Source organism: Agromyces bracchium (assembly GCF_009709675.1).
In the GTDB taxonomy this organism is placed as follows: Bacteria; Actinomycetota; Actinomycetes; order Actinomycetales; family Microbacteriaceae; genus Agromyces; species Agromyces bracchium.
Window position 1 is genome coordinate 110345 of sequence record NZ_WMLB01000017.1, and the last position, 57671, is coordinate 168015.

The following is a 57671-nucleotide window of genomic DNA, read 5'->3' on the forward strand; positions in this document are numbered from 1 at the left end:
CTCGCGCGAGAACACCGTCCCGGGCCGGCGCGCGAGGAAGGCGAGCAGCTCGAACTCGCGCTGCGTGAGCGCGAGCCGGCGTCCGTCGAGGTCGACCGTGTGAGCGGCCGTGTCGATGCGCAGCGGACCGCGCGAGATCACCGCGGCCTCCGATCCCGCGACCGCCGCGCCCGCGGCCTCGACGGCGAGCGCCCGCCGCAGCACCGACTGCACGCGCAGCGTCAGCTCGCGCGGCGAGAACGGCTTCGCGAGGTAGTCGTCGACTCCGGCCTCGAGGCCCGCGATGCGGTCGTCCTCGCCGCCGAGCGCCGTGAGCATGATGACCGGCACCTGCGAGTTCGCGCGGATGCGGCGGCACACCTCGATGCCGTCGACGCCGGGCAGCATCCGGTCGAGCACGACGAGGTCGGGACGCTCGGCGGCGATCCGGTCGAGCGCCACGAACGCGTCCGCGGCATCCTGCACCCGGAACCCGGCCGACTCGAGGTACGCGCGGCACACCTCGAGCACGGTGGGATCGTCGTCGACGAGCAGCACGAGGCGCCCGTCGAGCAGCAGGTCGACCTGGTCAGCCACCGATCACCTCCTCGAGGCGTGCGATCGGATCGTACAACCCGGCGTCGAGGATCCACGTCTGCAGCGTCTTGTCGAAGCCGGTCACGACCACGATGCCGACCACGATGAAGATCACGCCGATCGTGCGCCGGAACCATCCGTCGGGGTTCGCGAGCCACCCGAGCCGGCGCACGAGCGTCCGGCCGAGGAGCGCAATGAGCAGCAGCATCCCCGCGAGCCCCACCGCGTACGCGACGACGTACAGGACGCCCTCGCCGAACGACACCGGCAGGACGGCCGCGACGATGAGCGCGTAGGTCGGGCTGCAACTGGAGAACACCGGGCCGAGCGCGGCGCCCGTGAGGATGTCGCCGCCGACGCTCTGCCGGCGCACCGACCGGTCGAGCAGCTCGCCGCTCCGCGCGCCCCACCCGAGCGCGGTCGACACGCGCTCCCACAGCCGCGGGAACAGCAGCTCGACGCCGAGCAGGATCACGATGCCGCCCGCGATCACCTGCCACACCTGCGGCGGGATGCCGAGGAGCGCGGTGGTCGCCTTCAGCAGCAGCGTGAAGACGACGACGGATGCCGCGAGCGACGCCGCGATCACGTACGGGCGGTACTTCGCACGGCGTTCGTCCCCGTCGCGGACGATCGACCCGCCCACGATCACGGGCAGGAGCGGCAGCACGCACGGCGCCGCGACGGTCAGCACGCCGGCGGCGAGGGCGAGGGTGAGGGATGCGGTCACGGGGCGGTCCGCCGCCTCACGGCATCGCGGCGACGAGCGACTCGACCGAGGGGTCCTCGTAGAGCACGACGCTCGAGATCTTCTCGCCCGCGTCGTCGACGAACACGATCGTCGTCTGGATCGTCACGCCGTACTGCTGGCGCAGGTCGGTGCGCGAGTCGTAGTCGACCTTGAAGACGGTGAGCCCGTCGGGCGCGCCCTGCGCCTTCAGGTCCTCGTCGAGCGAACGGCACTTCGGGCACCAGCTCGCGTGGAAGAACAGCGCCTTCGGCCCGGCGGTCGCCTCGATCGCGCCGTCGGTGTAGTCGAGGTACGCGCCCTCGGCCGGTGCGGCGGCCGCCGCGTCGGCATCGGCGGATGCCTCGGCCGCGTCGGTCGCGTCGGGGGTCGCCTCGGGCGTCGACGGCTCGGTCGTGGTCGCGGGGTCGGCGCTCGCGCCGGAGGCATCCGTCGACTGCGCGGCGCAGCCGGTCAGCGCGAGCGCGGCGACGAGCAGCATCGCCGCGGCGATGGGGCGGGCGGGGCGTTCGGGCATGACGACTTCCTCGTTCCGCGGGCGACCTCCGCCCGCTCCCCCCACGCTACGTCGTCGGCCCAACGCCCGTCGCGCCGCGGGATTACGGAACCCTGACGGCCCGTCAGGCGCAGGTCAGGCGCCGACGAGGCGCGCGGCCAGGTACCCCTCGAGTTCGGCGAGCGGCACGCGCTCCTGGCCCATGGTGTCGCGGTTCCGCACGGTCACGGCGTCGTCGTCGAGCGAGTCGAAGTCGACCGTGATCGCGAACGGCGTGCCGATCTCGTCCTGGCGGCGGTAGCGGCGGCCGATCGCACCCGCGTCGTCGAAGTCGACGTTCCAGTGCTTCCGGAGGTTGGCGGCGACCTCGCGCGCGAGCGGCGAGAGCTTCTCGTTGCGCGAGAGCGGCAGCACCGCGGCCTTGACCGGCGCGAGGCGCGGGTCGAGCTTCAGCACCGTGCGGGTGTCGACGCCGCCCTTGGCGTTCGGCACCTCCTCGACGTGGTACGCGTCGACGAGGAACGCCATGAGCGAGCGGGTGAGGCCCGCCGCCGGCTCGATGACGTACGGCGTCCAGCGCTCGTTCTTCTGCTGGTCGAAGAACGACAGGTCTTTCCCCGAGTGCTTCGCGTGCGTCGACAGGTCGAAGTCGGTGCGGTTCGCGACGCCCTCGAGCTCGCCCCACTCGCCGCCCGTGAAGCCGAAGCGGTACTCGATGTCGACCGTGCGCTTGGAGTAGTGGCTGAGCTTGTCCTTCGGGTGCTCGAACAGGCGCAGGTTCTCGGGGTCGATGCCGAGATCGACGTACCACTGGAACCGGGTGTCGATCCAGTACTGGTGCCACTCCTCATCGCTGCCGGGCTCGACGAAGAACTCCATCTCCATCTGCTCGAACTCGCGCGTGCGGAAGATGAAGTTCCCGGGCGTGATCTCGTTGCGGAACGATTTGCCGATCTGGCCGATGCCGAACGGCGGCTTCATGCGCGCCGCCTGCAGCACGTTGGCGAAGTTCACGAAGATGCCCTGCGCGGTCTCGGGGCGCAGGTAGTGCAGGCCCGACTCGTCGTCGACGACGCCGAGGAAGGTCTTGAGCAGGCCCGAGAAGGCGCGCGGCTCGGTCCACTGGCCGCGTGTGCCGCAGTTCGGGCAGACGATGTCGAGGAGGCCGTTCTCGGGCTCGCGGCCCTTCTTCTCCTCGTACGCCTCGACCAGATGGTCTTCCCGGAAGCGCTTGTGGCAGTGCAGGCACTCGATGAGCGGGTCGCTGAAGACCTCGACGTGGCCGGAGGCCTCCCACACCTGCTTCGGCAGGATGACGCTCGAGTCGAGGCCGACGACGTCGTCGCGGCCCTGCACCATCGACCGCCACCACTGCCGCTTGATGTTCTCCTTCAGCTCGACGCCGAGGGGCCCGTAGTCCCACGCGGAGCGGGATCCGCCGTAGATCTCACCCGCCTGGAAGACGAAGCCCCGGTGCTGGGCGAGCGTGATGACGGAATCGAGACGGGTGGGTGCGGCCACGGTGGCTCCAATGGTCCAGGAAGGGAATCGGGCGAGTCGCCCGCGAAGTCGCTCTCCATCCTACGAAATGTGAAGGGCGCCGGATGCCGCGGCTTCGCGCCGCACGGGGCGTGCACCCGGCCGCGGGCCGCGGGCCGGTGTACAACGGCTCGTGAAGCGGCCGCCCCGGGCCGCGACGGCACCCGACGAGACGACGGACGCATCGGAGGAGGGAGCGACGCATGGGCCTCACCCGACGCGTGTTCCTGACCGGCGTCGCGGTCGTCGGCGTGCTCGCCGTCGGCCGCGTGATGGCCGAGCGCCAGGAGGCCGAGGAGGAGCAGGCCGCGGTCGAGGAGTTCCCGGCTCCCCAGCTCGCGCGGGTCTCGGTTCCCGCGGGTGCGCTCACCGCACTCCCGGCCGATGCCGGGCAGGTGATGGCCTGGACGGTCGACGACGGCACCGACTCGGCCGTGGTCGGCGCGTACACCGCGTTCGCGGCGGCGAACGGCATCCGCCTCACCTACTTCGTGAACGGCGTGTACGCGTCGTGGGACGACAACGCCGACGCGATCCGGCCGCTCGTCGAGCGCGGCCAGATCCAGCTGGCGAACCACACGTGGTCGCACCCCGACCTGACCACGCTCAGCGACGCCGAGATCCAGTGGCAGCTGCAGCACAACCACGACTACCTGCAGTCGGTGTACGGCATCGACGCGCGCCCGTACTTCCGGCCGCCGTACGGCGTGCACGACGCGCGGGTGGATGCCGCGGCCGCCGCGATCGGCTACACGGTTCCCACGCTCTGGTACGGCTCGCTCGGCGACTCGGGCGCGATCACCCAGCAGCAGATCGTCGACCTCGCCGCGGAGTGGTTCGGCTCCGGGCGCATCATCATCGGCCACCTCAACCAGGACCCGGTCGTCGGCGTCCTCCCCCGCCTCAAGGAGATCCTCGACGAGCGCGGGTTGCAGACGGTCACGCTGAACGACGTCTTCACGTCGGAACAGCACCCGTAGGTCCGTAGGCTGGGCGGATGCCGCTGCCCGACCTGCACGTCGCCGCCATCGCGCTCGTGCGCGATCGTCGCGTGCTCATGGTGACGGCGCGCGGCCGCGACGTGCACTACATGCCGGGCGGCAAGCTCGACGCGGGCGAGACGCCCGCCGAGGCGGCAGCGCGCGAGGCGCTGGAGGAGGTCGGGCTCGTGCTCGACCCGGCGCGCCTCGTCGAGGCGTTCACCGTGCGCGAGCTGGCGCACGGGCAGGGCGAGGGCCGTCACGTGCGCATGCACGTCTTCCTCGCCGAGACGGATGCCGCGCCCGTGCCCTCGGGCGAGGTCGGCGCGGTGCACTGGGTGGGCACCGCCGACGCCGACCGCTGTCCGCCGGCGGGCATCGAGGTGCTGCGGCGGCTCGCGGCATCCGGCCTCATCGACTGACGGCCCGCCGCGGGCGAGCCGGCGCGACGCCGCATCCGGCATGATCGAACCGGGGCCGGCGGGAGGGGGTGCGGATGTCGCGGACGCGCGAGTTCCGTCGCGGGGACGCGGTGACCGTCATCACCGAGTCGGGCGCCGGACGCCCGACGTACGTGCTCGTGCATGGCATCGGCATGGGCCACCGCTACTGGTCCGACCTCGCCGACGCGCTCGCGCTCGAGGGCCGGGTGCTCGCGCTCGACCTGCCCGGCTTCGGCGACGCCCCCGAACCCCGCGAGACGCAGACGATCTCCGAGACCGGCGCGTACCTGGCTGCGCTGCTCGAGGCCGAGTGCGGCGGCGAGCCGGCCGTGCTCGTCGGGCACTCGATGGGTACGCAGGTCGTGGCCGAGGCCGCCGCACAGCGGCCCGACCTCGTGGCATCCGTCGTGCTCATCGCGCCGACCGTGAACCCGCGCGAACGTTCGGCGTTCATGCAGGGGGTGCGCCTGCTCGAGGATCCGTCGCTCACCCGCCCGAAGGTCGTGGCGCTCGGCGTCCGCTCGTACCTGCAGGCCGGCCCGCGCTGGTACTTCCGGCAGCTCCGGCGCATGCTCGACCACCGCATCGAACTCGTGCTGCCGGATGTCGCGGCCCCGACGCTCGTGGTCCGCGGCGAGCACGACCGCCTCGCGCCGCGCGCGTGGGCCGAGCAGGTCGCGCGCATGGTGCCGCACGGGCGCTACGTCGAGGTCGCCGACCGCGGCCACGAGACCATGGTCACCGCGGGCGAGCGCGTCGCCGACCTCGTCGAGCGCCACGCGCGCGGCGAGCACGTCGGGCACGAGGTCGAGCGCGTCTCGGAGCCGCAGGAGCTCTCGGCGATCGCACGCGGCTGGTGGTGGGCGCGCGACTACGTGTACGCCGGCATCCGCCAGCTCGCCATCGTGGTTCAGGGCTGGAACCCGCCCGCGCGGTGGCGGCGGGGACGCGAGGACCTCCCCGAGGTGCTGCTCCTGCCCGGCATCTACGAGCACTGGTCGTTCCTCCGGCCGCTCGGCGACGCGCTGAACGGCGCCGGCTACCGCGTGCGCGTCGTGCACGGCATGGGCACCAACCGGCGCGGCATCGCCGAGACCGCGAAGCGGCTGGGCCGCGCGATCGAACGCCGCCCGGCGCCCGATTCCGGCCGCGTGATCGTCGCGCACAGCAAGGGCGGCCTGGTCGCCAAGCAGCTGCTGGTCTCCGAAGCGGATGCCTCGGCCGGCGAGCCGCACGGCGTCGTCGGCCTCGTCGCCGTCGCGACCCCGTTCGCGGGGTCGCGCATGGCGCGGCTCATCCTCGACCCGAGCGTGCGCGCGCTGCTCCCGAGCGACGAGACCATCGTGCTGCTCGGGCGCGCGGCATCCGTCAACGCCCGTATCGTCTCGGTCTTCGGGCGGTTCGACCCGCACATCCCCGACGGGAGCCTGCTCGAGGGCGCGACGAACATCCGCGTGCCGGTCAGCGGGCACTTCCGGATCCTCGGCGCCGTCGAGACGCACCGCGCGGTGCTCGAGGGCGTCGCGCGCCTCGACGGCCGGAGTCCGACCGATCAGGCGGGCGCGCCGGGCTGACCCGGTTGCACGGGTCCGACCCGGTACGGGCGCATCATCTCGTTGTCCTCGTGCTCGACGATGTGGCAGTGCCAGACGAACTGGCCGGGGTTCGCGAACGTGGCGCGCACGCGCGTGATCTCGCCGGGGTAGGCGATCACCGTGTCCTTGAACCCGGTCTCCCACGGCTCGGGCGACCGCGGATCGCCGATCGGCTGCACGGGCTGGGCGACCCCGCCGTCCACGTCGATCTGCAGGCTCTGCCGGTTCACCACCTCGAACACGACCTCGTGCACGTGCATCGGGTGCGCGTCGCCGGTCGTGTTGACGAACTCCCAGACCTCGGTCGCCCCGACCGCGGGGTTCTCGGTGACGTCCTCCTCCCACATGCGCTCGATCCAGACACCCGACTGGATGTCGCCGAGCAGGGCCTCGACGGGCCCCTCGTAGACGTCGCCCTCGTCGTTGAAGCCCTCCGCCATCTTCTCGATGAGCGCGAGCGGGCGCACGACTGACTCGGCCGGCAGCGGCGTGATCGGCGGAAGCACCAGGTACTGCGGCGGGGTTGTCGGGTCGGCTCCCACGGCCGGTCCGACGACGAACCGCATGACCTGACCGGTCGAGGCGGGATCGGCCGCGGGGAAGTCGACGTCCGGCACGCCGCCGCCGAACGGCTCGTCGGGGCCGACGTTGCCCAGCACGTACGCGCCGACGGGAACGTTCGTGAAGTCGACGATCACGTCCGCGCGCTCGGCGAGGCCCAGCAGCATCCGGTTGCCGTGGTCGGCCGTGATGTTCACGGGAGCGGCGAGGAAGCCGCCCTCGTTGCCGATCTGCCAGACCTCGACCCCGGGGATGTTCGAGTAGTCGAGGATCAGGAACCGGGACTGGCATCCGTTCAGGAGCCGGAGTCGGTACCGGCGCTGCTGCACGTCGAGGAACGGCCAGGTGTTGCCGTTCACCATGATCATGTTGCCGAAGAACTCGGGCTGCCAGATCGGCGAGAACTCGCCGTCGGGGATGTAGGGGCCGACGATGTCGTCGAAGAACTCGCGCGTGTCGGGGTAGAAGAGCGACCCGTCGACGTCGAACGAACGATCCTGCAGGGCGATCGGGATCTCGAAGTAGGTCTTGTTCGGCGGGAACTTGTCGCCCTCGTTCGGGGCGGGCGAGGGCAGGACTGCCGTGGCTCCGCTGCGCGAGTCGAGCACGGCCTTCTCGCCGTCGGGACCGCCGCGGACGATGAAGAACCCGGCCGGCCCCGCGTAGACGTTGAGGCGCGTCATCCCGAGCGTGTGGTCGTGGTACCAGAGCGTCGATTCGCGCTGGTCGTTCGGGTACTCGAAGACGGCGTTGCCAGGGCTCCAGCTCACGCCGAACGCGGCGGCGGCCTTGCCGGCGAAGAACTCGTACCAGGTGCCGTGCGTCGCGTACTCGCCGGGGATGTCGTTCGCGTCGGGCAGGAACCACGCCTCCGCGTAGCCGTCGCTCTCGTCGCCGACGCCGACCGCGCCGTGCAGGTGGGTGACAAGCGGGACGGGCCCGGTGTAGGCACCCGGCGTCTCGCCCGTGAACGTCGGCCGGGTGTCGCGACCGGCCTCCCCGCCCGGCGGATTCGCCCAGTGCAGCGTCGGGTCGACGGGCAGGAGGTGGGGCAGGGCGTCGCCTGCGCCGTCGACGAGGTCGTTGATCCACTTGACCCGGACCGGGCGGCCCCACTTCGACTCGATCGTGAGCGACGGGGCGTTGTGCAGGAGCAGGCCCTTCTTGCTCGCCGACGTGATCGCGCCGTACCCCCACACGGTCGTCATCGGCAGGCCCGCCGGCAGGATCTGCTGCGGGAACTGCCGCACCGAGATCTCGTAGTAGTCGGCGGGCTTGCCGCCCTTGCGGTTGATCGTGCCGGCCTTCGGCATCACGGGCGGCACGAGCAGCGGGGTGACGAACTTCGGTACGTCGCCTGGCGGCAGCGTGCCGCCCGGGATCTGCGCGAGCGCGACGCGTTCGCCGCCCGGCAGCATCAGGTAGAGCATGAATCCGGCGCCGGCCGCGCCCGCGGCGGCGATGAACGTGCGTCGGCTGATGGGTCGCCCGGCGGGCGTCGCCTCTGACATCCTGCATTCCCCTTGGTTTCGAGCCGGAGCGGGGGCGCAGGGCGGCGACGGCGTGTGGAGTCGAGTCGTCCTCAGTTCTATCGGTGCACGAGGCGCAGCGTCGGGACTCAGGTCCCGTCGGTGGAGAGACGGTCGATCGAAGGCCTGAGACGACCGCCCGTCTACGCGACCGCGCCACTCCGTTCCGCCGCGGCCGGGAACCGCCCCTCGATCCAGGCGAAGAGCTCCTCCTGCCGGCCGAGGTCGAAGGTCGGCTCGGCGGCGAGGGTGGCCCGCCCGATCTCGACGTAGCCGCCGTGCAGGCCCTCGTGCCGGTCGCCGAGGAGCAGCTCGATCGCGTGGCGCGCGGTCGTGCGCGGCGTGGTCGCCTTCGGCAGGATCGCCATGACCGGCATGACGTGCTCCCAGCCCCAGAACGCGAAGTCGGGCAGCGTCCGCGTCAGCCCGGTGCCGGGCACGAGACCGGGGTCGTAGGTGTTCAGGCGATGACCGGATGCCGCGGCGCGGCGCGCCCACGCGTGCGCGAGCGTGACGAGCGCGAGCTTGCTGTCGGAGTAGGCGCGTCCGCCGGCCTGCCGGGTCGCGCCCGCCTCGGTTCGATCGACCGCGGCGAGCTCTGCGGGCGGCGCATACCGCGGGGAGGGCAGCAACCCGAATGACTGCAGGCGACCGCGGTGGGTGCTGGACCCCATGAGCAGCAGGTGCGACGAGGGGGCGAGCAGCGGCAGCAGGCCGCGCACGAGCGCGTGCTGGGCGACGACGTTGACCGCGAAGGTCTGCTCGACGCCCTGCACGCTCGTGCCGCGGCGATCGCCGAACTGGGCGCCGGCGTTGAGCATGATGGCGCTCGGCGCGGCGAGCTCGCCGAGCTCGATCAGCTCGCGGAGCTCGTCGATCGCGGCATCCACGCTGCGCAGGTCGGCGAGGTCGAGCGGGATGCCCGTCGCGACGACGCCGGCGTCGTGGGCTCGGCGCACCGCGCGCTCGAGCGCGAACGGATCGCGGGCGAGCAGCACCAGGTTCGGTCGGGAGGGATGTTCGAGCAGTCGATCGAGCATCGACGCCCCGATGCCCCGCGTGGGGCCGGTCAGGACGACCGTCGGCGAGGTGATGTCATCATCTGTCATAGACTCATCATGACCGATGTCAGATCATGACACAAGGGTTGGCTACGATGTCCGCATGCCCCGCTGGCCCGCCGACTCGCGCGAACGTCTCGCGACCGCCGCCCTCGACCTGTTCTCCGAGCACGGGTACGGCGCCGTGACCATCGACCAGATCGCCGACCGCGCCGGAGTGACCGCACGCACGTTCTTCCGCCAATTCCAGGACAAGGAGGAGGTGCTCTTCGCCGACGACGACCTGCTCCTGCCGATCCTGCTCGAGACGATCGCCGAGCCGAGGGGCCCGATCGAGGCCGGCACGCTCATGGAGCAGGCGCTCGTCGCCCTCGCCGATCGGATGCAGCCGGCGCACGAGGCCCTGCGCCAGCGTCAGGCCGTCATCGACACCGACGTCGCGCTCTCGGGGCGCGAACTCGCCAAGCAGGCGCGATGGGAGGGCGCCATCGCGACGGCGCTGGCGGAGCGCGGGTTCCGGGCGGATGACGCGAGCCTCCTCGCAGCGATCGGATTCGCGCTGTTCCGGCGCGAGCTCCACGCCTGGCTCGCCGATGCCTCACCGGATGCCGCACCCCTCGCCGACCGCATCCGCGCGGCCCTGCCGTCACTGCGCACCATCCTCGACGCCACGACCGCGAGCTGACGCCGCGCCCGCTGGGCACGACAGGGCTCAGTGCACGTACTCGAGCAGGTCGGCCCCGACGCGCCGCATGCCGTCGAGCACCGCGAGGCGCGACGCGAGCTGCGTGTCGGCGAAGTACATCGAGACCGCGTAGGCGACGCCGGCGCGCGGGCCGCGCAGCACGCCGACCTCGCTGCGCACGCCGCCGTCGGTGCCGGTCTTGTTCATGAGGAGCAGACCGTGGTCGGGCGTGCGGTGGGCGAGCGGGTCGAGACCGAAGGCCGACGCGACCATCGAGAGGTCGGCGTTCAGCGAGAGCCAGCCGACGACGCGCTGCGAGACCTCGGGACTCACGATCTCGCCGCGAGCGAGCGAGGCGAAGAGCCAGGTGAGCTCCTTGGCCGAGCCGATCGACAGCTGCGGCGCGTCGTCGGGCCCGCGGTGGTCGCGCACGAGGTCGAGCAGCGCCGTGCGCGTGAGCCCCAGTGCCTCGGTGCGGGAGCGCACCGACTCGAGTCCGATGTGCCGGATGAGGACGTTCGTGGCGAGGTTGTCGCTCGTCGCGCCGACCATCGCCGCGAGGTCGGACATCGGCAGCGAGGGCGTCTGGAGGTGCTGCCAGATGCCCGAGTCGCCGACCGCGTCGCGGGGCGCCCGGTCGAGCACCGTGAACGCCTCGGGACTCGCGTGCCCGAGCCGCGAGGCGACCTCGACGAGCAGCAGCACCTTGCCGATCGAGGCCGTCGGCATCACCACGTGGTCGTCGACCGAGAACAGCACGCGACCCGTCGCCAGGTCGGTCGCACGCGCCGACACCTGGACGCCGCCGAGGGCCAGCTCGCCCAGGGAGTCGAAGCCACGCGAGAAATCCTCGACATGTTCGTCGGTGCGGTGGCGGCTTCGTCGGAAGGATGCGTGCCGAGCACGGCGCTCGGAACCCTGGGACGAGGTCACCACGACAGGAACAGCGGCTTTCGTTCGGGTCTCGCGCTCCCCCACCGCGGCATCGCGGTGCGCTCGACGGGATCGGACGGGGGTCTGGGGTGAGGTGCTACCAGATGCGGACGCGGTCGGCCGGGTCGAGCCAGAGCTCGTCATCGGGCGTGACCTCGAACCCAGTGTAGAACTCATCGATGTTCCGGACGATCTGGTTGCACCGGAACTCGTTCGGCGAGTGCGGGTCGATCGCCAGCAGCCGCTCGACCTCGGCGTCGCGGCCCTTCATCTGCCAGGCCTGCGCCCACGAGAGGAAGAACCGCTGCGCGCCGGTCAGGCCGTCGATCACCGGCGCCTTCTTCCCGCCGAGCGAGAGCAGGTACGCCTTCCACGCGATCGCGAGCCCGCCGAGGTCGCCGATGTTCTCGCCGATCGTCAGCGCGCCGTTGACGTGCGCGGGTGCGCCCGCGGCATCCGTCTCGCCCTCGGTCCCGGCGGCGTCGTCGTCAGCGGATGCCGCGGGCTCACCGGCCGCGTCGCCGTCGGCGAGCTGCGCCGGCACGAGCACGTCGTACTGCTCGATGAGCGTCTTCGTGCGCTCCTCGAACGCCGCGCGGTCGGCCTCGGTCCACCAGTCGATGAGCCGGCCGTCGCCGTCGAAGCGCGAGCCCTGGTCGTCGAAGCCGTGGCCGATCTCGTGCCCGATGACCGCGCCGATCGCGCCGTAGTTGGCGGCGGCATCGCGGGTCTCGTCGAAGAACGGGAACTGCAGGATGGCCGCCGGGAACACGATCTCGTTGAAGCCCGGGTTGTAGTAGGCGTTGATCGTCTGCGGCGTCATGAACCACTCGTCGCGGTCGAGGGGCTTGCCGATCTTGCCCAGCTGCCGCTGGAACTCGAACTCGGCGGCCGCGCGCACGTTGGCGACGAGGTCGGATGCGGAGACCTCGAGCGTCGAGTAGTCGCGCCACTTCACCGGGTACCCGATCTTCGGGGTGAACTTCTCGAGCTTCTCGAGCGCCTTCGCGCGCGTCTCCTCGCCCATCCAGTCGAGCCCGGCGATGGACTCGCGGTAGGCCTCGACGAGGTTCGCGACGAGCTCGTCCATCGCCTCCTTCGCCGCGGGCGGGAAGTGCCGCTCGACGTAGATGCGGCCGACCGCCTCGCCCATGGCGCCCTCCACGAACGACACGGCGCGCTTCCAGCGCTCGCGCAGCTGCGGGGTCCCGGTGAGGGTGCGGCCGTAGAAGTCGAAGTTCTCCTCGACGAAGGCGCTGCCGAGGTACGGCGCCGCGCCGTGCACGACCTGCCACGCGAGCCAGTCCCGCCACGCCGGCAGCCGGTCGGGGGTCATCAGCGCACCGACGCCCTCGACGAAGCTCGGCTGCCGCACGACGAGCTCGGAGAACGCCCCGTCCGGGACGCCCATCGCGTCGCGCCAGAGGTCGAGGTCGACGGATGCCGCGTCCGCGACCTCCGACCACGGCATCAGGTTGTACGTCTTCTGGCTGTCGCGCGAGTCGACGTTCGTCCAATGGACCTTCGCGATCTCGGTCTCGAGCTCGAACACGCGCTGCGCGCGCGCCGCGGCGTCGTCGAGATTGGCGAGCCCGAACATGCGTTCGACGTGGCCGAGGTACTTCTCGCGGATCGGCGCGAAGCGCTCCTCGCGGTAGTAGCTCTCGTCGGGCAGGCCGATGCCGCCCTGCTCGACGAAGACCAGGTACCGCTCGGGGTCGCCGGGGTCGTTGTCGACGAAGAGCTGCACGAACCCGCCGACGCCCTGCCGCTCGAGGCGGCCGATCGCCTCGAGGAGCTGCGCGACGCTGCCGGGCAGCGAGGCCTCGACGAGCTGGCTCGCGATCGGGGTCGAGCCGAGCATCTCCGCACGTTCCTCGTTCATGAACGACGCGTAGAGGTCGCCGACCTTGCGGTCCTCGGTGCCCGGCTCGGCCGCCTGCGCCTCCTCGACGATCTCGCGGACGGCCCGCTCGGCCTCCTCGTAGAGCACGATGAAGCTGCCGTAGCGCGCCTTGTCGTCGGGGATCTCGGTGCGGTCGATCCACTTGCCGTTGACATGACGGAAGAGGTCGTCCTGCGGACGCACGTCGGCGTCGAGTTCGTCGAGGATGATGCCGCTGGGCTTCGTCGCATCGCTCATCCCCACAGCCTAGGCGGCACCCGACCGGCGGTGCTGAGCGGATGCCGCGAACCGCGGCCGCACGTCACCTGAGCTGCGCGAAGCCCTCGGCCTTGCGCGTCGGCCCGACCACGAGCACGGTGTCGTCGGGCCCGAGCACCGTGTCGGCGTCGGCGTTGCGCCACTCCTCGCCGGGCCGCTTGAACGCCGCGACCGTGACGCCGAGCTCCTTGCGGAGCGCGGTCTGGCCGAGCGGGATGCCGTGCAGCCGTGCGGGCGGCGCGGTCTTCACGATCGCATAGCCCTTCTCGATCTCGATGTAGTCGAGCGCGGCACCGCGGACGAGGTGCGCGACGCGGCGCCCCATCTCGGCCTCGGGACGGATCACGTGGTGCACGCCGAGCTGCTCGAGGATCACGGCGTGCTGCTCGGTCACGGCCTTCGCCCAGATCACCGGGATCTTCATGCCGAGGAGCACCGAGCTGGTGAGGATCGACGCCGTGATGTCACTGCCGATCGCGACGACGACGCGGTCGAACTCGTCGACGGCGAGCTGCTTCAGCACCTCGGACTTCGTCGAGTCGGCGCGGACGACCTGCGTGAGTTCGCCGTTCAGCGACTGGACGATCTCCTCGTCGGCGTCGATGCCGAGCACCTCCGTGCCGCCGGCCATCAGCTCGAGGGCGAGCGACTGGCCGAAGCGGCCGAGGCCGATCACGGCGACCGAGTCGGCTTCGGCGATGCGGCGCGAGGTGTCGTTCGCGCCGCCGAACAGGGTGAATCTAGCCAACGGCGGGCCTCTCCTTCGGGAGTTCGTACAGGATGCGTCGGTCGCGGAGCGCGATCGCGGATCCGAGGGTCAGCGGTCCGATGCGGCCGAGGAACATGAGCACCACGAGGATGATCTCGGCGCTCGGCGGCAGGTCGCCGGTGATGCCCGTCGAGAGCCCGACGGTCGCGAACGCGGAGACCGCCTCGAACGCGACCAGGTCGAGGTCGAGCTTCGTGAGGTGCATGAGCAGGATGATCGCGGTCATGACGGCGCCCACCGCGACGAGCGCGACGGTGATGGCCTGGCGGTGCACCGCCCGGCTCAGCCGCTTGCCGAAGATGTTCACCGCGCCCTCGCCGCGGAACTCGGTGAGCAGGATGAAGAACAGCACGGCGAACGTGGTCACCTTGATGCCGCCCGCGGTGCCGGCCGGGCCGCCGCCGATGAACATGAGCACGTCCATCACGACCCAGCTCTCGTCGTGCATCTGGCCCACGTCGATGTTGTTGAATCCGGCCGTGCGGGTCTGCGTCGACATGAAGAACGCGGCGAGGATCTTCGCCGCCGGCGACAGCGGCCCGAAGGTGCCCTCGTTGTTCCACTCGGCGATCGCGAGGTACGCGGTGCCGCCGACGAGCAGCACGACCGTGCCCCAGAGCACGAGCTTCGTGTTCATCGACCAGTGCAGCGGACGCGAGAACTCCTTGCGGAGCTGCATGATGACGGGGAATCCGAGGCCGCCGAGGATGATCGCCGCGCACATCGGCAGGCAGATGAACGGGTCGGCGACGAAGTCCATCATGTTGTTCGTGTAGAGCGCGAAGCCGGCGTTGTTGAACGACGAGACCGAGTGGAACAGCGCGTGCCACGCGGCATCCGTCGGGCTGTAGTCGTAACCGAAGAGGAAGCGCGGGAACAGGAACATCCACGTCAGCCCCTCGATCGCGAACGAGATCAGCACGATCCCGCGGACGAGTCCGCGGAGGTCGTCGTAGCCCACCGCCTTGGCCTCCGCGGCCGTGTTGAGGCGCGATCGCACGCTCATCTTGCGCGCGAGGACGAGGCCGATCAGCGACGCGAAGATCATGATGCCGAGGCCGCCGAGCTGGATGAGCACCATGATCACGACGTGCCCGAGCGGGCTCCAGTGCAGTTCGGTGTCGACGACCGTGAGGCCCGTCACGCAGACGGCGCTCGTCGACGTGAAGAGCGCGTCGATGAAGCTCGTGCCGCCCGGTTCGAGCGTCATCGGGGGCAGCCACAGCAGGAGGGTGCCGACCAGCACGGCGGCGGCGAAGCCGACCACCACGGCCTGCGCCGGGTGGAGCCGGATGCCCCGTCGGAAGCGGTGCGGCCGCCGTTCGCGGACCGACCCTCTGAAGGTCACCGCGGAATCATACGCCTGTTCCCGGCGCAGCGCGCCATACGGATTCCGGGGGTTCGCCGGCTCGCCGACGTCGGCGCCCGATGCGATGATCGAGCCATGCTGAACACGATCCTCAACGTCATCTGGCTGATCCTCGCGGGCATCTGGCTGTGGATCGGGTACATGCTCGCCGGGCTCCTCATGTGCATCCTCATCGTGACCATCCCGTGGGGCATCGCGTCGTTCCGCATCGCGAACTACTCGCTCTGGCCGTTCGGGCGCGAGGTGGTCTCCAAGCCGACCTCCGGCGCCTGGTCGTTCATCGGCAACGTCATCTGGGTGCTGCTCGCCGGCTGGTGGCTCGCGCTCGAGCACCTCGTCACGGGCGTGATCATGTGCCTCACGATCATCGGCATCCCGCTCGGCATCGCGAACTTCAAGCTGATCCCGGTCTCGCTCGCGCCCCTCGGCAAGGAGATCGTGGAGTCGAGGTGACCGTCGGCGGGCCCGCGTAGGCTCGACCCGCCATGAGCCAGTCCTCCCCTGCTCCCGCGCCCGCCGGCGCGCGTCGAGCGGTCGACCGCGACATCCTGCGTCTCGCCGTGCCCGCGCTCGGCGCGCTGATCGCCGAGCCGCTCTTCCTCCTCGCCGACACGGCGATGGTCGGGCACCTCGGCGCGGCCCCCCTCGCGGGCCTCGGCCTCGCGAGCGCCGTGCTGCAGACGATCGTCGGGCTCATGGTCTTCCTTGCGTACGCGACGACGCCCTCGGTGGCCAGGCGGCTCGGTGCGGGCGACGAGCGCGGCGCCGTCGGCGCGGGCGTCGACGGGCTCTGGCTCGCGCTCGGCCTCGGCGCGCTGCTCGCCCTCGTCGGCTGGCTCGCGGCGCCGTGGCTCGTGGGCGCCTTCGGCGCCTCCACCGAGGTCGCGGCCGAGGCATCCGTCTACCTCACGATCTCGATGGCGGGCCTGCCTGCGATGCTCGTCGTGTTCGCCGCCACGGGCCTGCTGCGAGGCCTGCAGGACACGCGCACGCCGCTGTGGGTCGCGGGCCTCGGCTTCGCGGCGAACATCGCCCTGAACGCGATCTTCATCTACGGGCTCGGCTGGGGCATCGCGGGGTCGGCGATCGGCACGGTCGTCGCGCAGTGGGGCATGGTGCTCGTCTACCTCGTCGTCGTCGCGCGGCACGTCGCTCGAGCCGGCGCGAGCCCGTGGCCGCACCACGCGGGCGTGCTGCGCGGCGCGCGCGACGGCGGCTGGCTGTTCCTGCGCACCGCGAGCCTACGCGTCGCGCTGCTGCTGGCCACCTGGGCCGCGACCTCGCTCGGACGCGACGAACTGGCGGCGTACCAGGTGGCGATCACGATCTACTTCACGCTCGGGTTCGCGCTCGACGCGCTCGCGATCGCCGCGCAGGCGCTCATCGGCAAGGGCCTCGGCGCGGGCGACGTCGACGTCGTGCGCGCGGTGCTGCGCCGCTGCGTCGAGTGGGGCGTCGGCGCGGGTGCGGTGATCGGCGCGCTCGTCATCGCGACCGCCTGGGTGCTGCCCGCCGTCTTCACGTCGTCGGCCGAGGTCGCGGCGCTCCTTCCGCCCTCGCTCGTCGTGCTCGGCCTGTCGGCGCCGCTCGGCGGGCTCGTGTTCGTGCTCGACGGCGTGCTCATCGGCGCGGGCGACGCCCGCTACCTCGCGTGGACGGGCCTCGTGAACCTCGCCGCGTTCGTCCCGATGGCGTTCGGCGTCGTCTGGTGGGCGGATGCCTCCGGCGACGCCGTCTCCGGCGCGGCCACGCTCGCGGCGCTCACCGCCGCCTTCTCGCTCGGCTACCTCGCCGCACGCGCCGTGACGCTCTCGCTTCGGGCGCGCGGCCGCGCGTGGATGGTGACCGGGGCGCCCGCGTGACCAATGGCCCGACGGCGTCGTCCCGCAGCGCCTAGGTTCGAGCCATCGCCCGCCGTTCGAAGGAGGCCGACATGCCCGCGCGTCGCGCCCTGGTCCGCCCCGCTCTCCACCGGCCGCGCCGCGGACTCGCTCGCGCGGCCTCGGTCGTGCTCGCCGCAGGCGTGCTCGTCGCGCTGACCGCGTGCGTGCCGTTCGTGACGGCCGGCGACACCCGCACCGAGACGCGCGAGATCGGCGACGCATCGAGCGTCTCCCTCCGCGGGTCGGGCGACATCACGATCCGGCTCGGCGAGGCGCCCTCGCTCACCGTGACGGGCGGCGAGAACGTGCTCGAGCGCCTGACGACCGAGGTCGAGGGCGACGAGCTCGTCATCGACATGCAGCGCGGTCCGATCGTGGTCGGCGCCCGCGACCTCGTGTTCGACATCACGCTGACCTCGCTCGAATCGGTCCTGATCTCGGGCTCCGGCGACGTGACCGCCGAGTTCGGCGACGCCGACGACGTGACCCTCGAGATCCGCGGCTCGGGCGAGATCGAGACCGACGAGCTCGATGCCTCGACCGTGCGCGCCTCGATCAGCGGTTCCGGGTCGATCGTGCCGTCCGGGACGACCGACGAGCTCCAGGTGCAGGTCGACGGCTCGGGCGACGTCGACGCCTCCGACCTGCGTGCAGCGAGCGCGCGCGTCGTGCTGTCGGGGTCGGGCGAGATCTCGGTCGACGCGTCCGAGACGCTCGACGTGGTGCTCTCGGGCAGCGGCACCGTGCGGTACTCGGGCCGCCCCGAGATCCGCAGCACCGTGTCGGGCTCGGGCGAGATCACGCCGTCCTGAGCGCGGCGACCGCGCGTCGGGCGCGCGACCGCGCGCAGGCCGCTCAGGCGCGAGGCGGCGCCGTGGTGTCGCCGACGTGCAGCGTGCTCGTGAAGTCGGTGCCGGATGCAGCTTCGCCCGAGAGCATGCGCACGACCGCCTCGCCCGCCGCGCGCCCCTTTGCGACCGACGGCTGCACGAGCGTCGTGAGGTCGTGCTGCAGTCCGTCGACGCGGATTCCGTCGAACCCGATCACGCTGAGGTCGCGCGGCACCTCGAGGCCGAGTTCCTCCGCCGCCTGGATCACGCCGGCCGCGAGCAGGTCGGACTGCGCGATGATCGCGGTCGGTCGAGTCGCGGCATCCGCCAGCAGCGGGCGCGCGGCCTCGAGGCCCTCCTCGATGGAGCTCGCGCCGGCGACGCTCACCCGGATGCCGGGGAAGACGTCACGCGCGCCACGCAGGCGCTCGACGGCGGTGTCGACGGTCGCGCCGGACTCCATCTCGGCCGTGAGCTCACCCCTGCGCCGGGTCGGCTCGAACGGGAGCGTGACCGTCGCGACGTCGGTGTGCCCGAGCGAGCGCACGTGCTCGGCGCCGAGCCGAGTGGCCTCGCGGTTGTCGATCGTGATCTCGGGGATGTCGCCGCCCGGCGCGCCCTCGATGGCGACGAGCGGGATGCCGCGGCGCTGGAGCGCCTCGACCTGGCGGAAGAACTTCGGGCTGCAGCCGATGAGCACGACCGCGTCGACGGGGGCCGTGTCGAGGCTGACGGGCGCGTCGGGGTCACCCGAGTCGGTGAAGAGCAGGAGTCCGGCTCCGAGCGGGGCGATGCCCTCGGTGAGTCCGTCGAGGGTCTGGATCTTCACGGGGTCGAGGAAGGCGGCGCGCACCCGCTCCTCGAGGACGACGCCGACGATGCCCGAGCGACCGCGGCGGAGCGACCTGGCCCGCGGGTCGGGGCCGGCGTAGCCGAGTTCGGATGCCGCGGCGAGGACGCGCTCCTTGGTGGCATCCGACACGGGGCCGGAGCCGCTGAAGGCGAGCGACGCGGTCGACGCGGAGACGCCCGCGAGCGCGGCGACGTCGGCGAGCGTCACGCGCGGAATGGCGCCGGTCGTGGCGGCGGGTTCGGGGCTCACCCTTCGATTGTACGGTCGAATCGATTCGAGAGGGGCTCACGCCCGCTCGGCGATCTCCTTCACCTTCGCGACGAGCGAGTCCCACACGCCCTTCGCGTGCGCCGCGGACTCGGGCGTCGCGTTGTTGTCCTGCGAGAGCGAGAGCGTGGTCGGCCCGTCGCTCGAGCCCTCGAGCGTCCAGGTGAGCGTGTGGTGGTCGTCGGGCTCGAGCCCGCTCGTACGGCGCGGGCTGAAGTGCGTATGCACCAGCCGCCGCGGCGGATCGATCTCGAGCACGGTCCCGTGGTCCTCGTACGGCCGACCTTGCCACTCGCCGCTCCAGCGCAGGGCGCCGCCCACCGTCCAGTCGGCGTCGAGGTTCGTGCCGAACAGGTACTCGCGCGCGGCCTCGGGGTCGGTGACGACCGCCCACACCCGCTCGGCGGATGCGTCGATCTCGACCGTCGAGGTCACGACCAGGTCCTCGAGCATGTCGCGCCTCCTGTCCTCATCGATTTCCGACGCTACGCCGCACGCCGCAGGTCCGCAGCCCCCTTGCGCGTGCCGCGCCGATCGGTCAGGCGGGCGCGCCCGCGAGCACCGCGTCGCGCGCCTCGGCGAAGGCCGTGACGCAGCGGCGGATCTCGTCCTCCGAGTGCGCCGCCGAGAGCTGCACGCGGATGCGCGCCTTGCCCTTCGGCACGACGGGGTACGAGAACGCGGTCACGTACACCCCCCGCTCCTGCAGCGCGTCGGCGATGCGCGCGGTGAGCGCCGCGTCCCCGAACATGACCGGGACGATCGGGTGCTCGCCGGGCAGCAGGTCGAAGCCGGCATCCGTCATCAGCGACCGGAACAGTGCCGCATTCGCGGTCAGCCGCTCGCGCAGCTCGCCCGACTCGCTCACGAGGCGGAGCGCCTCGATCGTGCCGGCGACGATCGCCGGAGCGAGCGTGTTCGAGAAGAGGTACGGCCGTGCGCGCTGGCGCAGCAGGTCGACGATCTCCTGCCGGGCGGCGACGTAGCCCCCGGACGCCCCGCCGAGCGCCTTGCCGAAGGTTCCGGTCGTGATGTCGACGCGGCCCTCGACCCCGCAGTACTCGGGCGTGCCCCGCCCGTGCTCGCCGACGAAGCCGACGGCGTGCGAGTCGTCGACGAAGACGAGCGCGTCGTACTGTTCGGCGAGGTCGCAGATCTCGCGCAGCGGCGCGATGTAGCCGTCCATCGAGAACACGCCGTCCGTGACGATCACCCGGCGCCGCGCGCCCGACGCCGCGACGAGCTGCGCTTCGAGGTCGGCCAGGTCGCGGTTCCGGTAGCGGAACCGCTGCGCCTTCGACAGCCGGATGCCGTCGATGATCGACGCGTGGTTCAGCTCGTCGGAGATGATCGCGTCATCCGGCCCGAAGAGCACCTCGAAGACGCCGCCGTTCGCGTCGAAGCACGACGAGAACAGGATCGTGTCGTCGTAACCGAGGAAGTCCGAGACCGCGCGCTCGAGTTCGAGGTGCAGCTCCTGCGTCCCGCAGATGAACCGGACGCTCGCGAGGCCGTAGCCCCACTCGTCGAGGCCGCGGTGCGCGGCGGCGACGATGCGCGCGTCGTCGGCCAGGCCGAGGTAGTTGTTGGCGCAGAAGTTCAGCACCGTGCGGCCCGCGACCTCGATCTCCGACGACTGCGGGCCGTGGATGCCTCGCTCGCGCTTGGTCAGGCCCGCGGCCTCGATCTCGTCGAGCTCGGCGCGCAGCTGCTCCTTCACCGATCCGTACACGTTCAGACCTCCGTCCAGTCGAGGATGACCTTGCCGACGCCGCCCGACGCGGCCGCGTCGAACGCGGCGCGCCACTCGCGAGCGGGGTAGCGGTCGCTGATGATGGATGCCACGCGCCCGCGCAGCTCGGCGCTCGTCTGCAGCATGGCGCTCATCGAGTTCCAGGTCTCGAACATCTCGCGGCCGTAGATGCCCTTGAGCGTGAGCATGTGCGTGACGACCTTGCCCCAGTCGATCGCGAACGGCTCGCTCGGCAGGCCCAGCAGCGCGATGCGTCCGCCGTGGTTCATGTTGTCGATCATCTCGGGCAGCGCCTTCGCCGAGCCCGACATCTCGAAGCCGACGTCGAAGCCCTCGCGCATGCCGAGGCGCGGCTGCACGTCACGCACGCGTTCGCGCGACACGTCGACCGTGGCATCCGCCCCCATCTTCATGGCGAGCGCGAGGCGCGCGGGGCTGACGTCGGAGGCGACGATGAAGCGGGCGCCGACGTGGCGCGCCACCGCGATCGACATGAGGCCGATCGGCCCGCAGCCCGCGACGAGCACGTCCTCGCCGACGAGCGAGAACGCGAGCGCGGTGTGCACGGCATTGCCGAACGGGTCGAAGATCGCGCCGACCTCGGGATCGACGTCGTCGTGGTGCACCCAGACGTTCTCGCCGGGCAGCACGACGAACTCGGCGAACGCGCCGTCGCGGTGCAGGCCGACGCCCTTGGTGCGGATGCACATCTGCCGGCGGCCGGCGCGGCAGTTGCGGCACATGCCGCAGACGATGTGCCCTTCACCCGAGACGCGATCGCCCACCGAGACGTCGTGCACGAGCTCGCCCACCTCGACGACCTCGCCGTAGAACTCGTGGCCGGCGATGAGGGGCGTTCGGATCTCGTTCGAGCACCAGTCGTCCCACTGGTCGATGTGCAGGTCGGTGCCGCAGATGCCCGTGCGAAGCACCCGGATCTTGACGTCGGCCGGGCCCGTCTCGGGCTCGGGGCGGTCGACGAACTCGAATCCCGCGCCGGGCGCGGACTTGTACAGGGCCTTCATCGGCGTCGTTGTCCTGACTTCGTACGGGCGCCCACGGGGTGTGCGGGTGCCGGGCTCGCTCGCCGAGGGTCACGGCGCGCGTCGAGGTGACCCGATCATCGTAACGATCGGGGCGGGCGGATGACTCGGGGCCGGAGCTCGGGCGTGCGCCGACGGCCTCGGCCTCGCGTGCCCTGGCGCCTCCGGCCTTGCGTGCGCCGACGCTCCCCGGTACTCTCGAATCGATTCGACTCGAATCGATTCGAGCCCGGGCGGGAACCCGGGCGGCAGACCGACCCCGACGACGAGGCAGTAATGTCGCAGCACCGAGACCACGCGGACATCATGAGCGAGCACGACCAGCACGCACCCGGAACCGGCGACGCGCAGACGCGCGCCGAGGCATCCGCCCGACCCCGCCGCGAGCTCGTCGCGTGGCGCAACGCGATCTTCGCGATCTTCTTCCTCTCGGGCTTCGGCCTGGCCAGCTGGGTCGCGCGCATCCCCGCGATCCGCGATGCGGTCGACCTGAGCACGCAGGGCGTCGGACTCGTCATCCTCATGGGCTCGATCGCCTCGATCGTCGGCCTCGTCGCCGCGCCGTGGCTCATGGCGCGCTTCGGCGCGCGCCTCGGCATGATCGGCGTCCTGGCCACGGCCGCGGCCGGCCTCGTCGCGGTCGGCCTCGGCGGCTCGGCGCTGCCGAGCGTCGCCCTCATCGTGCTGGGCCTCGCGCTCTTCGGGTTCGGCAACGGCGCCGTCGACGTGATGATGAACGTCGAGGGCGCCGAGGCCGAGCGCGAGCTCGGCAAGACCGTCATGCCGCTCATGCACGCGTTCTTCAGTTTCGGCACGGTCGCCGGCGCGGGGCTCGCGGCCGCGGCATCCGCCCTCGGCATCACGACCGCGATCCACCTCGGCGTGATCGCCGCGTTCATCGCCGTCGGCGTCGTCATCGCCGTGCGGTTCGTGCCCCTCCGCGAGGAACTCGGCGACGACACGCACACCGACGCGCCGCGCGAGCCGCTCGGCGTCCGCATCCGCCGCAGCCTCGCGGTCTGGACCGACGTGCGGCTCCTCCTCATCGGCGTCGTCATGCTCGGCATGTCGTTCGCCGAGGGCAGCGCCAACGACTGGATCGCCCTCGCGGTGGTCGACGGCCACGGCCTCGACGCGACGACCGGCGCCGCCGTCTTCACGGTCTTCACGATCGCGATCACCGCCGCCCGTGTGCTCGGCGGCCCGTTCATCGACCGCTTCGGCCGCGTGCTCATGCTGCAGGTCATGGCCGGCATCGGCGTGGTCGGCCTCTCGCTCTTCATCTTCGGCACCGAGCCGTGGATGCTCGTCGTCGGCACCCTGCTCTGGGGCATCGGCTGCTCGCTGGCCTTCCCCGTCGGCATGTCGGCCGCGGCCGACGTGCCCGATCGAGCGGATGCCGCGGCTCGCGTCTCCGCGGTCGCCATGATCGGGTACTGCGCGTTCCTCGTCGGCCCGCCGCTCATCGGGTTCCTCGGCGAGCACTACGGGATCCTGAACGGCATGCTCGTGCTGCTCGGCCTCATGGTGATGGCCGGCATCGCCGCGCCCGCCGCCCGCGAGCGCAGCCGCCGCGTCGGCTGAGCCCGAGCGCCGAGTGATACCGCTGCCGCCGAGTGATGCAGGTGCGCCGGCATCACTCGGCGGCAGGTGCATCACTCGACGGCGGTCGGCGCAGCGGACGGGCGCGTCGGCGAGCCGGGGTACGTAGACTCGTCGGGTGCGTCTCGTCATCGCCCGCTGCTCCGTCGACTACGCCGGCCGGCTCTCGGCGCACCTGCCGCTCGCGACCCGCCTGCTCATGGTGAAGGGCGACGGGAGCCTGCTCGTCCACTCCGACGGCGGCAGCTACAAGCCGCTGAACTGGATGAGCCCGCCCTGCACGCTCGCCGCGGCGGAACCCGACGACGACCAGCGCGCGGCGGGCGTCACCGAGGTGTGGAAGGTCACGCACGCGAAGACCGCCGACCAGCTCGTGGTGTCGATCCATGAGGTGCTGCACGACTCCGCACACGACCTCGGCGTCGACCCCGGGCTCGTGAAGGACGGCGTCGAGTCGCACCTGCAACGGCTGCTCGCCGAGCAGATCGAGCTGCTCGGCGAGGGCTGCCGGCTGGTCCGCCGCGAGTACATGACGGCGATCGGCCCGGTCGACATCCTGGCGACGGATGCCTCGGGACGCTCGATCGCGGTCGAACTGAAGCGTCGCGGCGACATCGACGGGGTCGAGCAGCTCACGCGCTACCTCGAGCTCATGAACCGCGACCCGCTGCTCGCGCCGGTCGCGGGCGTGTTCGCGGCGCAGGAGATCAAGCCGCAGGCGCGCACGCTCGCGGAGGACCGCGGCATCCGCTGCGTCGTGCTCGACTACGACGCCATGAGGGGGGTCGAGAGCGGGCACGCGCGGCTGTTCTAGCCCGCTCCGGAGGCCGCGGACTCGCCCGCATTCAGCCCGCACACAGCATTCCCGAGTGTTCCTCGGATTTCGTGCGCCTAGTATGACGCGGTGACTTCCCTCCTCCCCGCAGCGACCGTCGCGCCCCCGCGCGAGTGGTCCGCCGTGCTGTTCGACCTCGACGGCACGATCATCGACTCCGCGAGCGAGATCATGGACTCCCTCGCCCACATGTTCACCGAGATGGGCGTGCCCGTGCCCGACCGCGAGACGCTGCGCTCCTACGTCGGCCCGCCGCTGCTCGACAGCCTCCGCATGACCGCCGGCTTCAGCGACGTCGACGCGTGGGAGGCCCTGAACGTCTACCGCGACCACTACGACGACCACCTCCTGCACTCCCCCGTCTTCCCCGGCGTCGAGGGCGTCCTGCAGGGCCTCCAGGCCGCCGGCCTCCCGATCGCGCTCGCCACGAGCAAGCCCGAGTCGATGGCGCGGCAGGTGCTCGCGCACACCGGCCTCGACCGGTACTTCACCGTCATCGCCGGCGCGAGCGACGACGAGGCGCGAAGCACGAAGGCCGACGTGGTCGCCGAGGCGCTGCGCCGGCTGCGCGACCTCGGCATCGACACGTCGGAGGCCGTAATGGTCGGCGACCGCGGGTACGACACCCTCGGTGCGGCCGCGCACGACGTGCCGACGATCCTCGTCGAGTGGGGCTACGGCTCCCCGGCCGAGGCGGGCGACGCCATCGCCGTCGTGCACTCGGCCGACCAGTTGCGCGGCCTGCTCATCGGCTGACGGCTGCGGCACCGGCGAGCCGGAGGCATCCGCTCGCCGCTGCACCGGCTCGCCGCCGCACCAGCGTGGCGCACCAGCGTGGCGCTGCACCTCCGCGCCGCTGCACGCGCGTGCATGAGAATCCGCCGGACAGGCGCGTGAGAACGACCGTCGGCCGGATTCGCATGCGGCACGCTTTCCGACGGATGCTTCGGCCTCGGCCGGTTCCGTCGAAGCATCCGTCGCTGCGGCCTCTTCAACGCGAGAGAACCTCGATAGCAACGATTCGGGTTCCACTCCTTCCGGAGCCTTCCCTCCGCCCCCGCATGGGGGGCAGGATGCCGGGTACGTCCGCCCACCGGCGGACGACGTCGTGTCCCGCGGTCACCGTCGCGGGCACTCGGAGGGAGAAGCATGTCAGGGAAGACCAGCCGCGCGCGTCGTCGCGTGGTTGCGACGCTCCCCGTGCTCGCACTCGCGGCCGCCGGCTTGGCGACCGTGGGAACGAGCACGGCGACCGCCGCGCCGGCACCGGTCATCGGTGCCGATGAGTACTACATGAACTACGCCGCACCGCGTGCGGAGGCCGCGTTCGAGACCGACGAGGCGCTCGACGCGACCGTCGACGGCGCCGCCGCGAAGGCCGGGGCCGTCAGCGGCTCGGTGGCCGAGCAATCGGCCGCGCTCGACGAGAAGTACGCGCAGGGCAACCCGGCCACGGCACGCCAGCTGGCCAAGCTCGAGGCGAAGTCGATCACGACCGGCAAGAGCCCGAAGGCGCTGAAGAAGGCGAAGTCGACGCAGGAGGCCAAGCTCCTGACGATCCTCGTCGAGTTCAACGACCAGGCGAACGACGACTTCACCGACAGCTGGGTGCCCGAGTACTGGGGCGCCTCGACCTGCAAGCCCGGCGAGGTCGTCAACGGCCCGCTGCACAACAACATCCCGAACCCGGCGGACTACCCGCTCGAGGACAACAACTCGATGTGGGTCGAGGACTTCTCCCCCGAGCACTTCGACACGATGCTCTACACCGATGAGGGCATCACCGAGCGCGTCCGCCCCGACCTCACCGGTCCCGACGGCAAGCCCGGCATCGACATCTCGGGCTACACCATGAAGTCGATGTACGAGGAGATGTCGCGCGGCGCCTACACCGTCACCGGTGAGGCGACGCAGTGGGTCACCCTGCCGCACTCCGAGGGCTGGTACGGCGCCACGCGCTGCTTCCTGAACGACGAGGGCGAGTACGAGGCCGGCGCCTACCAGGGCATGCAGGGCCACCCCGACAACCCGATCGGCGCCAACGCACTGCCGATCGACGCCGTGGCCGCCCTCGCCGAGGCGCAGCCCGACTTCCCCTGGGCCGACTACGACATCGAGGACCAGTCCGACCGCGATGGCGACGGGAACTACTACGAGCCCGACGGCGTGATCGACCACGTCGTGCTCGTGCACGCCGGCGAGGACAAGTCCGGCGGCGGCGGCGCCGAGGGCACGTACGCCCTCTGGGCGCACTCGTCGGCGGTCGCCGGTGGCGCAGACATCCCCGGCACCGACCTCAAGCTGTCGAACTACATCGTGCAGCCGGAAGACTCGGGCGTCGGCGTGTTCGCGCACGAGTACGGCCACGACCTCGGCCTTCCCGACCTCTACGACGTGTCCGGCGCCGGCAGCTCCGACGTCGACTTCTGGGACCTCATGTCGTCGGGTTCGCACTCCGGCCCGATCTTCCAGTCGATGCCGACCCACATGGGCCTCTGGGACAAGTGGGTGCTCGGCTGGGCCGACCCCGAGGTCGTGAACCCCGGCGACGACACGCGGACCATCAAGGTCGGCCAGACCTCGCGCCCCAAGAAGGGCACCGAGGACGGCATCAAGGTCAACCTGCCCGACAAGGTGATCACGCTCGCCGAGCCGCACAGCGGCGAGGAGATGTGGTACACGGGCGCCGACCAGGACTGGGCGGACATCCGCCTCTCGCGCACCATCGCGGACGTGCCGGCCGACGCCACCCTCTCGATGTGGAACAACTACGTCATCGAGGAGGACTGGGACTACGGCTTCGTCGAGGCCTCGACCGACGGCGGCTCCTCGTGGAGCGAGCTCAAGGTCTACGCGGCCGACGGCTCCGAGGCGTCGACCCCCGACGGCTACGCCGACCCGAACGGCCGCATGAGCGACTACGGCGGCAAGAAGTACGGCCTCACGGGCGACTCGCACGGCTGGGTCGAGCAGCACGTCGACCTGTCGGCGTACGCCGGCCAGACCATCCAGGTCCGCCTCCGGCTCGCGACCGACGCCGCCTACCAGGACCGCGGATGGTTCGCGGACGACTTCGCCCTGAAGAGCGGTGACACCACCATCTGGAGCGACGACGTCGAGTCGGGCGAGAACGGCTGGACCGCCGAGGTCGACACCTTCGTCGACACGACCGGCCCCGGCTGGCGCATCGACACGGGCACGTCGGTCAAGGCGCAGTACTACCTCGTCGAGTGGCGCAACTTCGACGGCTTCGACGAGGGCCTGAAGTACGGCTACAACAGCGTCTACAGCGACGGCGCCTGGAAGGTCGAGAAGCTCGCCTACAACGCGCCGGGCGCCCTGGTCTGGTACCGCGACACCACGTACGGCAACTCGAACCAGATCCTCTCGAACGAGGCGGCGCTGCCGAGCTACGGCGCGAAGGGCGGTCTGCTCATCGTGGACAGCCACTTCGACCCGCTGCAGCGCACCGGTGCGGCGGCCGACGCCGACCCGACGACGCTGAACGTGATGCCCTCGCGTGCGCAGTCGTCGAACGCGGCGTTCGGCCTGACGAAGACGCACCCCTTCACGGAGTGCTTCACGGGGGCCGACCTCACGGTGGAGTACTGCACCGACGTCCCCGCCCTCCCCGCGGTGAGCACCTTCACCGACGACCAGGGCTGGGTGCCGGGCTTCGCGGTCCGTCCGTCGGACGGCGCGCTGTTCTACCGCGACCGCGACGCCTCCGTGGTCGTCCCGTCGGTGGGCAACGCTCCCTACTCGGTCCCGCTGTACTACCTCGACGGCACGCCGGCGACCGACTACTACGGGCTCGACATCGGACTCGGGCCGTTCGGCTCGGGTGACCCGGCCGACGACGGCGTGGGCTACGGCACCGTCATCTCGGTGAAGAAGGCCCTGACCGGCAACACCGCGGCGCTGATCGAGGTGACCCCGCCCACGGCGGGCTGATCCCGAGCGACCCGAACCGGCGAGGCGCCGGCCCCAGCGGGGGTCGGCGCCTCGTCGCGTGTCAGGACTTCACCGAGCAGGGCGGGGCGCGGCGGCGGCGCGGCGACCGCTGCGTCAGCTGCGAGCGGATGCGGGGTGGGCGAGCAGCCCGTCGAGCAGGCGCTCGAGGCCCCACGCGAACCGGGCCGCCGGGTCATCGGCGAGCTCGCGCGAGCGGTCGCCGAGCGGGAACGTCTCGGCGTCGTCCCAGAGCGTGGCGGATGCCGCCGGCGCGGCCTCGATGTCGGCCGGCACGGGCGCTCCGGCGGCGCGCTCCACCTCGGCCGCGTCGAACGCGACGGCGCCGAGCACGTGCACCCGGACGGCGTGCGTCGCGCGCCCGGCCTGGACGGGGTCGAGCCCGGCGTCGGTGAACGCCCCGAGCAACCGCTCGTCGAGGCGCCGGGCGTTGGGTCCGTCGAGTGGGGTCGCGAGCAGCAGCCCGACGGCGCCGGGCCGCTCGACGAGGATCGAGCGCAGGCCCTCGGCGAGGGTGACGATCCGCGTGCGGGCCCTGGCGGCGCTCGCACCCGGACCGGCTGCATCGCCGGCGTTCGAGGATGCCGCGGCCGCGGCATCCGCCCCACGGGTATCGAGACGGCCGAGCACCTGCTCGACCATGCCCGCGAGCAGCGCGCCCTTGTTCGGGTAGTAGGTGTACATCGCCGTCGGCGTGAGCCCGAGCACGCCCGCGACGCCGCGGACGGAGACGGCCTCGAACCCCTTCGCCTCGAGCAGCCCGAAGGCGGCGTCGAGGATCTCTGCGTGCGTGAGGCTGCGTCGGGGTCCGGGTCTCATGTGGCCTTCCGTAGGGGACTCGACACACCGTACAGTGTTACGCCGACCGGGGCCGCGAGCGCGGGCGCGTGGACGCGGACGCCGCCCCGTGGCACGCTGGGGACGGATCGCCGGTGACTCCCCCGTCCCGGCCCTCGGACAGGGAGGTCGAGCGGATGACGCAGCCGAACGCCGCACGGATCACGGTCGTGGGCGACGCCCTGATCGACGAGTTGCGCGACCCCACGGGCTCCCGCGAGTTCGTCGGCGGCGCCGCGCTCAACGTCGCGGTCGGCCTCGCGCTGCTCGGCGAGCGCGTCACCCTCGTCGCGATGCTCGGCGACGACGAACCGGCGACGCGCATCCGCGCCTTCCTCGCCGACTACGACGTGCAGCTGGTCGAGAGCCCGTCGGCGCTCGGGACCTCGCGGGCCGTCTCCGACCGGAGCGAGGGCGGCGAGCCGCGCTACGTGTTCAACGACGCCGCTCGGCATCGTCGGTTGTCATTCGACGCGGCGACGCTCGAGGCGCTCGGCGACGCCGACCTCGTCGTCGTGAGCTGCTACCCGTTCGACGACGCCGAACAGGTCGACGCATTGCTCGACGCGGTCGCCGACCCCGAGCAGCGGCTCATCGTCGACGGCAACCCGCGCGAGGGGATGCTCCGCGACCGGGACGCGTTCCTCGCCGCGTTCGAGCGTGTCGCCGCCCGCTCGCTGCTCGTGAAGGCCGGCGACGAGGATGCGGAGCTCCTCGCGCGCGAACCGCTCGATGCGTTCGTCGCGCGGCTCCGCTCGGGCGGCGGCGGCGGCGACGGCCGCGGCGGCAGTGACGACGGCCGCGGCGGCCCGGCCGTGCTCGCCACCGCGGGGCGGCGCGGCGCCGACGTGCACCACGGCGACCTCGAGGTCCACGCCGACATCGTCGACCTCCCCGGCCGGGTGATCGACACGATGGGGGCGGGCGACGCGACGCTCGCGGCGATCGTCCACCACATCGCCCGTGACAGCGTGCCGACGGACTCGGAGGCCTGGCGCGAGGCGCTCGGCGAGGCGATGACCATCGCGGCGGCGACCGTGCGCCACGAGGGCGCACTGCTTCGCACGGGGGCGAGTTCGCCCGAACTCGGAAGCTGACCCGCCGAACGGGGGTATTGCATCCGCCCCCGCACCGGGTCGTAGACTCGGGCCAACCGCTGATGGCGACATCGGCGCGGTGCGCACCCCCGATCGGCGCCCACCCCCGCGGAACCCGATCTCGGCACCACGCCACGCCGGAGGCGAGCCCCAGTTCCCCGGCGCGCGCCACGAGACGCCCGTCGGACGCCACGCGCCGACCCGCGCGAACGGCGCGACGAGAGGAGTGGCATGCCCGATGCCGCCGGCGGCCATCCGGCCACCTCGCCGCTCGCGCTCCCCATCGTCGCCACGCCGACCGACGACCAGCTCGTCGCCTCGGCGCGCGCGGGAGACGGCTTCGCCGGGTCGCGGCTCTGGCACCGCCACGAGGCGGCCGCCGCAGCAGCAGCGGCCGCGACCCCGGGATCGGCCGACGTCGAGTTCGTCGTCGAGGCCGCGGCGGCACGGTTCTCGGCCGCGATCCTCGCCGGCGATGCGCCGATCGGCGCGATGCGCCCGCACGTGCTCGCGGCCGTGCGCGAGGCCGCTGCCGCAGCCGATGGCCGCGGCGCGTCGGGTGTCGGCCCCGCTCTCGCGCTCCTCTCGCCCGCGGAGTGGTACCGGGCCGATCTTCCGGCCGGCCTCGATGACGGCGAGGCGATCGCGGTCGCATTCACCTCGCTCGGCTCCGCTGCGCAGGAAGCCGTCTGGCTCGCCGAGATCGACGGACTCCCATCGGTCGACCTCGCCGCCGAGCTCGCGCTCACTCCGACCGAGACCGAGGGACTCGTCGCGACCGCCCACGAGGGCATCCGGAACGCCTGGGTCCGCCAGGTCGCCGCCACGGTTCCGGCGGGCAGCGACTGCGACGGCGTGCTCGCCGAGGTCGGCGCTCCGGGTGCCGGAGGGCGCCGGATCCCCGGGCGAGTGCGGGCCCATATCGACACCTGCGACGGATGCCGCGCCGCGGCGCTGCCCGCGGCGGCCCTCGCCCACCGGCTCGTCGGGCTCGTCCCGCTGCTCGTCCTCGGCGGCCCGTCCGGCATCGCGTTCCTCGAGGCGACCCGCGCGGGCTCGACGGCCGACGTCCTCGGCCCGATCCCTGCGGTCCCGCGTGAACGGGCGGCCTTCGCTGCGACCGTCGGTGCGACGGCGGGCGTGGCCGCAGGCACGGCAGGCGCGGCAGGCGCGGCGTCGGCTTCGGCGTCGATGACGGGCGCGGCGACTGCGACGACCCCCGCAGCGGGCGGCGCCGGAGCAGTGGTCGCGAACCTCGCCCGAACGGCGCGTCGCCGTCCCCGCACCGCACTCATCGCGACGTCCGCCACGCTCGCCGCAGCGGCCGCCGCGGTCGTGATCGTGGCGGCGATCTCCGGCGGGGTGCCAGGGCTCCGCTCGCTCGACTCGTCGGTCACCGCCGATGCCGGCTCGGCCGACATCTCGGCCCCTCCTGCCGCCGGGGCTCCCCCGGAGATCATCTCGACGGACGTTCCCGCCGATCCTGGGCCGACGCCCGACGGTGAAGATCCCACTGCGCCGCCGACGACGGCCGCGCCGGATGCGACCCCCGATGCAGCAGCCCCGCCCGTCGGCGCGGACTCGCCGGGAGCGGCCGATCCCGGGACGGGCTCCGACGCCGCTCCTGCGCCGCAGCCGGAGCCCGGAGGCCCGCCGGCCCCGACCCCCGACGACGGCGTGAGCACCCCGGTCGCCGGGCCGGGTCAGCCCGGAGGCGCGCTCTCGTTCACCCTCGGCGACCCGGGCGACGCCGGGTGGCGCCCGCTCACGGTCACCGGTCCGCCGGGCGCGTCGTTCACCGTCTTCGACAATGGCAGCGTGCTCATCCAGGGCGTGCTCGACGCGACGGGCACGGCGAACTTCGCCGTCCGCGGGTCCATCAACGGCCTCACGATCGGATACAGCTCGACGTCGGTCACCGCCGGCGGTGCCTCGATCGACACCTCCAGTGCGAAGTCCTCCGACCCGGCAGCACCGCGCTCCCAACGCGGGGCCGTCGCTGCCGATTAGCAACCCGTTCCGAACGGTCGCCTCCGCGGGTTAGACTCGCGATTCATGCTTTTGCAGCGATCGGGGGACGCGTTGAACGACCTGAACACCGAGCCGAACGGTGATGCCCGCGGGATGAGCCGTCGGAGCCTCGCGAAGGCGGCCGCGTGGAGCGTGCCCGCCGTCCTCGTCGCCGCACCCGCTCCGGCGTACGCCGCGAGCGCCGGCACGTCGTCGGCATCCGTCGTCGGCAGCTGTGCGGGGTCGGGCGCGACCGGCACGATCAGCGTGACCCTCCCGAACCTTCCGGTCGGATCCGTGGTCCAGATCGTGCTCTCGCACTCCGGTCAGGGCGGGTTCACCGCCACGCCGAACTTCACTCCGACCAGCCAGAGCGGCACGACCTACACGATCACGGGCACCGGCACGACGTTCGTGGGCGAGTTCTCGATCAATTTCAACCTCGGCAACAACCAGCACGGCACGGTGACGGCGACCGTCACGGCTGTCTCGGGCGTAGCCATCGAGGGCGACACGGCCGGATTCGTGACCAAGCGGCGCGACGGCGGCAGCCAGAACTACAACCAGTGCTCCGCGGGTTGAACCGCTGACCGGGCGCACCGGGCTCTTCCCGCGACGGGGCGCGCGTCCCTAGCATGACGACATGACCGCGTCATCGCAGGCCGCACGCGTTGCGGATCCGTCGCCCGGCGCCCCCGTCGCCATCGAGGCGCCCGTCGGGCGTCGTGTCGCCGTCGAGACCGAATCGGTCGTCGGCGGGCTCATCGCCGCGGCACTGACCGGGCTCGTGGCCGCCGTGTTCTTCGCCGGCGACGTCTGGCCGCTCTGGGGCGGCTGGTCGGTCGGCGCGGTCGCGGCGATCGGCGTGCTCGCCAGCGGCATCCTGCTGGGCGCGATCGGGTACTGGCGCTCGCGGAACCTCCCCGGTCAGGAATGGCGCCACGAGCTGCGGCCGTGGAAGTTCTCACTCGACGTCGCGACGGTCTCGACCGTGCACGGCATCATCGCGGCGATCCTCACGGTCGTCACCTACACGATGCTGCAGCGCACCTTCGAGGGCCTCGTGGTCGACGCGCTGACGGGCACCGGCGCGGTCGCGGCGTCCGCCGGCCTCGCCGGGTACTGGATCTACCTGTCGGTGTCGGCGATCACGACGAACCGGCTCGCGACGCTCCTGGTGTTCTTCATGGCGTCGGCGACGCTCGCGAGCATGGCCACCGCGCAGGACCCGCAGTGGTGGGAGTACCACTTCAGCAAGCTCGGCACGGCGAACGACTTCTCGAGCGGCCTGTTCAACCTCGCGCTCATCGTCGCGGGCGCCTTCGTCACCACGTTCGCGCTCTACGTCGACCGCGACCTCACGACACTGGTGCAGCAGGGGGTGCTCCGGCACGCGTGGGCTCCGAGGTTCATCTCGGTCGCGTTCATCGTCATGGGCGTCATGCTCGCCGGGGTGGGCGTGTTCCCGTTCGACGTGAATCTCGCACTGCACAACACGTGCGCGATCGGGATGTCGCTGTCGTTCCTCGCGATGCTGCTCACCGCGCCGTGGACGCTCGCCGGCATGCCGGGCCGGTTCTTCTGGTTCTGCGGCGGCGGCGCCGCGCTGCTGCTCGGCGGCGCGGTCCTGTTCGAGCCGGTCGGCTACTACAACCTGACCGCGTTCGAACTGCTGGCGTTCGCGACGATATTCGGCTGGATCTCGGTGTTCATCCGGTTCGTGAACGCGCTCGCGCGGCACGACGCCACCGCCTCGTACGACGGCGGCTACTCGGTCTGACCGGCCTCGTCGGGCAGGATCGGCTCGACCGCGTCGGCGTGCCGGGCCGAGATCGCGCGCGCCTTGCGCGTGGCGAACTCGATGAGCACGAGCAGGGCCGCGACCGCGAGCACGCTGACGATCGCTGCGACCGGGTCGCGCTGAGCGGCCTGGATGATCGCGTTCACCGTCGCGAGTCCGAGCACGCCGTAGAGCGTCGCCCACATGGCACCCCCGACGAGGAGGGCCGGGATGTACTTCACGAGCGGCATCCGCAGCACGCCCGCCGCGAGGTTGACGGCGGTCTGGAACCCGACGGTGAGGAACGACAGGGCGACGACCGGGGCGCCGAACCGTTCGATCACGGCCTCCGCGCGAGCGAGCTGCGGAGCCATCCGCCCCCGCCGTTCGAGCAGCCGCTTGACGCCGGCGCGCGAGCCCCGACCGAGTGCGTAGGTGCCTCCGGCACGGAGCAGCACGATCACGAACAGGGCGCCGATCGCCGCCGGAAGGGGCCAGCCCTCGAAGATCTCCACCGCACCGCCTGTCGCCGTCGTCGACCGCCGGGGGCGGCGACCGCCGCCCGGACGTCGCGGTCGTGGGTACTCCCCGAGTCTATCGTCGCGGTCCCTTCCGGGCCCGGCGGTGCCCCGATACTGTCGGACCCGAACGTGTGGAGGGAACATCATGACGCGGAACCCGGTCAAGCTCATCTCCGAGGGCTTCTCGCCCGTCCCCTCGCTCGAGGCGTACGACGGTGTGCAGATCTCGGCAGTCGAGGAGTTCGGCGGCGGAACGGGCGGCGCCGGTCTCGATGCGATCGGCGTGCTCGTCTTCGACGAAGGCCCGCTCCCCGAGGGCATCGGGCTCGATCGCGAGGCGCTGGCCCGCGCCGGCTTCGAGGCCAAGCCCGGCCAGACGCTCATGCTGCCGCAGCCCGGCCACAGCCTCATCATCGTCGTCGGCGGCGGCCCCGAGCCCGAGGCGACGGAGGCCACGCTCCGCGATGCGGGCGCGGCGTTCGTCCGGGCGGCGAAGAAGGCGACGACCGTCGGGCTTCGCGTGCCCTCGATCGGGTCGACGGATGCCGCGGCCGCGGCGCGTGCGCTCACGGAGGGCGTGCTGCTCGGGCGCTACCGCTACGACGCGCTCAAGGCCGAGGCGCGGGAACCCGCGCTCGAGCGGGTCGAGCTCCTCCTCGACGGTGTGGACGGGGAAGCGGCATCCGGCGGCATCGCCGAGGGCGTCGTCGCCGCGCGCGCGACCGCGCTCGCGCGCGACCTCGCGAACACGCCCCCGAGTCACCTCACGGCGAGCGACCTGGCCGACGTCGCCGAGCTGCTCGGCGGCCGCTTCGGATTCGACGTCGAGGTGTTCGACCGAGAGCAGCTCATCGAGCTCGGCTGCGGCGGCATCCTCGGCGTCAACGCGGCGAGCGCGGAGGAACCGCGCATAATCGTGCTCGACTACCTGCCCGAGGGCACGGCGACCGGGCACCTCGGGCTCGTCGGCAAGGGCATCATGTACGACTCGGGCGGCATCAGCCTGAAGCCGAGCGACCCCATGCACCTGCTCATGAAGATGGACATGGGCGGAGCGGCTGCGGTGCTCGGCGCGTTCACGGCGCTCCGCGAACTCGGCGCGACCGCCCGCGTGACGGGCTGGCTGATGTGCACCGACAACATGCCGTCGGGCTCGGCCTACAAGCTCGGCGACGTGCTCACCGCGCGCGGCGGCAAGACCGTCGAGGTGAAGAACACCGACGCCGAGGGGCGGCTGGTGCTCATGGACGGCCTCGTGCTCGCGACCGAGGAGGGCGTCGACGCGATCGTCGACATCGCAACGCTCACGGGCAGCGCGCTGCGCGCGCTCGGCGAGACGCACTCGGTCGTGCTCGGCACCAGCCAGCCGCTCGTCGACCGCCTGGTCGAGGCGGGCGACGCGACGGACGAGGCGACGTGGCAGTTCCCGCTCGTGCGCAAGTACCGCAAGCTCATGGACTCCGACGTCGCCGACATCGCCAACCTCGGCGGCGTGAACGCCGGTGCGACGACTGCGGCGCTCTTCCTCGCCGAGTTCGTCGGCGACACCCCGTGGGCGCACCTCGACATCGCCGGCACGATGAGCGCCGACGGCGACGATTCGTGGCGCTCCAAGGGTGCGACGGGCTACGGCGCGCGACTGCTCGTCGAAGTCGCCAGGGGCTTCACGCCGGTCGGGTGACGGATGCCGCGGGCGGCCGCCGGCGGCGCGCCGCCGTCAGACGGCGGGCTCGGCGTGCGTGCCGACCCAGCCGAGCAGCGGCTCGACGGCGTGCCAGACGCGATCGAGGTCGGCCATGGTCGCCTCGGGCGGGAGGGTGGCGAGGCCGGCGAAGTGCGTCAACCGCAGGAGGCGGATGCGCGGGTGCTCGCGATCGAACCCGCGGGGCGCGGTCTTGAGGAACGGCCCGGCGAGCTCGAGCCCGTCGTGCTCGATCGACCTCACGATCTCGGCGAGCGCGGCAGCGGCCGGCCCGTCGGCCGCGATCGCCTCGCGGGCGCGCTGCAACTGCTCCCGCGAGGGCTCGTAGAGGCCGCCGCCGGCGTGCAGCCCCTCGACCGAGATCGAGACGTAGACGCCGCCGACGCGGCCGGCGGTCATCGCACCGTTGAGCTTGTACGGCGACTTGTCGGCGCTGAAGCGGACGTCGCGGTTCGGTCGGAACACCTTCGCCGGGCCGTAGCGCTCGCCGGCGACCGCCGCCAGCCGTTCCAGCGGCATCCGGACGAATCGCTCGTAGTCGGAGCGGTGCGCCTGCCACCACTCGCGCGAGTTGTCGGCTCCGAGGCCGGCGTAGAAGGCGAAGGCCTCGGGCGGGAAGAGGCGCTCGTCGGGCGCGAACCCGTCGCCGGGGCCCGTCGACCCGTCGGGCGAACGATCCGCGGTCACGATCGGCCCCGGCTCACTCGGCTGCGGACCGGCCGGCCCCTGCGTCGCCCGCACCGCGGCCGGCGGCGTCGGGAAGGGCCGACTCGATCGCGGTGATGATCGCCGGGTCGTCGGGCTCCACCGTCGGGCGGAACCGGCGGACCTCGCCGTCGGGGAGGACGAGGAACTTCTCGAAGTTCCAGGCGACCCGGCCGGCCTTGCCGGAGGCATCCGCCGCCTGCTTCAATTCGGTGTAGAGCGGGGCCTCGCCCCGCCCGTTGACCTTCACGCGGTCGAGGATCGGGAAGGTGATGCCCCACGTGGTCGAGCAGTACTCGCTGACGGCCTCGTTCGTGGAGAGCTCCTGCAGGAACTGGTTGCTCGGGAACCCGAGCACGGTGAATCCGCGGTCGCCGTAGGTGCGCTGCAGCTCCTCGAGCCCGCCGTACTGCGGGGAGAGCCCGCAGCGGGATGCCACGTTCACGACGAGCCTCACCTGGCCGGACCAGTCGCCCAGGGTGCGGGTCTCGCCGGACATGGTGCGGAACGGGATCGTCTCGAGCTCGGTCATGCGTCGCTGCTCCTCGGGTCGGGGTGCGCCCACGCTACCGCGGTGCACTGGGAGTCGGCTCGCAGTTCCGGGGGCGGGGCTCCGGTTGCGCGGGCTCACCGCCGGCACGGCGCGTGCGCGTCAGCGTCAGCGCGTCGCGCGCGCCAGGTAGACCGCTTCGGTCCGGCTCGACGCGCCGAGCTTGCGGAGGATCGCCGACACGTGCACGCTCGCCGTCTTGCCGCTGATGTAGAGCCGCTCGCCGATCTGCCGGTTGCTGAGGCCCTCGGCGATCAGGTCGAGCACCTGCCGCTCGCGCGCGGTGAGTTCGGCCACGGCATCGGCCGGGTCATCGGTGCCGGCGACCCCCGTGGCGCCCTGCTCGGTGTCGCGGTGCGTCGCGCCGTCGAGCGCGAGCCCTGCCTGCATCGCGACGCGCGCGGTGCGCGTCTGGATGGCCGTGACGCCGCCCTCGACGGCACCGTCGAACGCCTCCTGCAGCGCGTCGCGGGCCGCCTGGCGTTCACCGGCCTCGAGCAGCGCCTCGCCGAGTCGCAGCAGGGCGTACGGGCGGAGGAACCTCGGCGCGGTATCGGCCCTCGCCTGCTCGGCGGCGACCCGCCACGCGGCATCCGTCGGGTCGAACTCGGCTTCGACGAACGCCCTCCAGAGCGCATGCGTCGGCCAGAACGAGAGCCGGTCGATGAGCGCGCGGACCTCGGGTTCGGCGGCGAGGATCTCGGCGGCCTCGGCCTCGGAGACGCGCGCCGGGTCGGCGCGGACCGCGGCGATGACCCGGGCGAGCGCCCACAGCAGCGGTTCGGCGTAGCCGGCGAGCGGCAGGACCGTCTCGTGCAGCACGCTCCGACCGTCGCGCCAGGCCTGCGACAGGTCGCCGACCGCGAGCGCGATCTCGACTGCCACGCGGCCCACCGCGAGCCGCGTCTGCATCTCGACCTGCATCACGGGCGCCATCGCCGGACGCACCTGGCGGAAGAGCGCGGCCGCGTGCTCGGCGTCGCCGCGCCAGACCAGCGCCCAGAGCTTCGCACGCTCGAGGTAGGTGCGGACCGGGCCGGGCGGGTCGAGCGCGAGCGCACGCTCGATGAGCGCGTCGGCACGTTCCCACTCCCCGAGCGCGAACAGCGGGTCGACGGCGTTCGACGCGAGGATCACTCCCGAGCTGCGCTCGACGCCCTGCGCGCGGGCACGTGCGAGACCCTCTTCCGCGAGGCGGACCGCCTCGGGGAAGTCACCCACGAGGTGGCGGAGGTCGGACGCGTTCACCCAGTACCGCAGCAGTGCGGCGCCGTCTCCGTGGGCGAGTTCGCGCGCACGCTCCATGTCGTCGAGCGCGCGCTCGACCTCGCCGCGCGACGCGCGGCTGACCGCGCTGATGTTCATCGCGACGGAGGCGTACCGGTCGAACTCGAGGGAGCTGGCGAGCTCGTAGGCGGCGTCGGCCATCTCGACGGCCTCGTCGATGCGCGCCTCGATCATGAGACGCCCGGCGAGCCCGGTCATGACCGTCGCACGGAGGTCGTCGGAATCGTCGTCGGTGATCGCGGCGAGCGACTCTTCGAGGATCTCGATCGAACCGCCGCGCCCGACGTTGGCGAGGTAGAGCGCCTTGTCGCGCAGCAGCCGAGCGTACTGCGGGTCGGTGCGCGGGCATTCGGCGAGCGCGAGCTTGACCATCGCGAGGCTGCGCTCGCCCTCGCCGGCGTGGCGGAGCTGCGAGGCGGTGCGGCCCATGAGCTCGAGCTTGGTCATTCCCGCGATCCGCTCGGCGTCGGGCACCGTGTCCCACAACTCCAGCGCGCGTTCGCCGAGCTGCGAGGAGGTCGCGTACGCCACCGCCGCGCGCGCCTCGCGCATCGCCTGGATCGTCGCGGGGAACGCCCGCACCGGGTCGCGCGCGCCGAGCCAGTGGTACGAGATCTCGGCCGCGAGCCGACGCCCGCCCGCGGCGGCCTGCGCCTCGTACGCCTCGGCGTACCGAGCGTGGAACCTCGCGCGTTCGCCGGGCAGCAGGTCGGCCAGGATCGCCTCGCGCACGAGCGCGTGCCGGAACGCATAGTCGTCGCCGTCGATCACGAGCACGCCGTAGGTGACCGCTTCGCGGGCGGCCGTCTCGAGTTCCTCGTCGCTTCGGCGATACACCGCCGCGAGCAGGGCGTGCGGCACGCGCACGCCGCCCGTGGAGAGCAGGCGCAGGAGCTCCTGAGCCTCGTCGGAGAGGCGCTCGTACCTGGCGAGCAGCAGGTCGCGCAGCGTGCCGGGCACGAAGCCCTCGTCGCGGCACCCGTCGATGCCGACCAGTTCTTCGACGAAGAACGGCACCCCGTCGCTGCGGCGGAACACCGCCTCGAGCACGCGGTCGCTCGGCGCCTCGTCTTCGATGAGTGTGCCGACCAGCGCGCGCACCTCGGTCTCGTTCAAGCGCTCGAGTTCGCGTCGCTCGACCCACCGGTCGCGCTCGGCCTCGGAGAGGAACAGGCGGAGCGGGTGGCCGCGCGTGACGTCGTCGGTGCGATAGGTCAGGAGCATGAGGAGGCGGCTCGAGCCGAGCGAGCGCAGCAGGAAGCGCAGCAGCGCGAGGGTCGCCGCATCGGCCCAGTGCAGGTCTTCGATGACGAGCACGATCGGCAGGTCTTGCGAGAGGGTCTCGAGCAGCACCGCGACGGCCTCGTGCAGCTGGCCGCTGCCGGCGCCGCCCGGCGTGACGACGATCTCGCCCGGGGTCACGGCGTCGGATGCCGCGAGCTCGGGGAGCAGTGCGATGAGCGCCGCACGGCCCGGACCCACGGCCTCGAGCGCGCGCTCCGCGCCGACCTGCGCCACGAGCTGGCGGAGCGCGCCCTTCACGGGTGCGTAGGGCGCCGCGACGTCGCCGAGGTCGACGCACTGGCCGAGGATCAGGCGGACGTCGGGACCGAGGCCCGCGATGAACTCGGACATCAGGCGCGACTTGCCGATGCCGGCCTCGCCGCCGACGACGGCGGTCGCGGGCGTGCCCGCGCGCACGCCGTCGAGCAGGCTGTTGAGCCACTCGAGCTCGGCGTCGCGGGCGATCATCGTCGGGCTCGACGAAGAGCTGGTCACGTACATATCGTCCCACGCACCGACGACAACGGCGCCGGCCCCCTCGGGCCGGCGCCGTGCCGTGCCGCGGTCGCCCCCGGCGGTGCCGGCGGTCTCGGCGGTCGCCTGCGCTCCGCCGTGCGGGTTCGCGCTCACCGCGCGAACTGCGGCAGGTGGAAGCGGCGGTGCGGCGCCCGGACGCGGCGGCCGCGTCCGGCGGCGGGCGCCTCGGCCTCGCGCTCGGCGGCGGCCTGCGCGTGCGCGATCCGCTGCTCGGCGCCGAGCAGGTTCACCTCGTGCACCTGCTGGGCGACGAATCCTGCTGAGTAGTCCATGGTCTCCTCCTGGTCCGGATGATGGTCCGAGACTCCTCCCTGAGGTGGGAGCGGATCATCGGGAGATGTCCCTATTTCCGTGGTGCGGGGCCCTGAGGCGGTCCTCAGGGCCCCGCTCGGTCGGATGCGGATGTCCGGGTCGATCCGACCTCAGTGCGACAGGGTGGGCATGCGGTGGTAGCCGTCCTTGCGGAACTGGATCACCGACGCGATCACGGCCCCCGCCGTGACGAGCCCGAGCACGATCATCGCTGCGAACATCACGCACCTCCTTCCGTTCTGGTCCTCGTGGATTCCTTCTGGCTTCCCCCGCCCGGCACGTGGACCGGGCGATGACACGATGGTGCGCCCTGAGGTAGCGGGCGTTCATCGGGAGTTCGGCGTATCTCCGCCGACCGCCGGGCCCTGAGGCACCTCAGGCGGCCGGATCCGACGCCTCGTCGAGCGTGGCCCGAGGCGAGGAACGCGTCGCCAGCGCGAGCACCGATTCCGGCACGGGTGCTCCCTCAGGGGTCAGCCCTGAGGCGATCGGCGCCCCCCAGCGCCGTTCGAGCGGCACCACGCCCGCCCAGGTCGCGTGGTCCTCGCCGTCGTCCTCCTCCTCGGACGGGCCGCCAGAGCGCTGCTTCATGACCACGTCGTCGAGCGCGAGCCGCAGCACGCGCGTCGCGGCGACCTCCTTGCGGCGCATGCCGCGCACCTCGGCCGACCGCCCCGGCATGAGCCGTTCGGACAGCGCGAGCAGCGCGGCATCCGCCTCGGACTCGGGGACCGGCTCGAGCACGCCCTGCACGGTCGCGCTGCGGTAGTTCATCGAGCTGTCGAAGAGCGAGCGGGCGTAGACCAGGCCGTCGAGCGCGGTCACGGCGAAGGCGACGGGCGTGCGAGCGGATGCCGCGCGCAGCGCGAATCCTCCCCCGGTCGAGCCGTGCAGCACCAGGTGCTCGCCGACGCGGGCGTAGCCCATCGGGACGACGACCGGCACACCGCCGGAGACGACCGCGAGGTGCCCGACGAGCTCGGCGTCGAGGAGCTCGTGGAGCGCGAAGCGGTCGACGGTCTCGCGGTCGGGGAGGCGGCGGATGCGACGGGCCGGGGCTGGCGCGGTTCCGACGGTCGGGCTCGGCGTGGTGGTGGTCATGCGACCAGTGTGCGCGCGCCGCTGGTATGGTGAGCAGACCAGTTCTCGTACAAACGAGCAGTCCAGTGAGGATTCGATGGACGGACCGCTGCTCACCATCGACCGCGACGACGAACGCCCGCTCGGCGTGCAGCTCGTCGAGGGCCTGCGCCGGGGCATCCTCGCGGGCGCGCTGCAGACGGGCGATCCGCTGCCCTCGACGCGTGCGCTCGCGGCGGAGCTCGGCGTCGCCCGCAGCTCGGTCGTCGCCGCCTACGACCAGCTCGCCGGCGAGGGGTACCTCGAGGTGCGCCAGGGCGCGCCCACGCGCGTCGCGCCGCTGGCCATGCCACCGGCGCCCGCCGGTTCTGCGGCGCCCGAGGCGGCTCCGGCGCCCGCCGCACACGCGACTGCCGCGTCCGCCCGAGCCGCCGCGCCGCGCGGTGCTCCGGCCGGCTCGGCACCCGGGGCCGAGACGGCGACACGCGTCCGGACGCTCGATGCGGGTGCTGCGCCGAGCGGAGCCGCGCCGACCGTCCCGACCGGGCGGACCGCGATCGTGGACCTGCGGCCCGGACGACCGTCGACCGCGCGGCTCGACGAGCGCGCGTGGCGCGCGGCGTGGCGGGTCGCCGCCCGGGACGCCGTGCCCGACGACACGCCCCCCGCCTTCGGTGCGCCCCGCCTTCGCGCCGAGATCGCCGAGCACCTGCGGCACGCCCGCGGCGTGGCCTGCTCGCCCGACGACGTCGTCGTCACCGCGGGCACGAGCGACGCGGTGGCGCTGCTCGCGTCCGCGCTGCGCAGCCTCGTGGACGGGACGCCTCGCGTCGCCGTCGAGCACCCCGGCTACCCCTCCGCGCGCCGCGTCCTCGCGCGCCGCGGCGCGCTGGAGACGGTTCCCGTGCCCGTGGACCGCGACGGCATCGACGTGGCGGCGCTCCGCGGCATCCGCCCCACGCCGAACGCCGTGCTCGTGACGCCCAGCCACCAGTACCCGCTCGGGGGTCGTCTCCCGGTCGCCTCGCGGCTCGCGCTGCTCGAGTGGGCCGAGGCATCCGACGCGCTCGTGCTCGAGGACGACTACGACAGCGAGTTCCGTCACGTCGGGGCGCCGCTGCCGGCCCTCGCCTCGCTCGACCGGTCGGGGCACGCGGTGCTCATCGGCAGCTTCTCGAAGGTGCTGACGCCATGGCTGCGGCTCGGCTACCTCGTGCTGCCCGCGAACCCGTCGCTGCGCGAGGCCGTCGCCGCCGTCCGCGACGACGAGACCTGCCCGGTGCCGGGCATCGCGCAGGCGGCCATGACCGAGTTGCTCGCGACCGGCGCCGTGCGACGGCACATCGCGGCGGCCCGTCGCGACTACGCGCATCGTCGGAAGCTCGTCATCGAGGCGCTCGACGGCCTCGACGGCGCGCCGCTCTCCGGACTCGACGGCGGGTTGCACGCCGTCGTCGGGCTGCCGACGGCCGAGGTCGCGACGCGGATCGTCACCCGGCTCGCCGATGACGGGGTCCTCGTGGCGCCACTGTCGGAGTACTCGGCGATCCCCGGCGAGGGTCCCGCCGGCATCGTGCTCGGCTATGCGTCGCCGCCCGACTCGCAGCTCGCGGGCGCGCTCGCGCGCGTGCGCGCCGCCGTCGAGGGTGCTCACTGATCCGACCGTCAGCCCGTCTCGCCCGAACCGGTCCCGCGACGACGGCATGGCACCCCCACCGCCCATGTGCAGCGTCGCGCACATGAGGGATCCGCACGCACCGCCCCTGACCGACCCGCCGGCCCTCGACCCGCCCGCACTTCCCACGTCGCGCCGCCGGCGCTAGCCTGACCCCGTCCGCGGTCCCGAACACCGCGGCGAACTTGGGGGCGGCATGCGTCATCGACGACCCGCGCGGCCCGCGACCCTGCTCGCGGCCGGGCTCTTCTCGCTCTGCGGCGTGCTCATGCTGCTCGCCGGGTGCGCGCCGCCCGAGACGGTCGAGGCGGCCCCGGCCACCGTGACGGCCACGGTCACGACCACGGCGACGGCCACCGTGACGGTCACCGCCGCGCCGCCGACGGCCGAGCCCGGCGCTGCGCCCGCGCCGGATCCACAGCCGAACGCCCCCGCGCCCGTCTACGAGTGGGGCCCGGCCATCGACGCCGGACCGATCCCGGGAGCGACCGGGACACCCGAACTCGACGCGAACGGTGAGCCGGAACGCTACGTGATCGTCGCAGGCGACAGCTTCTTCGACGTCGCGCAACGCTTCAACTTGCCGCAGCAGCAGCTCCTGCGGATGAACCCGCAGGTGCACGACTTCGGCGAGACGGTCTACATCGGCGACGTCATCAACCTCGACTGGGAGAAGGTCGGCGTCGACTGATCGCAGGGCGGCGGCCACGAGGCATCCGCTCGCCCGATCGAGACCGGCGGATGCCGCGGCGCCGCCGGTCGGCGTAGCGTTGACCCCGTGCTGACTCCGCCCGTGACCGAGAAGCGACCGACCGAACGCACCCACCACGGCGACGTGGTGATCGACCACTACGAGTGGTTGCGCGACAAGGACGACCCGGCGGTCATCGCCCACCTCGAGGAGGAGAACGCCTACACCAAGGCGAAGACCCGGCACCTCTCGCTCCTCCAGGAGCAGGTCTTCGAGGAGATCAAGAACCGCACCAAGGAGACCGACCTCAGCGTCCCGACGCGCGAGGGCGACTGGTGGTACTACTCGCGCACGGTCGAGGGGCTGCAGTACGGCATCCACTGCCGCGTCGCCGCGCGCGCGGCCGACGACTGGGAACCGCCGGCCATCCCCGAGGACGGCTCGCCGCTGCCCGGCGAGCAGGTGCTCCTCGACGACAACGTCGAGGCCGAGGGCCACGAGTTCTTCTCGCTCGGCAGCTTCGACGTGACCGGCGACGGCACGATGCTGCTGTTCGGCGTCGACGTGGAAGGCGACGAGCGGTACACGATCCGCCTGCGCGACCTCTCCGGTTCGGGGCGCGAGTTCGACGACGAGATCCCCGGCACGGCCGCGGGCGCGCTCTTCGACCCGAGCGGGCGGTACGTCTTCTACACGACCGTCGACGACGCCTGGCGACCCGACACCGTCTGGCGGCACGAGGTCGGCACGCCCGCCTCGGCCGACGTGACGGTCTTCCACGAGCCCGACGAGCGCTTCTGGCTCGGCGTCGGCCTCACGCGCAGCCGCCGCTACCTCGTGCTCGAGGCCGGCTCGCACGTGACGAGCGAGTCGTGGCTGCTCGACGCGGCCGACCCGACGGGCGAGTTCCGGGTCGTGTGGCCGCGCCGCGACGGCGTCGAGTACGACGTCGAGCACGTCGTCGCGGGCGGGAAGGACCGCCTGCTCGTCATCCACAACGAGGGCGACGCGGTGAACTTCGAGCTCGTGAGCGTCGCGGCCGACGACCCGCAGGGCGACCGGCGGATGCTGCTCCCCCACGACCCGCGCATGCGCATCGAGGCCGCCCACGGCTTCCGCGACTTCGTCGCGCTCGAGTACCGCCGCGACGGGCTGCCGCGCGTGGCGATCGCGAAGGTGCCGGCCGACGGGCTGCCCGCCGATGCGACGCCCGACGACACGCTGCACGAGCTCGCCTTCGACGAGGAGCTCTTCTCCGCGGGCGTCGGCGCGAACCCCGACTGGGCGCAGCCGTCGCTGCGGATCGGCTTCGGGAGCTTCGTCACGCCGTCGATGGTGATCGACGTCGACGTGGCATCCGGCGACCGCACGGTTCGCAAGCAGCAGCCGGTGCTCGGCGACTACCACCCCGAGCGGTACGCGCAGAGGCGCGAGTGGGCGACGGCGCCGGATGGCACGCAGGTGCCGATCTCGCTCGTCTACCGGCACGACCTCGTCACGCTCGGCGAGCCTGCGCCGACGCTGCTCTACGGCTACGGCTCGTACGAGCACGCCATCGACCCGGGCTTCGGGATCCCGCGGCTCTCGCTCCTCGATCGCGGCATGGTGTTCGCCATCGCCCACGTGCGCGGCGGCGGCGAGATGGGCCGGCTCTGGTACGAGCACGGCAAGAAGCTGCACAAGAAGCACACGTTCACCGACTTCATCGCCGCGGCCGAGCACCTCGTCGACCGCGACGTGACGACGCCCGACCACCTCGTCGCGCAGGGCGGCTCGGCCGGCGGGCTGCTCATGGGCGCCGTCGCGAACCTGGCGCCGCGCCTGTTCGCCGGCATCGTGGCCGAGGTGCCGTTCGTCGACCCGCTGACCTCGATCCTCGACCCGTCGCTGCCGCTCACGGTCATCGAGTGGGACGAGTGGGGCAACCCGCTCGACGACCCCGAGGTGTACGCCTACATGAAGTCGTACGCGCCGGTCGAGAACGTGCACGCGGTCGGCTACCCGCGGATCCTCGCGATCACCTCGCTGAACGACACGCGCGTGCTCTACGTCGAGCCCGCGAAGTGGGTGGCCAGGCTCCGCGAGGTCGGCGCCGACCCGCTGCTGAAGATCGAGATGGCGGCCGGGCACGGCGGCGTCTCTGGCCGGTACGCGGCCTGGCGCGAGCGCGCGTTCGCGAACGCGTGGATCATCGACGCGGCGGGGGCGCACCCGAGCGGCGAGTAGCCGCGGCATCCGCTCGCACCAGAGGACGTCGGCAGGATGTCGACGTCGCGGCGCTCGAACTGGGGTCGCGGATGTCGGCGGACGGGAACAGACTGTGCGCCATGTCGTTCGTCACCGAACTGAGTGAGCGGATGCCGCAGCGCGTGCACGCGCCCGGCACCCCCGAGTACGAGGCCGGCGCCCACGTCTTCCACGGCCAGGGCACGCCCGATGCGGTCGTGCGCCCGACCTCCGCCGCCGAGGTCGCCGAAGCCGTGCGCTCCGCCGTCGCCGCGGGCGTCCCCATCACCGTCGTCGCGGGCGGGCACGGATCCGATCCCGCCACGGGCGGTCTCGTGATCGACCTGTCGGGCCTCGCGGCGATCGAGCTCGCCGACGGCGGGCTGGTGCACATCGGCCCCGGCGCCCAGTGGGGCGACGTCGCGGCGACCCTCGCCCCGCACGGCCTCGGCGTCACCTCGGGCGACACGCGCGACGTCGGCGTCGGCGGGCTCGCCCTCGGCGGCGGGATCGGCTGGCTGGTGCGCATGCACGGGCTGACCGTCGACATCCTCCGCGAGGTCGAGTTCGTCACCGCGTCGGGCGACGTGCTCACGCTCGATGCCGAGCACCACCCCGACCTGTTCTGGGCGGTGCGTGGCGGCGGCGGCAACTTCGGCATCGCGACGCGGTTCACGTTCCAGGCGTCGCCGGTCGACGGACTCGTCGGCGGGCACGTCATGTTCGACCAGTCCGACCAGCGCGCGGTGCTCGGGGCGTGGCGCGACGTCATGCGCCACGGTCCCGACGAGCTGAACTCGACGCTCCTCGTGATGCCGCAGCTCATGCCCGAGATGCCCGCGGGGCCGCAGCTCCTGGTCGCCCTGCAGGGTTCCGAGGAGGAGCTCCGTCGGCTCCTCGAGCCCCTGCTGTCACTGCCCTCGGTCACGGACGTCGCGCTCGGGCCCGTCGAGTACCCCGACCTGCTCGAAGACGGCCCGCCCGACAAGCCCCCGTTCGAGATGGTCGGCGGCAACGGCTTCGTGCCCGACCTCTCCGACGCTGCGCTCGACGCGTTCATGGCCACGCTCGACCATGCCCTGCCGACGATGCTGCTGCTGCGCGGGCTCGGCGGTGCGTTCTCGAGGGTGGCGACGGATGCCACGGCCGTCGCCCAGCGCGACGGCGAGGTGCTCTTCGCGGTGAACCGGCTCGTCCCGGACGGCGCCGGCCCCGAGGCGTTCGCGTCCGCCCACGACGGCGTCGAGGCGGCGATGGCGTTCACGAACGGCCGCTACTCGAACTTCACGCCGGAGTTCGGCGACGACATCGTGACCGAGATCTACCCGGCGACCACGCTCGAACGGCTGCGCGCGATCAAGCGCGAGGTCGACCCCGACGACGTGTTCCGGCCCAGCCACCACATCACGCCGTAGGCGAAGGGGGCGGGCGCGCGGCCTCCGTTCCGATCCGCCAGAGATGATGCGCAGGCGTGCTGCGCATGATGGCGCGGCCCTATGTCAGCGCGGCGGCGTGCGGGTGCACGTGCCGAGCACGCAGGCGCTTGTCCGCGGCATCCACCGCGATGAGGATCGGCATCGAGGCGAGCGCGACCGCCCAGCCGGCGAGCGGCGGGTTCGCCTGGCCGAGGATCTCGGCCACGGTCGGTTGGAGCAGCACGACGAGCGAGAACGCGAGCTCGACGAGCACGCCGACGACGAGCAGGCGGTTGGTGAACCATCCGAGCGCCCCGGGCCATTTCGTCGACGAGCGGCAGGCGAAGGCGTTCGCGGTCTGCGCGAAGACGACGGTCATGAACGCGGCACCCGACGCCGCCATGAGGTCCGCCCCGGTGGGGAACGCCTCGCCGGGACGCCAGCCGAGCGCGACGAGCGAGACCACGAACGCGGTCATGGTGAGCACCGCCTCGAGCGGGCCGAGCACGCCGAACGCGCGACGCAGCACGGTGCCGTTCATGAGCCGCCCGCCCACGGGCGGGCCCTCGAGCAGGTGCTTCGCGGGCTTCTCGGCACCCAGCGCGACGGCCGAGAGGGTGTCGGTGCCGAGGTCGAGCGCGATGATCTGGAGCACGCCCAGCGCGAGCGGGAACTGGCCGCCCGAGAGCGCCCACACGACGAACGGCGTGAGCTCGGCGACGTTGTCGGTCAGGTGGTACGTCAGGAACCGGCGGATGTTCACGTACGTCGCACGACCCTGCTCGATGCCCGCGACGATGCCGGCGAACGAGTCGTCGAGCAGCACCAGGTCGGCGGCCTCGCGCGCGACGTCCGTGCCGCCCCGGCCCATGGCGACGCCGATGTCGGCCTCGTGCAGCGCGGGTGCGTCGTTCACGCCGTCGCCGGTCATCGCGACGACGTGCCCGCGGGCGCGCAGGGCGCGGGCGATGCGCAGCTTGTCCTCGGGCGAGACGCGGGCGACCACCACGCCGTCGTGATCGAGCACGGCGCCGAGGTGCTGGTCGTCGGCGGGCAGGTGCTCGCCTGAGAGGACCGGAGCGTCGGGTGTGCGAAGGCCGACCTCGTCGGCGATCGCGCGCGCGGTGGCCGGGTGGTCGCCCGTGATCATGGCGACGCGCACGCCCGCCTGCCGGCACGCGTGCAGCGACTCGGCGATGCCCTCGCGCGGCGGGTCCTGCAGTGCGAGGAGGCCCAGCAGCCGCAGCCCCTGCTCGGCCTCGAGCTGCGTCGAGGGCGTCCGGCCCGCGCGCGATACGGCGGCCACGGCGATCACGCGCAGCCCGCGACCGGTGAGCTCATCGACGACGGATGCCGCGACGGCGAGCGCCGCGCCCGAACCCGCCGCACCGGCCGCGGGGCCGGCCGCCGCATCGTTCGGCGACGCACCCGCCGCACCGCCCGGCGTGCCGCCGGGCGTGCCGCCCGAGACATCCGTGCACCGCGGCAGGACGGTATCGGGCGCGCCCTTGACCAGGACCTCGTCGGCGAGCACCACCGCCATGCGCCGCAGCTGCGAGTCGAACGGGAAGCGCAGTTCGGGCGGAGTGGCGCGACGGTCGGCGTCGGTGTCGATGCCGAGCCGGCGGGCGAGCGCGTCGAAGGCGGCCTCCATCGGGTCGCCGTGCGGATGCCACGCGCCTCCGACCTCCTCGGCGTACCCCGTCGAGCAGCGCACCGCGCCGAGGGCGAGCTCGCGCATCGCCGGCTCCGCGTCGGGCGAGCTCCAGCTGAGGTCGGCGTCCGGCCCGTACCCGCCGCCGTCGACGCCGAGCTCACCGGCGGGCGTCCAGGCGCGCACGACCGTCATCTCGTTGCGCGTCAGCGTGCCCGTCTTGTCGGTGCAGATGAAGGTCGTCGACCCGAGCGTCTCGACCGCTTCGAGGTTCCTGACGAGGATGGAGCGCCGCGCCATCCGCTCGGAGCCCAGGGCGAGCGAGAGCGTGACGGTCGGCAGCAGCGCCTCGGGAACGAGGGCGACCGTGACGCCGATCGCGAAGATGAACGCGTCCTGCAGCGGGTTGCCGACGAGCGTCGAGATCAGGAGGAACAGCAGGCCGGCCCCGATCGCGATCGACGCGGTCAGGCGCACGACGCCGCGGAGGCCCCGCGTGAGCGGGGTGTCGGGCGCCTCGGTCGTCGTCATCCGGGCGATGCCCGCGAGCCGCGTGCGCGCGCCGGTCGCGGTCACGACGGCCTGGGCGTCGCCCTCGACGACGAAAGTGCCCGCGAAGAGCGTGCCGCCGGGCTCCACTCCCGCCGCGACGCTCTCGCCCGTCAGCATGGACGTGTCGACCAGCAGGCGGTTCGCCTGGACCACCTCGGCGTCGGCCGGCACGCGGTCGCCGCTCTCGACGAGCAGCAGGTCGCCCTCGACCACGTCGACCGCGTCGACCTGCCGCCGACGGCCGTCGCGGCGGACCGTGACGCGCGCGGGGAGCATCTCCTGGAGCCGGTCGGCGGCCCGGTCGGCGCGTGCCTGCTGCACGACCGCGAAGATCGCGTTCACCACGATCACCGCGATGATCGCGATCGCGAGCTCGGGCAGGCCCGCGAGGAAGGCCAGCACCGCGGCACCCCACAGGAGCAGCGCGAAGAAGTGGGTGAGCTCGCCGACGAGCCGGCGGACGACAGACGGGCGCTTCGCTCCGGGCAGCGCGTTCGCACCGTCGCGGGCGCGTCGGGCCGCGGCATCCGCGCTCGTCAGGCCGACGGATGCCTCGGCCCCGGTGACGCGCGGCTCGTCCATGCGCGGCAAGCGTAGGTCGCTCGGGCGAAGCGCCGCGGGACCGTGGTCCCGTTCGGTTCCGGGGGCGCCCTCACGGCGGTGCGGCGCGGGGACGCGGTCGGCCCGTCGGGCCGTCAGGCCGTCGGCGGGTCCTCGTGCAGGTCGACGTCGGCGGGCACGAGGGCCCACCCGGTGAAGCGCACCGCGAGGCCCGCTCGCGTCGGCGCGCAGACCATCGGGCCGGCGGTCGCGGCATCCGCATCGAAGGGCGCGACCCGGATCGTGCGCCACGGCCCGTCGCCTGCACGTGCGCGAAGCGTGACCGCATCGCCGTCGACGCCGGAGCGGCTCGCCCGGATCGTGACCACCTCGCCCGCCCACTCGGGGACCGGCGCGAGCGACCAGTCCGACACGCGGTTCGTCACGACGGCGCCGATATGCAGGACGTCGTCACTGACCTCGACGCCGGCCTTCACCCAGAGCTCGTCGTCGCCGTGCAGCATGAGCCCGGCCTGGTCGTAGAGCCCGGTGAGCGTCGACGTGTCGACGGCGACCTCGACCGCGGCATCCGCGGGCCACGGAGCGAGCAGCGCGTGGCCGTCGTCATGGATGAAGCCGTACTGCGTGGTCCGCCAGAAGTCGCTGCCCTCTGCGGCTTCGACGACGAGCCCGTCGCCGTCCGCGGTGACGGCGACGGGCTCGCGGGTCCAGATCCCCGAGTCCCAGGGGGCGGCGGGAGCGGTGGAGGTCTCGCCCGGGGCGGTGTCGTCGTCGGTCATGCGGCCAACGCTAGACCTCGTGGCGGCTCAGCGCGCCGCTGCGGCCAGCAGGCGGTCGAACGCGCGGTCGCTCAGCACGCGACGGGCAGCGATGAGCGGCTTGGCGAGGCGCCCGACCGCGTAGCGAGTGCGCGGACGACGCGCCGAAACCGCCCTGGCGACTGCGTCGGCGATCACCGTCGGCGACGAGCCGCCGCCGGCGTAGGTCCGCTCGGTCGAGTCGACCACGGTGCGCGCGAGCGCCGCGTAGGCACCGCTCCCGCTCCGCTCGAGGATCGGCTCGGCCATGACGCCGGCCCACTCGGTGTCGATCATGCCCGGGCGGACGATCACGACGTCGATCCCGAACGGCGCGACCTCGAACCGGAGCGCGTCGGACCACGCCTCGAGCGCGTGCTTGGTCGCGTGGTAGTACGCGCCGAGGGGGGTGTAGATCGCGCCGCCCATCGACGAGATGTTCACGATCCGCCCTGCCTTCTGCGCCCGCATGTGCGGGAGCACGAGCTGGGTGAGGCGCGCGACGCCGAAGAAGTTGACGTCGAACTGGTAGCGCGCGTCGACCATCGACGTGTCCTCGACGGCGCCGTAGAGCCCGAAGCCGGCGTTATTGACGAGCACGTCGATGCGGCCGGTCTCGGCGATGATCCGGTCCACCGCGGCGACGACCTGCTCGTCGACCGTGACGTCCATCGCGATCACGCGGATGCCTCGCTCCTCGAGGTCGCGCATGCGCTCGACGCGGCGCGCGGCGCCGTACACCGTGTAGCCGTCGGCGGCGAGCCGCAGCGCGATCTCGCGGCCCATGCCCGACGAGGCGCCGGTGACGAGAGCGGTCTTGCCCATGATTGATCCTCCATGTAAGTAACTGGTTGCTTACTTCGTACCTTAGGCAGGTGTCGGCTAGTATGTCAACAACTACTTACTTACTTCTCAGGCAGACCGATCGCCGACGACCGCCGCGCACCGGATCGGCATCCGCGAAGGAGGACCCGTGGCCAGAGATGCCGCACAGACCCGTCGCCGCATCCTCGACGCCGCACTGCTCGAGTTCGCCGAGGGCGGCTTCGCCGGCGCGCGGATCGCGGGCATCGCTGATGCCGCCTCGGCGAACCAGCGCATGATCTACGCCTACTTCGACAGCAAGGAGGGGTTGTACGACGCGGTCGCCGACGAGGTCATCGAACGCGCGCACGCCGAGGTGCCCTTCACGCCCGAGGACCTCCCCGGATACGCCGTCGCCCTCTTCGACTACGCGATGGCCCACCCCGAGGTCGTCCGCTTCCAGGCCCGTCGCACCCTCGAGGCGCACGAGGCCACCGCGCGCGAGCTGGAGCTCTACGGCGAGAAGCTCGACGCGATCCGCGCTGCCCAGGCGTCCGGCCGACTCGCCGTCGAGGCCTCGCCGGCGGAGCTCCTGGTCCGCGTGACCGGCGCGGTCGCGGCCTGGATCCAGGCGCCCACCGGCCTCCGTCCTTCGCTCGCCGGCATCGACCTGCGCGGGCGCGTCCACTCCGACGTCGAGGCCATCGTCGCCCGCGCGGCGGTCACGCCGGGCCCACGGGCGTAGCCTCGCGGATCGCGGCGAGCCGCCGCTCCCGCATCGCGAGCCACAGCGGGAACGTGAACGCGAACGCCGTCAGCGCCGACCCCACGATGTACGCCCACGCGAAGCGCATGCCGATCCGGCGCGACTCCGCCACGATCAGGATGCTGCCCGCCACCGCGACCACGAGCAGGTCGGTCGTGATCGACGACACCGCCGGGCCGCTCGAGACGAGGTCGCCGATGAAGTCGTTCCGCTCGGCGATCGCGATCGCGTTGTACGTCCAGGTCCCGACGAGGCCGGCGACGGCGACCACGAGGTAGACGGCGGCGAGCGGGGTCCAGTGACGCGTCATGCGCCCAGTGTGCCGCTCCGGCAGGGCAGGCAACGGATGCCGCGTCAGCGCGTCAGTACTCCGGGATCGACTCCACGGCCCGCTGCGCCTCGAGCCGCGCGAGGTCGCGCATGAGGTCGTCGCCCACGACCGACATCCGCTCGGCTCGGTGCTCGGCGTAGTCGGGCTCCTCGTCGTAGCGCGGCCACCGGCGGTCGAGTTCGTGCTCGATCGCGGTGCCGAGCTCCTGCCAGGCGTCGTCGCGGGCGCGCTCGACGAAATGCGCGACGTACGCGTCATCCGACCGCTTGGTCCAGAGCTCCTTCGCGACCGAGGCGTAGACCTTCTCGCGACGGCGCAGGTTCAGCAGGTCGCCGGGATGGTAGTCGTGCTGGTGCTGCGAGCGGCCCACGCGCTTGCCCGCGGCGGTGCGCTCGTCGGCGACGTGCTCGGCGGCCTCGTCGGCCTCCTGGACGAGTTCGTAGAGCACGGCCCGCGCCTCCGACGCGGCGTGCTCGTCGGAGAACGGCTCGTCGGTGCGCAGGGCGTGCACGATGAGCCGGTTCTTCAGCGCCATCCGCCCGGCCGACTCGGCCATGAGCATGCCCTCCTCGAGCATCTCCTCGAAGGAGGCCGTGCGCGCCTCGGGCAGCCGCGAACGGTCGAACGGCGCCATCTTGACCCGGCGACGCCCACGCCGCCAGGGCCACGGGAATCCCCCCATCCGCACCTCCTCGCGTCGCCCCTTCGAGGGTACCGAGATCGAGGTGAACGGATGCCGCGAGCTCGCGCCCGGCGGCGGCGCCTCAGCCCTTGACCGCGCCCCCGAGCCCCGCCCCGCGGAGGAACAGCCGCTGGAACAGCAGGAACAGGACCACGGGGATCAGCGTCGAGATCGCGAGCGCCGCGAGGAACACGTCGAGCTCGGTCTGCGACTGCACCGCGGGCAAGCGCACCGACAGCGGCTGCCCGGCCGGGTCGGGCAGCACGAGCAGCGGCCAGAGGAAGTCCTTCCAGGCGGCGATCACCGCGAAGACCGACACCACGCCGAGGATGGGCTTCGACATGGGCAGCACGATCGACCAGAACACCCGGAAGGGGCCCGCGCCATCCGTCTTCGCCGCCTCGAACACCTCGCGCGGCAGGGCGTCGAAGAAGCGCTTGACGAGCAGGATGTTGAACGCGTTCGCCGCAGCGGGCAGCCACACCGCCCAGTAGGTGTTGAGGAGCGACGTGCCGATCACGGGCGGGTCGAGGATCGTCAGGTACAGCGGCACGAGCAGCACGACCGCGGGGATGAACAGGGTCGCGAGCACGAGCGCGTTGAGGATCGGCGCGTACTTCGGCCGCAGCACCGAGAGCGCGTAGCCCGCGGTCGTCGCGATGAGCAGCTGGAAGAACCAGGCGCCTGCGGCGACCCAGATCGTGTTGAGGAAGTACTGGTCGATGTGGATGTCGTTCCACGCGGTCTCGAGGTTCGCCCAGTCGATGCCGTTCGGCCAGAGCGCGAACGGCTGCGAGAGCGTGTCCTGCGTGGGCGTCACCGCGGCTTTGGCCAGCCACAGCAGCGGTCCGAGCCCGGCGACGACGAGGCCGACGAGGAGGAACCCGTGCACCAGCGTCATCGATGCGCGCACGCTTCCGCGGCGGCGGTCGGCGGTCGAGAGCACGCCGCGGTCGGCGAGTTCGTCGGTCAATTCGTGCTCCAACGTTCGGTGAGCTTGAAGTACGCCCAGCTGAGGAGGGCCAGGAAGATCGCGAGCATGAGGCTGAGGGCCGTCGCCTCGCCGTAGGCGCCGCCGAGGCTGTTCTGGAAGGCGTACCGGTAGATGAGCAGCAGGATCGTGAGCGTCGCGTTGTTGGGCCCACCCCCCGTGAAGAGGAACGGCTCGAGGAACACCTGGCTCGTCGCGATGACCTGCAGGATCAGCATGATGAAGAGCACGCCGCGCAGCTGCGGCAGCGTGACGTGCCAGATCTTGCGCCAGATGCCGGCGCCGTCGACCTCGGCCGCGTCGTAGAGCTCGGGCGGCACCGCGATCAGCGCGGCGAGGTAGATGATGATCGCGCCGCCGGCGGCGGCCCAGGTCGCCTCGAGCACGAGCGATGGCATCACGGTCGCCGACGACTGCAGCCACGGCTGCGGCGGGATGCCGACCCAGCCGAGGATCGTGTTGAACACGCCGTCGGGGCTGGCGTTGTAGAACACCTTCCACAGCAGCACCGCGACGACCGGCGGGATCACGACAGGCAGGTACGCGAGTGCACTGTAGAGGCCCTTGCCGCGTCCAACCTCGCTCATCATCACTGCAAGGAGCAGCGGGAGCGGGAACCCGAAGAGCAGGGCGAGCAGCGCGAAGTACAGGGTATTCAGGACGGCCGTGCCGAGGTTCGGGTCGGAGAGCACGCGCACGAAGTTGTCGATGCCGACGAACACCGGCGGCGAGACGAGGTTCGTCTTCTGGAAGCTCATCACGACCGCCTGCACGATCGGCCCCCAGCTGAAGACCGCGAAGACGACGAGCATCGGGGCGACGAACGCGAGGTTCGACAGGCCGCCGCCGCGGATCCAGGTCATCGGCGTGCGTCGCCGCTTCCGGTGCTCGGGCACCGGCCGCGGTGCCGGTGGCCGGTCCTCGGCCGCCTCGGCGACCTCCGGGTCGGTCGTCATGGTCATCGGTGCTCCTGGGTCGGTGGGGTTCGGCGGTCGAGTAGCGCGAAGCGCGTATCGAGACCATGGGGAGGTAGGTCTCGATACGCGGCTCCGCCGCTACTCGACCACCGGATGGTGCGGGGCTACTGGTCGAGCAGCGCCTGCGCGTCGACGTCGACCTGCTGCAGCAGCGCGTCGATGTCGGCGTTCTCATCGGTCAGGACGGCCTGCACGAGGTTGTCCATGAGGGCGTAGATCGGCTGGGTCTGTCCCTTGAACTCGCCGATCGGCGTCTGCTCGAAGATGCCCTCGGTAAAGCCCGCCATCTGATCGAGCGGCACGTTGACGTACGGCTCGATCCAGGTGAGCGACTCCTCGTAGGTCTCCTGGTCGAGGACCGGCAGCACGGGCGTGCCGACGGCCTGGCCCGCCTCGGAGAGCGCCTTCGCGTCGGCGACCGCGGCGTCCTCGTCGAGCAGCTTCTGCATGTAGTACCAGTCGATCCACTCGACGGCCGCGGCCTGGGTCTCGTCGTCGAGGTTCGGCGGCATCACGGCGATGTCGCCGCCGCCGAGCACGCCGCCGCCGTCCTCCGTGGGGATGACGGTCAGGCCGTAGTCGTCGGGCGCCATGCCGAAGTCGCGCACGAGCGCCGTGTAGACGTCGGAGCCCGAGGTGTACATGCCGAGGTTGCCGGCCGCGAACTCCTGGTTGATGGTGCCCCAGTCGAGGTCGAACGTCGCGCCCATCGAGTCGTCCTCCCAGCGGAGGCCGTGGAGGTACTGCAGCGTCGCCTTGGTGGCGTCGTTGTCGATCGTCGACGTGTAGGTGCCGTCGTCGTTCGCCGTCTGCAGCGATGCACCGCGCGAGTCGGCCTGCACCGAGAGCTGCCAGCCGCCGGTGTTGCCGGTCGCCATCGTCGCGTACCCGGCCTTGCCGGTCGCCTCCGAGATCTGCTTCGCCGCCGCGCGGACCTCGTCCCACGTGGTGGGCGGACTGTCGGGGTCGAGGCCGGCCTCCTCGAACAGCGCGCGGTTGTAGTGCAGGCCGTTGGCGTACGCCTGGCGCGGGAAGCCGAAGACCCGCCCGTCGGCGTCGGTGACCTCCTCGAGGATGATCGGGTTGAACTTGTCGGCGTAGCCGAGCTCCTCGATCTCGTCGGTGACGTCGGCCAGCTGGCCGTTCTCGAGCAGCGTCTTCGAGTCGGTGAACGGCACGGTGAACACGTCGGGCAGGCTGCCGCCTGCCAGCTGCGCCGCGAAGGTCGGCGCGGTCCACTCGTACTCGACGCCGACGATGTCGATGTCGGGGTTCGCCTCCTCGAACTGCGCCTCCTGCTCGGCGAACGCGTCGTAGGCCGCCTGGTCGGCGCCCGGCGGGAAGGTGGCGACGCGGAGCTC

General features: G+C 72.3%; 50 protein-coding genes (2 of these 50 running past the window's edge). 21 read left to right on the forward strand and 29 right to left on the reverse strand.

What is annotated here, in order from left to right:
• The 4 genes from GJ743_RS05940 to GJ743_RS05955 form a co-directional block, all read right to left on the reverse strand.
• Positions 1–576 carry the 5' portion of a response regulator transcription factor gene (locus GJ743_RS05940; protein WP_328288845.1) on the reverse strand. 234 nt of this gene lie to the left of the window's left edge, so only the first 576 of its 810 coding nucleotides appear in the window; the start codon lies at positions 574–576; its stop codon lies beyond the left edge, outside the window.
• Positions 569–1306 (reverse strand): cytochrome c biogenesis CcdA family protein, encoded by a 738-nt coding sequence (locus tag GJ743_RS05945; RefSeq protein ID WP_328288846.1) that lies wholly within the window; start codon positions 1304–1306, stop codon positions 569–571. Before GJ743_RS05945 ends, GJ743_RS05940 begins: the two co-directional genes overlap by 8 nt.
• A 16-nt stretch (positions 1307–1322) precedes the next feature.
• Positions 1323–1841, reverse strand: a complete 519-nt coding sequence (locus tag GJ743_RS05950; protein WP_155050993.1) for a thioredoxin family protein — start codon at positions 1839–1841, stop codon at positions 1323–1325.
• A gap of 114 nt (positions 1842–1955) precedes the next feature.
• A complete protein-coding gene (locus GJ743_RS05955) occupies positions 1956–3341 on the reverse strand; it encodes a glycine--tRNA ligase (protein ID WP_328288847.1) in 1386 nt (461 codons plus the stop codon).
• 221 nt (positions 3342–3562) lie between these two features.
• On the opposite strand from GJ743_RS05955, the gene GJ743_RS05960 reads away from it, so the two are divergent.
• From GJ743_RS05960 to GJ743_RS19455, 3 genes are all read left to right on the forward strand, one after another.
• Positions 3563–4339, forward strand: a complete 777-nt coding sequence (locus GJ743_RS05960; protein WP_155050994.1) for a polysaccharide deacetylase family protein — start codon at positions 3563–3565, stop codon at positions 4337–4339.
• A gap of 17 nt (positions 4340–4356) precedes the next feature.
• On the forward strand, positions 4357–4761 hold the full coding sequence (locus GJ743_RS05965) for an NUDIX domain-containing protein (RefSeq protein ID WP_155050995.1): 405 nt from the start codon (positions 4357–4359) through the stop codon (positions 4759–4761).
• 74 nt (positions 4762–4835) lie between these two features.
• Positions 4836–6356: an alpha/beta hydrolase gene (locus GJ743_RS19455; RefSeq protein ID WP_230386548.1), complete on the forward strand. Its 1521-nt coding sequence runs from the start codon at positions 4836–4838 to the stop codon at positions 6354–6356.
• On the opposite strand, the gene GJ743_RS05980 is transcribed toward GJ743_RS19455, so the two are convergent.
• Together GJ743_RS05980 and GJ743_RS05985 are read right to left on the reverse strand one after the other, a co-directional pair.
• Positions 6335–8449 (reverse strand): multicopper oxidase family protein, encoded by a 2115-nt coding sequence (locus GJ743_RS05980; RefSeq protein WP_230386550.1) that lies wholly within the window; start codon positions 8447–8449, stop codon positions 6335–6337. The two genes, GJ743_RS19455 and GJ743_RS05980, sit on opposite strands and share 22 nt — an antisense overlap.
• Before the next feature lie 161 nt (positions 8450–8610).
• Positions 8611–9576 (reverse strand): SDR family NAD(P)-dependent oxidoreductase, encoded by a 966-nt coding sequence (locus tag GJ743_RS05985; RefSeq protein WP_155050996.1) that lies wholly within the window; start codon positions 9574–9576, stop codon positions 8611–8613.
• A gap of 55 nt (positions 9577–9631) precedes the next feature.
• On the opposite strand from GJ743_RS05985, the gene GJ743_RS05990 reads away from it, so the two are divergent.
• Positions 9632–10213 (forward strand): TetR/AcrR family transcriptional regulator, encoded by a 582-nt coding sequence (locus tag GJ743_RS05990; RefSeq protein ID WP_155050997.1) that lies wholly within the window; start codon positions 9632–9634, stop codon positions 10211–10213.
• 27 nt (positions 10214–10240) lie between these two features.
• Here GJ743_RS05990 and GJ743_RS05995 read toward each other — a convergent pair whose 3' ends face one another.
• From GJ743_RS05995 to GJ743_RS06010, 4 genes are all read right to left on the reverse strand, one after another.
• Positions 10241–11146, reverse strand: coding sequence for a serine hydrolase (locus GJ743_RS05995; RefSeq protein WP_328288848.1), 906 nt, complete (start codon positions 11144–11146; stop codon positions 10241–10243).
• Between the two features lie 97 nt (positions 11147–11243).
• The gene (locus tag GJ743_RS06000; protein WP_155050999.1) at positions 11244–13289 is read right to left on the reverse strand and encodes a M13 family metallopeptidase; all 2046 of its coding nucleotides are present in this window, start codon (positions 13287–13289) and stop codon (positions 11244–11246) included.
• Between the two features lie 64 nt (positions 13290–13353).
• The gene (locus GJ743_RS06005) at positions 13354–14058 is read right to left on the reverse strand and encodes a potassium channel family protein (protein ID WP_230386551.1); all 705 of its coding nucleotides are present in this window, start codon (positions 14056–14058) and stop codon (positions 13354–13356) included.
• A complete protein-coding gene (locus tag GJ743_RS06010) occupies positions 14051–15427 on the reverse strand; it encodes a TrkH family potassium uptake protein (protein ID WP_328288849.1) in 1377 nt (458 codons plus the stop codon). Before GJ743_RS06010 ends, GJ743_RS06005 begins: the two co-directional genes overlap by 8 nt.
• A 99-nt stretch (positions 15428–15526) precedes the next feature.
• On the opposite strand from GJ743_RS06010, the gene GJ743_RS06015 reads away from it, so the two are divergent.
• The 3 genes from GJ743_RS06015 to GJ743_RS06025 all read left to right on the forward strand — a co-directional run bounded on the left by GJ743_RS06015 (position 15527) and on the right by GJ743_RS06025 (position 18143).
• On the forward strand, positions 15527–15901 hold the full coding sequence (locus tag GJ743_RS06015) for a YccF domain-containing protein (protein WP_155051132.1): 375 nt from the start codon (positions 15527–15529) through the stop codon (positions 15899–15901).
• Between the two features lie 32 nt (positions 15902–15933).
• A complete protein-coding gene (locus GJ743_RS06020; RefSeq protein WP_155051000.1) occupies positions 15934–17310 on the forward strand; it encodes an MATE family efflux transporter in 1377 nt (458 codons plus the stop codon).
• Positions 17311–17381: 71 nt separating this feature from the next.
• Positions 17382–18143 (forward strand): head GIN domain-containing protein, encoded by a 762-nt coding sequence (locus tag GJ743_RS06025; RefSeq protein WP_155051001.1) that lies wholly within the window; start codon positions 17382–17384, stop codon positions 18141–18143.
• 43 nt (positions 18144–18186) lie between these two features.
• On the opposite strand, the gene GJ743_RS06030 is transcribed toward GJ743_RS06025, so the two are convergent.
• The 4 genes from GJ743_RS06030 to tdh form a co-directional block, all read right to left on the reverse strand.
• Positions 18187–19263 carry a LacI family DNA-binding transcriptional regulator gene (locus tag GJ743_RS06030; protein ID WP_328288850.1) on the reverse strand — a complete coding sequence of 359 codons (1077 nt, stop codon included), beginning with the start codon at positions 19261–19263 and terminating at the stop codon, positions 18187–18189.
• 36 nt (positions 19264–19299) lie between these two features.
• Positions 19300–19734, reverse strand: coding sequence for an SRPBCC domain-containing protein (locus GJ743_RS06035; protein WP_155051002.1), 435 nt, complete (start codon positions 19732–19734; stop codon positions 19300–19302).
• An 85-nt stretch (positions 19735–19819) separates the two neighbouring features.
• Positions 19820–21013, reverse strand: a complete 1194-nt coding sequence (locus GJ743_RS06040) for a glycine C-acetyltransferase (protein ID WP_328288851.1) — start codon at positions 21011–21013, stop codon at positions 19820–19822.
• A 2-nt stretch (positions 21014–21015) separates the two neighbouring features.
• Positions 21016–22059 carry an L-threonine 3-dehydrogenase gene (tdh, locus tag GJ743_RS06045; protein WP_155051003.1) on the reverse strand — a complete coding sequence of 348 codons (1044 nt, stop codon included), beginning with the start codon at positions 22057–22059 and terminating at the stop codon, positions 21016–21018.
• Between the two features lie 294 nt (positions 22060–22353).
• Here tdh and GJ743_RS06050 point away from each other — a divergent pair, with 294 nt between their 5' ends.
• From GJ743_RS06050 to GJ743_RS06065, 4 genes are all read left to right on the forward strand, one after another.
• Entirely contained in the window at positions 22354–23661 is a 1308-nt protein-coding gene (locus tag GJ743_RS06050; protein ID WP_230386553.1) for an MFS transporter, read from the forward strand.
• Between the two features lie 136 nt (positions 23662–23797).
• The gene (gene nucS / locus GJ743_RS06055) at positions 23798–24493 is read left to right on the forward strand and encodes an endonuclease NucS (RefSeq protein ID WP_328288852.1); all 696 of its coding nucleotides are present in this window, start codon (positions 23798–23800) and stop codon (positions 24491–24493) included.
• A 90-nt stretch (positions 24494–24583) separates the two neighbouring features.
• Positions 24584–25270 (forward strand): HAD hydrolase-like protein, encoded by a 687-nt coding sequence (locus GJ743_RS06060; protein WP_328288853.1) that lies wholly within the window; start codon positions 24584–24586, stop codon positions 25268–25270.
• A gap of 393 nt (positions 25271–25663) precedes the next feature.
• Positions 25664–28468 (forward strand): immune inhibitor A domain-containing protein, encoded by a 2805-nt coding sequence (locus GJ743_RS06065; protein WP_155051004.1) that lies wholly within the window; start codon positions 25664–25666, stop codon positions 28466–28468.
• A gap of 114 nt (positions 28469–28582) precedes the next feature.
• Here GJ743_RS06065 and GJ743_RS06070 read toward each other — a convergent pair whose 3' ends face one another.
• Positions 28583–29305, reverse strand: coding sequence for a TetR/AcrR family transcriptional regulator (locus tag GJ743_RS06070; protein WP_155051005.1), 723 nt, complete (start codon positions 29303–29305; stop codon positions 28583–28585).
• Between the two features lie 155 nt (positions 29306–29460).
• On the opposite strand from GJ743_RS06070, the gene GJ743_RS06075 reads away from it, so the two are divergent.
• The 4 genes from GJ743_RS06075 to GJ743_RS06090 all read left to right on the forward strand — a co-directional run bounded on the left by GJ743_RS06075 (position 29461) and on the right by GJ743_RS06090 (position 34210).
• Positions 29461–30420, forward strand: coding sequence for a carbohydrate kinase family protein (locus GJ743_RS06075; RefSeq protein ID WP_155051006.1), 960 nt, complete (start codon positions 29461–29463; stop codon positions 30418–30420).
• A 231-nt stretch (positions 30421–30651) separates the two neighbouring features.
• Positions 30652–32430 carry a hypothetical protein gene (locus tag GJ743_RS06080; RefSeq protein ID WP_155051007.1) on the forward strand — a complete coding sequence of 593 codons (1779 nt, stop codon included), beginning with the start codon at positions 30652–30654 and terminating at the stop codon, positions 32428–32430.
• Positions 32431–32475: 45 nt separating this feature from the next.
• Positions 32476–33012 (forward strand): hypothetical protein, encoded by a 537-nt coding sequence (locus GJ743_RS06085; protein ID WP_155051008.1) that lies wholly within the window; start codon positions 32476–32478, stop codon positions 33010–33012.
• Positions 33013–33073: 61 nt separating this feature from the next.
• A complete protein-coding gene (locus tag GJ743_RS06090; RefSeq protein WP_155051009.1) occupies positions 33074–34210 on the forward strand; it encodes a DUF998 domain-containing protein in 1137 nt (378 codons plus the stop codon).
• Here GJ743_RS06090 and GJ743_RS06095 read toward each other — a convergent pair.
• A complete protein-coding gene (locus GJ743_RS06095) occupies positions 34198–34725 on the reverse strand; it encodes a DedA family protein (RefSeq protein WP_328288854.1) in 528 nt (175 codons plus the stop codon). The two genes, GJ743_RS06090 and GJ743_RS06095, sit on opposite strands and share 13 nt — an antisense overlap.
• A 151-nt stretch (positions 34726–34876) precedes the next feature.
• Between GJ743_RS06095 and GJ743_RS06100 the strand changes: the two genes are divergently transcribed.
• Entirely contained in the window at positions 34877–36412 is a 1536-nt protein-coding gene (locus tag GJ743_RS06100) for a leucyl aminopeptidase (RefSeq protein ID WP_155051010.1), read from the forward strand.
• Positions 36413–36448: 36 nt separating this feature from the next.
• On the opposite strand, the gene GJ743_RS06105 is transcribed toward GJ743_RS06100, so the two are convergent.
• From GJ743_RS06105 to GJ743_RS06125, 5 genes are all read right to left on the reverse strand, one after another.
• Positions 36449–37120, reverse strand: a complete 672-nt coding sequence (locus tag GJ743_RS06105; RefSeq protein ID WP_155051011.1) for a DUF2461 domain-containing protein — start codon at positions 37118–37120, stop codon at positions 36449–36451.
• 13 nt (positions 37121–37133) lie between these two features.
• The gene (locus GJ743_RS06110; RefSeq protein WP_155051012.1) at positions 37134–37670 is read right to left on the reverse strand and encodes a glutathione peroxidase; all 537 of its coding nucleotides are present in this window, start codon (positions 37668–37670) and stop codon (positions 37134–37136) included.
• 126 nt (positions 37671–37796) lie between these two features.
• Positions 37797–40754: a helix-turn-helix transcriptional regulator gene (locus tag GJ743_RS20130; protein WP_328288855.1), complete on the reverse strand. Its 2958-nt coding sequence runs from the start codon at positions 40752–40754 to the stop codon at positions 37797–37799.
• A 131-nt stretch (positions 40755–40885) separates the two neighbouring features.
• The gene (locus tag GJ743_RS06120; RefSeq protein ID WP_155051013.1) at positions 40886–41068 is read right to left on the reverse strand and encodes a hypothetical protein; all 183 of its coding nucleotides are present in this window, start codon (positions 41066–41068) and stop codon (positions 40886–40888) included.
• A 415-nt stretch (positions 41069–41483) separates the two neighbouring features.
• Positions 41484–42209: a pyridoxamine 5'-phosphate oxidase family protein gene (locus GJ743_RS06125; protein ID WP_196216930.1), complete on the reverse strand. Its 726-nt coding sequence runs from the start codon at positions 42207–42209 to the stop codon at positions 41484–41486.
• A 76-nt stretch (positions 42210–42285) separates the two neighbouring features.
• Here GJ743_RS06125 and pdxR point away from each other — a divergent pair, with 76 nt between their 5' ends.
• The 4 genes from pdxR to GJ743_RS06145 all read left to right on the forward strand — a co-directional run bounded on the left by pdxR (position 42286) and on the right by GJ743_RS06145 (position 48195).
• The gene (gene pdxR / locus GJ743_RS19225; protein WP_196216931.1) at positions 42286–43845 is read left to right on the forward strand and encodes a MocR-like pyridoxine biosynthesis transcription factor PdxR; all 1560 of its coding nucleotides are present in this window, start codon (positions 42286–42288) and stop codon (positions 43843–43845) included.
• Positions 43846–44059: 214 nt separating this feature from the next.
• On the forward strand, positions 44060–44554 hold the full coding sequence (locus GJ743_RS06135) for a LysM peptidoglycan-binding domain-containing protein (protein ID WP_155051015.1): 495 nt from the start codon (positions 44060–44062) through the stop codon (positions 44552–44554).
• Positions 44555–44641: 87 nt separating this feature from the next.
• A complete protein-coding gene (locus GJ743_RS06140) occupies positions 44642–46780 on the forward strand; it encodes a S9 family peptidase (RefSeq protein ID WP_328288856.1) in 2139 nt (712 codons plus the stop codon).
• Positions 46781–46881: 101 nt separating this feature from the next.
• Positions 46882–48195: an FAD-binding oxidoreductase gene (locus tag GJ743_RS06145; RefSeq protein ID WP_196216932.1), complete on the forward strand. Its 1314-nt coding sequence runs from the start codon at positions 46882–46884 to the stop codon at positions 48193–48195.
• A gap of 79 nt (positions 48196–48274) precedes the next feature.
• Here the strand turns inward: GJ743_RS06145 and GJ743_RS06150 are convergent, their stop codons facing one another.
• From GJ743_RS06150 to GJ743_RS06160, 3 genes are all read right to left on the reverse strand, one after another.
• A complete protein-coding gene (locus GJ743_RS06150; protein ID WP_155051017.1) occupies positions 48275–50983 on the reverse strand; it encodes a cation-translocating P-type ATPase in 2709 nt (902 codons plus the stop codon).
• A 113-nt stretch (positions 50984–51096) separates the two neighbouring features.
• On the reverse strand, positions 51097–51741 hold the full coding sequence (locus tag GJ743_RS06155; RefSeq protein ID WP_155051018.1) for a DUF1349 domain-containing protein: 645 nt from the start codon (positions 51739–51741) through the stop codon (positions 51097–51099).
• Between the two features lie 27 nt (positions 51742–51768).
• Positions 51769–52584 (reverse strand): oxidoreductase, encoded by an 816-nt coding sequence (locus GJ743_RS06160; RefSeq protein ID WP_155051019.1) that lies wholly within the window; start codon positions 52582–52584, stop codon positions 51769–51771.
• Between the two features lie 148 nt (positions 52585–52732).
• Between GJ743_RS06160 and GJ743_RS06165 the strand changes: the two genes are divergently transcribed.
• Positions 52733–53308 carry a TetR family transcriptional regulator gene (locus tag GJ743_RS06165; protein ID WP_155051020.1) on the forward strand — a complete coding sequence of 192 codons (576 nt, stop codon included), beginning with the start codon at positions 52733–52735 and terminating at the stop codon, positions 53306–53308.
• On the opposite strand, the gene GJ743_RS06170 is transcribed toward GJ743_RS06165, so the two are convergent.
• The 5 genes from GJ743_RS06170 to GJ743_RS06190 form a co-directional block, all read right to left on the reverse strand.
• On the reverse strand, positions 53286–53639 hold the full coding sequence (locus GJ743_RS06170; RefSeq protein WP_155051021.1) for a DUF2834 domain-containing protein: 354 nt from the start codon (positions 53637–53639) through the stop codon (positions 53286–53288). The genes GJ743_RS06165 and GJ743_RS06170 overlap by 23 nt on opposite strands.
• A 52-nt stretch (positions 53640–53691) precedes the next feature.
• Positions 53692–54342 carry a hypothetical protein gene (locus GJ743_RS06175; protein ID WP_155051022.1) on the reverse strand — a complete coding sequence of 217 codons (651 nt, stop codon included), beginning with the start codon at positions 54340–54342 and terminating at the stop codon, positions 53692–53694.
• Positions 54343–54424: 82 nt separating this feature from the next.
• Positions 54425–55315: a carbohydrate ABC transporter permease gene (locus GJ743_RS06180; RefSeq protein ID WP_230386555.1), complete on the reverse strand. Its 891-nt coding sequence runs from the start codon at positions 55313–55315 to the stop codon at positions 54425–54427.
• Complete coding sequence (locus GJ743_RS06185; RefSeq protein WP_155051023.1) at positions 55312–56295, reverse strand: carbohydrate ABC transporter permease; 984 nt, start codon at positions 56293–56295, stop codon at positions 55312–55314. Before GJ743_RS06185 ends, GJ743_RS06180 begins: the two co-directional genes overlap by 4 nt.
• Before the next feature lie 119 nt (positions 56296–56414).
• On the reverse strand, positions 56415–57671 hold the 3' portion of the coding sequence (locus tag GJ743_RS06190) for an ABC transporter substrate-binding protein (RefSeq protein WP_155051024.1). Its footprint extends 105 nt past the window's final position; the window shows 1257 of its 1362 coding nt (coding positions 106–1362); the start codon falls outside the window, past its right edge; it ends in the stop codon at positions 56415–56417.

Coding starts and splice junctions, on each gene's coding strand:
- GJ743_RS06020 (WP_155051000.1), top strand. CDS start 15,934: ATGAGCCAGTCCTCCCCTGCTCCCGCGCCCGCCGGCGCGCGTCGAGCG.
- GJ743_RS06170 (WP_155051021.1), bottom strand. CDS start 53,639: ATGACGCGTCACTGGACCCCGCTCGCCGCCGTCTACCTCGTGGTCGCC.
- GJ743_RS06135 (WP_155051015.1), top strand. CDS start 44,060: ATGCGTCATCGACGACCCGCGCGGCCCGCGACCCTGCTCGCGGCCGGG.
- GJ743_RS06070 (WP_155051005.1), bottom strand. CDS start 29,305: ATGAGACCCGGACCCCGACGCAGCCTCACGCACGCAGAGATCCTCGAC.
- GJ743_RS06185 (WP_155051023.1), bottom strand. CDS start 56,295: ATGACCATGACGACCGACCCGGAGGTCGCCGAGGCGGCCGAGGACCGG.
- GJ743_RS05950 (WP_155050993.1), bottom strand. CDS start 1,841: ATGCCCGAACGCCCCGCCCGCCCCATCGCCGCGGCGATGCTGCTCGTC.
- GJ743_RS06090 (WP_155051009.1), top strand. CDS start 33,074: ATGACCGCGTCATCGCAGGCCGCACGCGTTGCGGATCCGTCGCCCGGC.
- GJ743_RS06080 (WP_155051007.1), top strand. CDS start 30,652: ATGCCCGATGCCGCCGGCGGCCATCCGGCCACCTCGCCGCTCGCGCTC.
- pdxR (WP_196216931.1), top strand. CDS start 42,286: ATGGACGGACCGCTGCTCACCATCGACCGCGACGACGAACGCCCGCTC.
- GJ743_RS06155 (WP_155051018.1), bottom strand. CDS start 51,741: ATGACCGACGACGACACCGCCCCGGGCGAGACCTCCACCGCTCCCGCC.
- tdh (WP_155051003.1), bottom strand. CDS start 22,059: ATGAAGGCCCTGTACAAGTCCGCGCCCGGCGCGGGATTCGAGTTCGTC.
- GJ743_RS06150 (WP_155051017.1), bottom strand. CDS start 50,983: ATGGACGAGCCGCGCGTCACCGGGGCCGAGGCATCCGTCGGCCTGACG.
- GJ743_RS05960 (WP_155050994.1), top strand. CDS start 3,563: ATGGGCCTCACCCGACGCGTGTTCCTGACCGGCGTCGCGGTCGTCGGC.
- GJ743_RS06000 (WP_155050999.1), bottom strand. CDS start 13,289: ATGAGCGATGCGACGAAGCCCAGCGGCATCATCCTCGACGAACTCGAC.
- GJ743_RS05985 (WP_155050996.1), bottom strand. CDS start 9,576: ATGACAGATGATGACATCACCTCGCCGACGGTCGTCCTGACCGGCCCC.
- GJ743_RS06065 (WP_155051004.1), top strand. CDS start 25,664: ATGTCAGGGAAGACCAGCCGCGCGCGTCGTCGCGTGGTTGCGACGCTC.
- GJ743_RS06075 (WP_155051006.1), top strand. CDS start 29,461: ATGACGCAGCCGAACGCCGCACGGATCACGGTCGTGGGCGACGCCCTG.
- GJ743_RS06160 (WP_155051019.1), bottom strand. CDS start 52,584: ATGGGCAAGACCGCTCTCGTCACCGGCGCCTCGTCGGGCATGGGCCGC.
- GJ743_RS05980 (WP_230386550.1), bottom strand. CDS start 8,449: ATGTCAGAGGCGACGCCCGCCGGGCGACCCATCAGCCGACGCACGTTC.
- GJ743_RS05990 (WP_155050997.1), top strand. CDS start 9,632: ATGCCCCGCTGGCCCGCCGACTCGCGCGAACGTCTCGCGACCGCCGCC.
- GJ743_RS19455 (WP_230386548.1), top strand. CDS start 4,836: ATGTCGCGGACGCGCGAGTTCCGTCGCGGGGACGCGGTGACCGTCATC.
- GJ743_RS06025 (WP_155051001.1), top strand. CDS start 17,382: ATGCCCGCGCGTCGCGCCCTGGTCCGCCCCGCTCTCCACCGGCCGCGC.
- GJ743_RS05965 (WP_155050995.1), top strand. CDS start 4,357: ATGCCGCTGCCCGACCTGCACGTCGCCGCCATCGCGCTCGTGCGCGAT.
- GJ743_RS06110 (WP_155051012.1), bottom strand. CDS start 37,670: ATGACCGAGCTCGAGACGATCCCGTTCCGCACCATGTCCGGCGAGACC.
- GJ743_RS06050 (WP_230386553.1), top strand. CDS start 22,354: ATGTCGCAGCACCGAGACCACGCGGACATCATGAGCGAGCACGACCAG.
- GJ743_RS06125 (WP_196216930.1), bottom strand. CDS start 42,209: ATGACCACCACCACGCCGAGCCCGACCGTCGGAACCGCGCCAGCCCCG.
- GJ743_RS06085 (WP_155051008.1), top strand. CDS start 32,476: ATGCTTTTGCAGCGATCGGGGGACGCGTTGAACGACCTGAACACCGAG.
- GJ743_RS06145 (WP_196216932.1), top strand. CDS start 46,882: ATGTCGTTCGTCACCGAACTGAGTGAGCGGATGCCGCAGCGCGTGCAC.
- GJ743_RS06175 (WP_155051022.1), bottom strand. CDS start 54,342: ATGGGGGGATTCCCGTGGCCCTGGCGGCGTGGGCGTCGCCGGGTCAAG.
- GJ743_RS06120 (WP_155051013.1), bottom strand. CDS start 41,068: ATGGACTACTCAGCAGGATTCGTCGCCCAGCAGGTGCACGAGGTGAAC.
- GJ743_RS06100 (WP_155051010.1), top strand. CDS start 34,877: ATGACGCGGAACCCGGTCAAGCTCATCTCCGAGGGCTTCTCGCCCGTC.
- GJ743_RS06035 (WP_155051002.1), bottom strand. CDS start 19,734: ATGCTCGAGGACCTGGTCGTGACCTCGACGGTCGAGATCGACGCATCC.